The 44,027-nt window shown below is 68.0% G+C and carries 32 protein-coding genes and 8 pseudogenes; 17 read left to right on the forward strand and 23 right to left on the reverse strand.

Features of this window, described 5'->3' with window-relative positions; genetic code table 11:
* Positions 1-72: 72 nt before the first annotated feature.
* The 7 genes and pseudogenes from BMG07_RS19475 to BMG07_RS19500 all read right to left on the reverse strand — a co-directional run bounded on the left by BMG07_RS19475 (position 73) and on the right by BMG07_RS19500 (position 6,138).
* Positions 73-1,605, reverse strand: coding sequence for a DHA2 family efflux MFS transporter permease subunit (locus BMG07_RS19475; RefSeq protein ID WP_198085939.1), 1,533 nt, complete (start codon positions 1,603-1,605; stop codon positions 73-75).
* Positions 1,602-2,075: a MarR family winged helix-turn-helix transcriptional regulator gene (locus tag BMG07_RS19480; protein ID WP_198085940.1), complete on the reverse strand. Its 474-nt coding sequence runs from the start codon at positions 2,073-2,075 to the stop codon at positions 1,602-1,604. Before BMG07_RS19480 ends, BMG07_RS19475 begins: the two co-directional genes overlap by 4 nt.
* A gap of 26 nt (positions 2,076-2,101) precedes the next feature.
* Positions 2,102-2,542 carry a hypothetical protein gene (locus tag BMG07_RS44200; protein ID WP_307867021.1) on the reverse strand — a complete coding sequence of 147 codons (441 nt, stop codon included), beginning with the start codon at positions 2,540-2,542 and terminating at the stop codon, positions 2,102-2,104.
* A 201-nt stretch (positions 2,543-2,743) separates the two neighbouring features.
* Positions 2,744-3,280, reverse strand: a pseudogene (locus BMG07_RS44205) (epoxide hydrolase family protein); the annotation flags it as partial.
* A gap of 10 nt (positions 3,281-3,290) precedes the next feature.
* Positions 3,291-4,259, reverse strand: a pseudogene (locus BMG07_RS19490) (magnesium and cobalt transport protein CorA); the annotation flags it as partial.
* 16 nt (positions 4,260-4,275) lie between these two features.
* A complete protein-coding gene (locus BMG07_RS19495) occupies positions 4,276-4,908 on the reverse strand; it encodes a hypothetical protein (RefSeq protein WP_307867018.1) in 633 nt (210 codons plus the stop codon).
* Positions 4,909-5,076: 168 nt separating this feature from the next.
* Positions 5,077-6,138, reverse strand: coding sequence for a porin (locus BMG07_RS19500; protein WP_198085942.1), 1,062 nt, complete (start codon positions 6,136-6,138; stop codon positions 5,077-5,079).
* A 282-nt stretch (positions 6,139-6,420) separates the two neighbouring features.
* Here BMG07_RS19500 and BMG07_RS19505 point away from each other — a divergent pair, with 282 nt between their 5' ends.
* The 3 genes from BMG07_RS19505 (at position 6,421) to BMG07_RS19515 (ending at position 8,906) form a co-directional block, all read left to right on the forward strand.
* Positions 6,421-7,380, forward strand: a complete 960-nt coding sequence (locus BMG07_RS19505; protein WP_269759176.1) for a tripartite tricarboxylate transporter substrate binding protein — start codon at positions 6,421-6,423, stop codon at positions 7,378-7,380.
* 240 nt (positions 7,381-7,620) lie between these two features.
* Positions 7,621-8,322, forward strand: coding sequence for a fumarylacetoacetate hydrolase family protein (locus BMG07_RS19510; RefSeq protein WP_307867019.1), 702 nt, complete (start codon positions 7,621-7,623; stop codon positions 8,320-8,322).
* A 41-nt stretch (positions 8,323-8,363) separates the two neighbouring features.
* Entirely contained in the window at positions 8,364-8,906 is a 543-nt protein-coding gene (locus tag BMG07_RS19515) for a VOC family protein (protein ID WP_198085967.1), read from the forward strand.
* A 56-nt stretch (positions 8,907-8,962) separates the two neighbouring features.
* On the opposite strand, the gene BMG07_RS19520 is transcribed toward BMG07_RS19515, so the two are convergent.
* From BMG07_RS19520 to BMG07_RS19530, 4 genes are read right to left on the reverse strand one after another with little or no spacing between them, the layout of a single operon-like run.
* On the reverse strand, positions 8,963-9,928 hold the full coding sequence (locus BMG07_RS19520) for a 2-hydroxyacid dehydrogenase (RefSeq protein ID WP_198085943.1): 966 nt from the start codon (positions 9,926-9,928) through the stop codon (positions 8,963-8,965).
* A gap of 18 nt (positions 9,929-9,946) precedes the next feature.
* Positions 9,947-10,159, reverse strand: a complete 213-nt coding sequence (locus BMG07_RS42445) for a VOC family protein (RefSeq protein WP_269759178.1) — start codon at positions 10,157-10,159, stop codon at positions 9,947-9,949.
* Positions 10,160-10,188: 29 nt separating this feature from the next.
* Positions 10,189-10,374, reverse strand: a complete 186-nt coding sequence (locus BMG07_RS42450; protein WP_269759179.1) for a VOC family protein — start codon at positions 10,372-10,374, stop codon at positions 10,189-10,191.
* Complete coding sequence (locus tag BMG07_RS19530; protein WP_198085944.1) at positions 10,362-11,453, reverse strand: GntR family transcriptional regulator; 1,092 nt, start codon at positions 11,451-11,453, stop codon at positions 10,362-10,364. Before BMG07_RS19530 ends, BMG07_RS42450 begins: the two co-directional genes overlap by 13 nt.
* A gap of 139 nt (positions 11,454-11,592) precedes the next feature.
* Here BMG07_RS19530 and BMG07_RS19535 point away from each other — a divergent pair, with 139 nt between their 5' ends.
* From BMG07_RS19535 to BMG07_RS19565, 7 genes and pseudogenes are all read left to right on the forward strand, one after another.
* Entirely contained in the window at positions 11,593-12,516 is a 924-nt protein-coding gene (locus BMG07_RS19535) for an alpha/beta hydrolase (RefSeq protein ID WP_198085945.1), read from the forward strand.
* A 38-nt stretch (positions 12,517-12,554) separates the two neighbouring features.
* Positions 12,555-13,463, forward strand: a complete 909-nt coding sequence (locus BMG07_RS19540; RefSeq protein WP_198085946.1) for a dihydrodipicolinate synthase family protein — start codon at positions 12,555-12,557, stop codon at positions 13,461-13,463.
* Positions 13,460-13,918 carry a RidA family protein gene (locus tag BMG07_RS19545; protein ID WP_198085947.1) on the forward strand — a complete coding sequence of 153 codons (459 nt, stop codon included), beginning with the start codon at positions 13,460-13,462 and terminating at the stop codon, positions 13,916-13,918. The genes BMG07_RS19540 and BMG07_RS19545 overlap by 4 nt, the downstream gene beginning before the upstream one ends.
* Positions 13,908-14,492 (forward strand): malonic semialdehyde reductase, encoded by a 585-nt coding sequence (locus BMG07_RS19550; protein ID WP_198085948.1) that lies wholly within the window; start codon positions 13,908-13,910, stop codon positions 14,490-14,492. The genes BMG07_RS19545 and BMG07_RS19550 overlap by 11 nt, the downstream gene beginning before the upstream one ends.
* A 376-nt stretch (positions 14,493-14,868) precedes the next feature.
* Positions 14,869-17,525 (forward strand): annotated as a pseudogene (mutS, locus tag BMG07_RS19555) (DNA mismatch repair protein MutS).
* Positions 17,526-17,553: 28 nt separating this feature from the next.
* Positions 17,554-18,393 (forward strand): proteasome-type protease, encoded by an 840-nt coding sequence (locus BMG07_RS19560; protein ID WP_198085949.1) that lies wholly within the window; start codon positions 17,554-17,556, stop codon positions 18,391-18,393.
* Positions 18,394-18,398: 5 nt separating this feature from the next.
* Positions 18,399-19,210: pseudogene (locus BMG07_RS19565) on the forward strand (alpha/beta fold hydrolase).
* Positions 19,211-19,265: 55 nt separating this feature from the next.
* Here BMG07_RS19565 and BMG07_RS19570 read toward each other — a convergent pair.
* On the reverse strand, positions 19,266-20,738 hold the full coding sequence (locus BMG07_RS19570) for an amidase (RefSeq protein WP_198085950.1): 1,473 nt from the start codon (positions 20,736-20,738) through the stop codon (positions 19,266-19,268).
* Positions 20,739-20,833: 95 nt separating this feature from the next.
* Between BMG07_RS19570 and BMG07_RS19575 the strand changes: the two genes are divergently transcribed.
* From BMG07_RS19575 to BMG07_RS19585, 3 genes are all read left to right on the forward strand, one after another.
* Positions 20,834-21,430: an N-acetyltransferase gene (locus BMG07_RS19575; protein ID WP_198085951.1), complete on the forward strand. Its 597-nt coding sequence runs from the start codon at positions 20,834-20,836 to the stop codon at positions 21,428-21,430.
* Between the two features lie 144 nt (positions 21,431-21,574).
* Positions 21,575-22,306, forward strand: coding sequence for a response regulator transcription factor (locus BMG07_RS19580; protein ID WP_198085952.1), 732 nt, complete (start codon positions 21,575-21,577; stop codon positions 22,304-22,306).
* Positions 22,307-22,395: 89 nt separating this feature from the next.
* Entirely contained in the window at positions 22,396-24,141 is a 1,746-nt protein-coding gene (locus BMG07_RS19585) for an ATP-binding protein (RefSeq protein WP_307867020.1), read from the forward strand.
* Positions 24,142-24,148: 7 nt separating this feature from the next.
* Here the strand turns inward: BMG07_RS19585 and BMG07_RS19590 are convergent, their stop codons facing one another.
* Positions 24,149-26,497, reverse strand: coding sequence for a cytochrome P450/oxidoreductase (locus tag BMG07_RS19590; RefSeq protein ID WP_198085954.1), 2,349 nt, complete (start codon positions 26,495-26,497; stop codon positions 24,149-24,151).
* A 10-nt stretch (positions 26,498-26,507) separates the two neighbouring features.
* Positions 26,508-27,482, reverse strand: coding sequence for a tripartite tricarboxylate transporter substrate binding protein (locus BMG07_RS19595; RefSeq protein WP_198085955.1), 975 nt, complete (start codon positions 27,480-27,482; stop codon positions 26,508-26,510).
* Between the two features lie 115 nt (positions 27,483-27,597).
* Here BMG07_RS19595 and BMG07_RS19600 point away from each other — a divergent pair, with 115 nt between their 5' ends.
* Positions 27,598-28,413, forward strand: coding sequence for an IclR family transcriptional regulator (locus BMG07_RS19600; RefSeq protein WP_198085956.1), 816 nt, complete (start codon positions 27,598-27,600; stop codon positions 28,411-28,413).
* 19 nt (positions 28,414-28,432) lie between these two features.
* Here the strand turns inward: BMG07_RS19600 and BMG07_RS19605 are convergent, their stop codons facing one another.
* Positions 28,433-29,257 (reverse strand): undecaprenyl-diphosphate phosphatase, encoded by an 825-nt coding sequence (locus BMG07_RS19605; protein ID WP_198085957.1) that lies wholly within the window; start codon positions 29,255-29,257, stop codon positions 28,433-28,435.
* A gap of 156 nt (positions 29,258-29,413) precedes the next feature.
* Here BMG07_RS19605 and BMG07_RS19610 point away from each other — a divergent pair, with 156 nt between their 5' ends.
* Positions 29,414-30,295, forward strand: coding sequence for a hypothetical protein (locus BMG07_RS19610; protein WP_198085958.1), 882 nt, complete (start codon positions 29,414-29,416; stop codon positions 30,293-30,295).
* On the opposite strand, the gene BMG07_RS19615 is transcribed toward BMG07_RS19610, so the two are convergent.
* The 3 genes and pseudogenes from BMG07_RS19615 to BMG07_RS19625 all read right to left on the reverse strand — a co-directional run bounded on the left by BMG07_RS19615 (position 30,287) and on the right by BMG07_RS19625 (position 33,235).
* Positions 30,287-30,928 carry an aspartate/glutamate racemase family protein gene (locus tag BMG07_RS19615; RefSeq protein ID WP_198085959.1) on the reverse strand — a complete coding sequence of 214 codons (642 nt, stop codon included), beginning with the start codon at positions 30,926-30,928 and terminating at the stop codon, positions 30,287-30,289. The genes BMG07_RS19610 and BMG07_RS19615 overlap by 9 nt on opposite strands.
* 5 nt (positions 30,929-30,933) lie before the next feature.
* Positions 30,934-31,844, reverse strand: a pseudogene (locus BMG07_RS19620) (amino acid ABC transporter substrate-binding protein).
* 56 nt (positions 31,845-31,900) lie between these two features.
* Complete coding sequence (locus BMG07_RS19625; RefSeq protein WP_198085960.1) at positions 31,901-33,235, reverse strand: aspartate aminotransferase family protein; 1,335 nt, start codon at positions 33,233-33,235, stop codon at positions 31,901-31,903.
* A gap of 126 nt (positions 33,236-33,361) precedes the next feature.
* On the opposite strand from BMG07_RS19625, the gene BMG07_RS19630 reads away from it, so the two are divergent.
* Positions 33,362-34,231 (forward strand): MurR/RpiR family transcriptional regulator, encoded by an 870-nt coding sequence (locus tag BMG07_RS19630; RefSeq protein ID WP_198085961.1) that lies wholly within the window; start codon positions 33,362-33,364, stop codon positions 34,229-34,231.
* Positions 34,232-34,241: 10 nt separating this feature from the next.
* On the opposite strand, the gene BMG07_RS19635 is transcribed toward BMG07_RS19630, so the two are convergent.
* Together BMG07_RS19635 and BMG07_RS42455 are read right to left on the reverse strand one after the other, a co-directional pair.
* Positions 34,242-34,733, reverse strand: a complete 492-nt coding sequence (locus BMG07_RS19635; protein WP_198085962.1) for an FCD domain-containing protein — start codon at positions 34,731-34,733, stop codon at positions 34,242-34,244.
* Between the two features lie 32 nt (positions 34,734-34,765).
* A pseudogene (locus tag BMG07_RS42455) lies at positions 34,766-34,969 on the reverse strand (GntR family transcriptional regulator); the annotation flags it as partial.
* A gap of 308 nt (positions 34,970-35,277) precedes the next feature.
* On the opposite strand from BMG07_RS42455, the gene BMG07_RS19640 reads away from it, so the two are divergent.
* Positions 35,278-35,643 (forward strand): SPW repeat protein, encoded by a 366-nt coding sequence (locus BMG07_RS19640; protein WP_198085963.1) that lies wholly within the window; start codon positions 35,278-35,280, stop codon positions 35,641-35,643.
* 21 nt (positions 35,644-35,664) lie between these two features.
* Here BMG07_RS19640 and BMG07_RS19645 read toward each other — a convergent pair.
* The 3 genes and pseudogenes from BMG07_RS19645 to BMG07_RS19655 form a co-directional block, all read right to left on the reverse strand.
* Positions 35,665-37,139, reverse strand: a pseudogene (locus BMG07_RS19645) (efflux transporter outer membrane subunit).
* Between the two features lie 10 nt (positions 37,140-37,149).
* Positions 37,150-40,445 (reverse strand): annotated as a pseudogene (locus tag BMG07_RS19650) (efflux RND transporter permease subunit).
* A gap of 367 nt (positions 40,446-40,812) precedes the next feature.
* Positions 40,813-43,932 carry an efflux RND transporter permease subunit gene (locus BMG07_RS19655; RefSeq protein WP_198085964.1) on the reverse strand — a complete coding sequence of 1,040 codons (3,120 nt, stop codon included), beginning with the start codon at positions 43,930-43,932 and terminating at the stop codon, positions 40,813-40,815.
* Positions 43,933-44,027 lie beyond the last annotated feature (95 nt).

Below are 44,027 nucleotides of genomic sequence, written 5' to 3' on the forward strand. Positions count from 1 at the left end.
AGCGACGGCAATTGATACGCCGCCAGCCCCCACCCCTACCCTCCCCCAGCGGGGGAGGGAGAACCTCAAAAATCAATGCGGGACTTCAGCCGGCCCTGAAGCCGCCCCGCTGCGTTTCGGACTCCGAATCAACAGCAGCAGCGGAATCGCCAGCACCGTGATCACCATCATGATCGCGAAGTCGTCCAGGTAGCCGATCAGCGCGCCCTGCCGCGTCACCTCCGCATTGAGCAGCGCCAGCCCGGTCATCGTGTCCGGCGACATCATCTGCGGCAGCGTCGACAGCGCCTGGTTGCCCGGCGCCACCGTCGACGCAATCTGCGCATGCGCCTTGCTCGAGCCTTCGGTCAGCAGCGCCTGCACGATCGAGATGCCCACGCTGCTGCCGATGTTGCGCAGCAGGCTGAAGATGGGCGTGCCCTGGTTGCGCAGCCGCGGCGCCAGCGTGGCGAAGGTGGCGGTCGACAGCGGCACGAAAGTGAAGCCGATGCCCAGCCCCTGGATGAAGCCCGACACCACGATCAGGCTGCTGTCCATCTGCAGCGTGAGCCGCGTCATTTGATAGAGCGAGAACGCCGTGAGGCTGAAGCCCACGGCCATGATGGCGCGCACGTCCACCTTCTGCACCAGCCGCCCGACGATGATCATCGCGATCATGGTGCCCACGCCGCGCGGCGCCGTCACCTCCCCGGTGTAGACCACCGGATAGCCCATCAGGCCCTGCAGGAAGTTGGGCAAGAGCGCCATCGTCGCGAACAAAATCATGCCGACGATGAAAGCGAACAACAGCCCGGTGACGAAGTTGCGGTCTTTCAGCAGGTCGCGGTCGAAGAACGACACGCCCTGCACCGTCCACGTGTGCACCACGAAGAAGCCGAAGGCCACCAGCGCGGCGGCGGCTTCGAGCTTGATTTCCCACGAGTCGAACCAGTCGAGCTGCTCGCCCCGGTCCAAAAACAGCTGCAGCATGCCGATGGCCAGGCTCAGCGTGACGAAGCCGAAGATGTCGAGCTTCTCGCCCTGCGGCCGGCTCTCGGGCAAGTAGCGCGCAATGCCCCAGAACGCGAAAATGCCCACCGGCAGGTTGATGAAGAACACCCAGCGCCAGTCGAAGTTCTCGGTGAGCCAGCCGCCCAGGAGCGGCCCGAGGATGGGCCCGACCATGATGCCCGCGCCCCAGATCGCCATGGCCTGGCCGACCTTCTCGCGCGGGTTGATGTCCAGCAGCACCGCCTGCGACAGCGGCACCAGCGCCGCGCCGAAAATGCCCTGCAGCAGCCGCGCGGCCACGATGCCGACCAGCGACGTGGCCAGCCCGCACAGCGCCGACGCCACCGTGAAACCGATCACCGAGATAATGAACACGCGCCGCCGCCCCCAGTGGCCGCACAGCCACCCGGTCAGCGGCAGCGCGATGGCCGAGGCCACGATGTAGGAGGTCAGCACCCAGGTGATCTGGTCCTGCGAGGCCTGCAGGCTGCCCTGCATGTGCGGCAGCGCCACGTTGGCGATGGTGGTGTCCAGCGCCTGCATGATGGTCGCCAGCATGATCGAGATGGTGATCATCCCGCGGTGCGGCACCTTGGTTCCGGGTGCGACGCTCATGGCTTCTTCTTTTCCTCGCCGGGCGAGGTGATGTCGATCAGGCTCTCGCGCACCCGCGTCAGCAGGCTCAGCAGTTGCGCGCGCTCGGCCTGCGACAGCACGGTCATCACGCGGGCGTTGAGCCCGTCGCTGATGCTCAGCGCGCCGTCGAGCGCTTTCTCGGCGCTGGGCTCCAGGTGGATCTTGTTGACGCGGCGGTCGGTGGCGCTGGGTTCGCGGCGGATCCAGCCGGCCGCGGCCATGCGGTCGCACAGCCCGGCCACGGCCATGGGCGTGAGGTCCAGGCGCTGCGCCAGTTCGGCCTGCGACAGCGGCTCGTCTTCGTCGTGCATGGCCAGCGCGCCGAGCAGGCGGCACTGGGCGCTGGTCAGGCCGATGCGCTCGCGCGCCAGGCGGTCGAACTCTTCGCTGTAGAGCTTGCCCACGCTCTTGACGAGAAAACCGAAGCGCTGGGTGAAGTCCCTTTTCATAAGGGACTAGATTATCTACATGTTTATTAGTTTGGCGTTAGCACCGCGGACGGCACCCTGAGCGGACGGAAAAACGCCCTCAGTTCCTGCGCCAGAAGTTCGGGCTGCTCCATGGCCGCGAAATGCCCGCCCTTGGGCATCGTCGTCCAGCGTGCGACGTTGTAGCCGCGCTCCACCCAGGAGCGCGGCGGCATCGGCAACTCGTGCGGGAACTGCGCCACGCCGAGCGGCGGCGCCACGGTTTCGCCGCGTTGCAGATGCACGGGATGCAAACTGTTCTCCCGATACAAGCGCAGCGTTGCATCGGCCGTGCCGCTGAACCAGTAGAGACAGACGTTGGTCAGCAACGCATCGAGGCCGAGCAGTTGCACGACGTCGCCGTCGCAGTCGCTCCAGGCCTGGAATTTCTCAAGCATCCACGCTGCCAGCGCGACCGGCGAATCCATCAGGCCATACGCGAGCGACAAGGGCTTGGTGGCCTGGATGTGGCTGTAGGCACCCTCCGCCTTGGCCCAGGCCTCGATGCCGGAGAGAAAAGCTTGTTCTTCCGCGCTGATCGGCGGCAGCCCCTCGCCCAATGGAGGTCGATAGCTGCCGGGAATGAAGTTGAGATGCAACCCCGCCACCCGCTGCGGATAGCGTTGCGCCAGCCACGTCGACACGCTCGCGCCCCAGTCTCCGCCCTGCGCCCCATAGCGCGCATAGCCCAGCCCTGCCATCAGTTCCGCCCAAAGCGCGGCGATGCGATGCGGCCCGAAACCCGGCCGATCCGGCGCTTGGGAAAAGCCGTAGCCCGGCAGCGACGGCACGACCACGTGAAAAGCGTCGGCGGGATCCGCGCCGTGTGCGCCCGGGTCGGCGAGCAGCGGAACAATGCGCGCCATTTCGGCAAACGAGCCCGGCCATCCGTGAGTGATGACCAAGGGCAGCGGGTCCGGGCCATGGCCGCGCTGGTGGACGAAGTGGATGTTCAGTCCGTCGATCTCCGCGAGGAATTGAGGCAACGCGTTGAGTCGCGCTTGCTGCGCGCTCCAATCGAAGTCTTCGATCCAGTGGTGCGCCACACGCTGCATGAACGCAAGGCTCGTGCCCTCGTGCCAGTCCGATGCATGCATTGCGGCGGGCCAACGCGTGGCGCGGACGCGCTGACGCAGATCGTCGACGCGCGCCGGATCGATGTCGATGGCGAAGGGACGTGCCTGCACGGTCAGAGCAGCCGGCCTTGCGAAACCGGTAATACAGGTAGCCGCAGGTGGTGACGATCAGGCCGAGCGCCACCGCGTAGCCGTAGCGGAATTTCAGCTCCGGCATGTTCTCGAAGTTCATGCCCCAGATGCCGGCGAACGCGGTGCACACCGCGAAGATGCTGGCCCAGGCCGCGAGGCGCTTGGTCACTTCGCTCTCTTCGATGGTGACCATCGACAGGTTCACCTGGATCGCCGTGGCAATGGTGTCGCGCACCGCGTCGATCGAGCCGTTGATGCGCCCCAGGTGGTCGCCCACGTCGCGAAAGTACTCCTGCGAGCTCATGCAGATCTGCGGCACGCGGCCGCCGTGCATCTTGCCGGCCGCCTCCAGCAACGGCGCCACCGCGCGCTTGAGCACCATGCTGCGCCGCTTCAGGTCGTAGAGCTGCTTGATCTTGTCGCGCGCCGCGCCGCCCTGGCCGAAGATCTGCTGCTCGATGGCCTCGAGCTCGACCTCCAGCGCGTCGATCACCGGAAAGTAGCGGTCGACCACCGCGTCCATCAGCGCATACAGCACGAAGCCCGCGCCGTTGCGCAGCAGCTCGGGCTCGCGCTCGCAGCGCTCCCGCACGCCCAGAAAGCCCTGCCGGCTGCGGTTGCGCACCGACAGCACGTAGTTGGCGCCGACGAACACGTCGACCTCGCCCACGTTCGTGCAGTGCTCGCCTTCGGGCGAAGGCTCGACCAGGTGCATGACCACGAAGAGCGAGTCGCCGTATTCCTCGACCTTGGGGCGCTGGTGGCCGTGGTGGGCGTCTTCCACGGCCAGCGGGTGCAGGCCGAACTCCTTCTGCATCTCGCTGAGTTCGGCGTCGGAGGCATCGCTCAGCGCCACCCAGACGAAGCAGCCCGGGCGGGAGATGTAGTCGCTGATGTCCTCGACCGAGATGTCGGCGAGCTTGGCACCGTTTTCGTAGGCTACGCAGTTGATCAGCATCGGTGCATGTCCATGGTCAATCGTCGGAGGCGGTCGCGGCCAGTTGGCTGGTGGCGGCCAGCGACGCCTCGATGGCGTGCGTCTCGCTCCTGAGCAGCGCGAGCCCCTTCTCGGCGAACGCGGCGTGGCTCACAAGGTCGGCCCACAGGCTCGTCGCGGCTTCGGAGCAGGTGAGCGACGCGAAGCGGATGCGGCCCTTCGCCAGCTCGACGAAGCGCTGCTCGCGCAAAGGGTCGGCCCGGTCCCACGCGCCGCCGATGAGCACGCGCTTGCCGCGCTTGATGCGGGGTTCGCGCTCGGCAAAGAAGGGCAGCTTGGCCGAAACCCAACCGGCCATGCCGCTGGTCAGTGCGGTGTCGAAGGCGGACGGGGCGGTGTGCGCCTTGGCAAACTCGCGCAGGGTGCCGAGGGTGTAGAGCAATGGGTCCTTGGACCCCGCCGCGCCGTCGTCCACGGGCCGGATGACCGACGGGGCGTTGCCCGGTCGTCCTTGCGGCCCCTTCGGCTTGCGCAGGTCCGCCAGCTGGGCCGGCGACATGCACAGATACAGCGCCGCGAGTTCGGCGGGCAAGGTGGCGGCGTCCGGCAGCGCGTGCGCTTCAGGGCCTTTGAATTCATCCAGCTGGGCCATGGGCGCCTTGTTCTTCACGCGGGGTTTGCGCCTCGCGATTTTAGAGCGGCGGTTGCGCGGTGACGGGGCCGAATGCCGGGGAGCCTGGCGCCCTCGGCATTGCCCTGCCACGGACGAAGGAGGAGGTCCGGGCCCTGGCTCTTCCTGCCGAGGGAACACCGGCAACAACCTGCCGGCCCCTCGCGACTAGAACGCGTGGCGGATCCCGAACTCGATTCCCTTGGCGGTACCTCCGGGACCATTCAGGCCCGTGGCGCTCAGGCCGAAACCGTAGACCGAAATATCTGACGCGCCCTTGTTGGTCACGCGCGCATAGGTGCCGTAGAGCTGCGTGCGCTTGGACAGGTTGTGGTCGTAGCCGACGACCAGCTTGCGATAGTCGTTCGGACTCTTCTTGCGGTCGTAGCTGCTGAAGGCCGCGCGCAGTTCGCCGGCGCCCACAGGCACCGTGGCCCCGAGCAGCCACCCCAATTGCCTGTTGACGATCGGCCCGGAAATCGCCTTCTCGTGGGCCACGGCGAACAGCAGCTTCGCCACGCCGAAGTTGTACGAGGCACCCAGGTTGCGGGCCGTCAGGCCACCACTGGCTGCGCCGACACCCGTCGCGTGCTTGCCGGCAGCCACGGCCACGTTCAGCTTGCCGTTGGCGTAACCCAGGCGAAACCCGTTGTAGTTGCCCGCCTTGGACTTGACGTCCGGCGCGTTCTCCGCGAAGGCGTGTTGAAACTGCCCGTAGAAGCCGCCGAGGTTGGCGGGAAGGAAGTAGCCGACAGTGTTGCTGTTGCGCAGAAACCGTCCTCCGTTGACGCCACCTGGTGCATTGCCCAGTTGCGCGGCGAGCTCGTTGCCGCCGACACCGTTGCCGCCCGGGTCGAACAGCGTGGTGTTCCAGAAGGTCGGCGCGACATCGCGCCCGAGACGGACTTCGCCGAACTTGCCGGACAGGCTGACGGTCGAGCGCCGCGCGAAGTTGTACGCGGAGGTCTGGTCCGCGCCCATGCCCACGTCGTTGTGAAGCTGTCCCTCCAGATGAAAGCTGGCGGCAAGCCCTCCACCCAGATCCTCCGTGCCGCGAAAGCCCAGGCGGCTGTGACTCTGGCTGCTGTGAGTCAGCCCGGTCTTGTGCCCGTTGCTGCCCGATATGCGGGCAACGCCGACGTCGAGAACGCCGAACACCGCAACCGAGGACTGGGCCGCCGTCAGGCCGGGCAAGCCCAGCACCGCCAGGGCGATCAGGGGAGTTTTCATCTTTCGCATCTCCTAATAATTTTTGGTATACCCAAGAAACATTAAAAATACCGGGCGCAATGTATTGGATCCCGAGACTGACCGCAAGAGGTTTCGTGTTCGCAGGGGAAAACGCTTGCCGGCGGTGTGGATGTTTCGCGGCGCGAACGCCCGGCGGGAGTGGGGAGCGCAGCCCCCCGGGAATCTCGTGCGCCCCGAGGAAACACCTACCCGAAGCAAAAGTCCGTCAGTTTTGGTATTTTTAAATGTATATTTGGTATACCAATAAACGAAGGAAGAGAAATGCACATGTTTCGTCGCGTCGTCGGTCTTGCTGTTGCTGCGATTTCCCTGAGCGCGGGGGCACAGACCTGGCCCCAGCGCCCCGTCACCATCGTCGTGCCGTATGGCGCGGGTGGAAATTCGGACCTGATTGCGCGGCTGACGGCGGCGCACCTCGCCCCGGCCCTGGGACAGCCGGTCGTGGTCGAGAACCGGCCTGGAGCCGCGGGCCTGGTGGCGGCCAAGTACGTGGCCGATGCACACCCCGACGGCTACACCTTGTTGATGGGCACGGCCTCCCAGCTCGTCACCGCGCCCTTCATCAATGCCAACATCGCGATCGACCCGGTCAAGAGCTTCGAGCCCGTCGTCAAGATCGGCGACAACGCCTTCATCCTTGCCGTGCGGCCGCAACTCGCGGTGCGCAACCTGGCCGAGTTCGTGAGCTACGCCAAGACCAACAAGGCCTCCTACGGAAGCGGCGGCATCGGCGGCATCACCCATCTGGCCAGCTATCTGTTCGCGCGCAATGCGGGCGTCGAGATGCTGCACGTGCCCTACAAGGGCGGGGCCTCCGCAGTCTCCGACCTGATCGGCGGCCAGATCGACATGTACTCAGCCAGCCCGTCGGAAATCATTTCCTTGTCGAAGTCCGGCAAGGTGAAGCTGTTGGCCATCTCCAGCAAGAAGCGACTGGAGCAGTTGCCCAACGTTCCGACGATCGCGGAGACCTATCCCGGCCATGAAGTCGAATCGTGGAACGGCCTGCTGGCGCCAGCGGGCACGCCGCAAGCGGTCCTGGATCGGGTCGCCTCGGAGGTCATCAAGATGAAAGGCGATGCGCATGTGACGAAGAAACTCGAGGAGGCCGGCATCACGCCCGTCTACCTCAGGGGCCAGGCGTTCTCTGCCGAGATCCGGCAGCAGACCGCCATGTGGGGACCCGTATTGAAGAACTCAGGTATTCAGGCAAAGGATTGATGACATGAACTGGTTTGGTATTGCAACGTACGAGAGTGCCGATGGTTCTCGGCGCATGGGTCTTGTGGTGGACGAAAAGGTCTACGACGCCGAGGCCGCGCTGGCGGCCGTCGCGCCCGCGATTCGCTTGCCCGCGGGCGGCTTGACCGGGCTGCTGGCCGACTGGCCGGCCTTGCAGGGGCCGCTGCTGGCGGCTTTCGAAACGGCCGCTGGGGCGATCCTTCGATCGGGGGCGCCGCGGTGCAGGCACGCACCGAGGCACTGGCCGTGCCGTACCAGCCCGGCCGGATCTTTGCGACGGCATCGAACTTCTACGAGCATGCGGCGGAAATGGGCACCAAGCTCGCCGCGCGCAGCGAGAGCTCGCCCTACATCTTCATGAAGGCCGAGACGAGCGTCACGCCCACCCGGTCGGCCGTCGTCATGCCACCGGGCACCGAGCGCCTGGACTGGGAGGTCGAGCTGGCCGTCGTCATCGGGCAAGGCGGGCGGCACATTCCCGCCGCGCGCGCGCACGAGCACATCGCCGGCTACATGGTGATCAACGACATCAGCGCGCGCGACCTGAACCGGCGCACCGACTACCCCTTTTCCCACGACTGGTTTCGCGGCAAGAGCTTCGACACCTTCGCGCCGCTCGGGCCGTGGTTCGTTCCCCGCGACTGCATCGGCGACCCGCAGAAGCTGCGCATGCGCCTGAGCGTCAATGGCGAAACGATGCAGGACGCCAGCGCCGAAGGCATGATCTTCAACATCGCCGAGCAGATCGAATACCTCTCGGGCATCGTGACGCTGCGCGGCGGCGACCTCATTGCGACCGGCACGCCGACGGGGGTGGGCATGGGCCGCGGCGTCTACCTGAAGCCGGGCGATGTGATGGTCGCATCCATCGACCAGATCGGCTCCATCGAAAACCACGTCGTGATGCAGACAGCCTCATGAGCGACGTCACCCTTTCGCATAACAACCTCAAGGAGACTTCCATGGAAACGTTGAAGCCCAAGCGTCTGGGACACATGGTCCTCATGGTCCGGGACATTCAAAAATCATGCAGCTTCTACACGCAGGTGCTGGGCCTGCAGGTGTCGGACTGGATCGGTGACAAGATGGTCTTCCTGCGCGCGGGCACGGACCATCACGATCTGGCGCTCGCGGAGTTGCCCGTGGACTCGCCCGACCGCGACGACCTGCCGCGGTACTCGCGCCCGGGGCTCGAGCACTTCTCCTACCTGGTCGAGAGTGAGGAGGAAATCGAGCGCTCGGTCCGGGTGCTGCAGCAGCACGGCATCGAGATCGTGCGAGGCATCGGTCGGCACGGCCCCGGCAACAACCTGTTCCTCGTCTTCAAGGATCCGGATGGCAACAACGTCGAGGTCTACTGCGAGATGACGCAGATTCCGCAGGACGGCCAGCACAAGGCGCAGGTCTGGGAGCGCAACCTGGAATCGTTCGACCAGCACCGGCTCGAGCGCTTCGTGGTTCCGCCTCCGCCGCATCTGGTTGCTTCCAAGACGCAAAAACCGTAGACCCGCGGAACAAAAGAAAGGAGGCGCTGCCGCAAGGCAGCGCCTCCTTTTTGCATCTACGCCTGCGCGGCGTGGCGCGGCGCGCCTGCCGCCAATTGCGACAACAGCGGCCGTCCCGTGAACCAGGCGTCGAGATTGGCCATCAACGCATCTCTTTGCGCCAGTTGTGCCGTGGGCGACCGGCCCGCGATGTGCGGAGTGATCAGCACATTGTCCAGGCCGATGAGTTGCGCCGGCACCTGCGGCTCCGTCTCGAGAACGTCCAGGCCGGCGCCGGCGATGGTGCGGGCTTGCAGTGCCGCCACCAGGTCGTCCGTGCACACGACCGACCCGCGCGCCACGTTGACGACATAGCCCTCGGGGCCAAGGGCATCGAGCACCGGCTTGTCGACGATGTGGCGGGTCGAGGCCCCACCGGGGCAGGCCGCGACGAGAAAGTCGCTTTGCCGCGCCAGCTCGGTCAGCGCGGGGACATGCACGCCGTGCGCGTGCGGCTTGGCGCCGCGATCGAAGTACAGCACCTGCATGTCGAACGCGGCCGCGCGCCGTGCGATGGCGTGCCCGACCCTGCCCATGCCGATGATGCCCACCGTGCTGCCGTTCAGCGTGGGCCGAACGGCGCGCGACAGAGGCCACCGGCCGTCGCCGACGGCCTTCGTGAGCGGGGCGTAGCCACGGCTGAGCGCCAGCATGAAGCCCAGCGCATGGTCGGCGACCGTCTCGCCGTTCGTGTCCGGCGCATTGGCGACGGCGATGCCCCTGGCGCCAGCGGCGACCAGGTCGATGTTTTCATGGCCGACGCCGAACGAGCAGACCAGCTGCAAGGCCGTGAGCCGCGCCATGCAGGCGCCGGGCAAACCGGTCGTTCCGTTGGTGACCACGGCCGTGACGCCGTGTCGCGCGGCCTCGCCGATCACGGCCTCGGTGGGGCCCTCGGGACAGTAGTGAAGAACGTATGCGCACGACAGGGCGTCGCGGGTCTCCGCCGGCAGCGGGATGAGGGCCAGAACATGGCGATCCATTGCCTCGTGCCCCCGGAACTATGCCGCAGCCGCCGAAGACGGCGGGACAGGCGCGACCTCCTTGGTCGCGCCTTTCCAGCCGGACTCGGTGATGTCGAAGACGATGCCGTCGGGCGTGCGGTACTTGACCTCATAGAACACGTTGGGGTCGGTCTCCTTGCGCCCGGTGAGGTAGGTACCTCCGGCCGCTTTCACGCGCGCTTCGGCGGCCTCCAGGTTGTCGACCCACATGCCGAAGTGGATGACGCCGCGTACATCCTTCAGTCCGGCGTAGCCGGAACGGTCTCGTCCTTGAAGTTCAGCAACGCCACATTCATCACGCCGTCGGTCATGTACCAGCCGCGCATCGCGCGCCCCGCGCGCGTCATGCCGAATGCCTGCTCGAAGAACTGCGCCGCCTGCTCGGGGTCGCTGACGGAGAGCGCGATGTGCCTCAACTTTTCCATGTCGAAAATCCTTTTCTAGAGACTATTGGAACGACGGAATAGTACATCAGCAACAACATTTGGTATACCAAACTTGTTCTTGGTGTTCTTTCTAGCCAGAGAGATGGGAACGACGAGAGAAAGCCGCGCAAATACCCCCACGCCAGGGGGCGAGACCGAGGCCGGAAGGCAAGGAGGCAGGAAGAGAAAGGAGGACCGAGCGGCGGCGCGTCGTGCCGCTGGCAATCAAAAAAAAGCGCAAGAACGAAGCAGCCCGCTGGCGTGGGGCTGCGAGACACGGCCTTGGCTGCCGTGCCTGAGCGGTTATGCAGAACCGGTTTTTTCCGGGGCTTGGTCGTGGCCGTCGCTCGCCCACCGCCCGGTGCCTTGGGCTTCTTCGCGGCGGCCACCGCGGTCTTCTCGCGCCGCGGCTGGGAAGCCGCCTCGTGGGCGGGATCAGCCGCCGACGAGGCGCCGGCCTCCGACGCCTGGCGCAAGGCGCGCAGTGCCGCATTGCCCAGGTGGGCGTTGTGCGCGCGCATGGCCAGGTAGGCCGCCTCGCCGTGACCTCCCACGATCGCATCCACGATCGCATCGTGAGAGGCGTGCGATGTGACGAGCCTGTCGTTCTCGGCGGGGTGATATTGCCGGTAGGGGCTCAGACGCTCGCGGATGTCTCCCACCATCTGGGCCAGCACCTTGTTGTGGGAACCTTCCAGGATCAAGCGATGAAACTCGCGGTTGGCTTCGAGATAACCGTCGAGGTCTTCGTTGCCCACGAACTCCTTGGCGCGCTGGTGGATGTACACCAGTTCGGTTTTCTCCATGGTCGTCATCGATTCTGCGGCGAGCCTGGCGCACAGCGCCTCCAGTTCGCAGTCGGCGTGAAGGATCTCCGAGAGTTCCTTCACACCGATCTGCATGACGACCACGCCCCGCATGGGAAGAATCTGGGTGAGCCCGCGGGCGGCCAACTGGCGCAGGGCTTCGCGCACCGGCGTGCGCGACACCTCGAACTTCTCCGCCAACTGGCGCTCGTCCAGTCGCATGCCCGGCGGGAAGTTCCCGCTGATGATCTGTTCGGAAATCAGCGACTGCACCCTGGCAGAAATAGTTGTCATTGTTCTTCCGCGCACATTTTTGGAGCGGCCATCTTAGCGCCTGGCGTTGCGCGATACACGGTGGTGGAACAATCTGACATTTGGTATACCAAAAAATGAACTGGTGTATTATTTGTCGATGACAAACGCTGAACCTTTGCTCGCAAGCCCCCGGTCGGACACCGAGGCGCTGCTCGAGGAGATCGGCCCGAAATGGGCCTCGGACATCAACAAGCACCGCGACCTCGTGATCGCGCACTACACGCCGAAGGTCCGGCACGCGGCCGACGACGGCGTGGCCATTGCGCGGGACCTTGCCTACGGCGCCGCGCCGCGCCAGACGCTGGACGTGCATTTCGACGCGTCCTGGCGGCCGAACACCCGTGACGTGGTGGTGTTCCTGCACGGCGGTGCATTCGTTCGCGGCAAGAAGAGCGTGAACGGACAGGTCTACGACAACGTCGCGCACTGGTTCGCGCGCCGGGGCATCGTCGGCGTGAATGTGGAATATCGGCTGGCGCCCGCGGCGGCGTACCCGGCCGGCGCGCAAGACGCCCTGCACGCGTTTCGCTGGGTGCAGGACAACATCGCCCGTTACGGCGGGCGGGCCGACCGCATCTTCCTCATGGGGCACTCCGCCGGCGGGTGCCATGTGGCCAGCGCGATCTTCGATCCCGCGTGCGAGCGCATCGCCGACCAGGCGCTGGCCGGCGCGATCCTGGTCAGCGCGCGCCTGCGCGCGGACACCCTGCCCGACAACCCGAACGCCGAAGGCGTGCGCGCCTATTTCGGCGCGGACCCGTCGCTGTACGAGGCGCGCTCGCCGATCAGCCATGTCCATACCAGCAACGTTGCGCTGCTGGTCGCGGTGGCGCAGTACGAGAACCCGCACCTGGACACCTACGGCGAGGCGTTCTACCGCCGTGCCCAGGCGCTGCCGCGCACGGCACTGACGCGCTTCGTTCGACTGGAGCGCCACAACCACACATCGATCGTGGCGCATTTCAACAGCGGCGAAGACACGCTGGGCCAGGCGATCACGCGCTTCATGGCGGACGCCTGAAGTCTCGTTCCTCATTTTCTTTTCATCACGAGGTATTCATGAGCCCCACCCGAAGCGCCGAAGTTTTCGCGCCCGCGCTGACCCCCTTTCACGCAGACCTGAGCGTGAACCGGTCGGCATTCATCGGTTTCTGTCGATGGCTGGTCTCGCAGCGTGTCGGCCTGGCCGTGTTCGGCACCAACAGCGAAGCCAATTCGTTGTCGGTGGCCGAGAAGATCGATCTGCTCGAAGCCCTGGTCGAGGCCGGCATCTCCCCGGCCAAATTGCTGCCGGGCGTCGGCCTGTGCGCGCTTGCCGACACCATCGTGCTCACGAAGAAGGCGGTCGAGCTGGGGTGCGCCGGCACGCTCACCTTGCCGCCGTTCTATTTCAAGCCGGCCCACGACGACGGGCTGTTTGCCTACTACTCGCAAATCATCCAGGCGGTCGGCTCGGACCGCCTGAAGATCTACCTGTATCACATTCCCCAGTTCACGGGCGTGGGCATCACCCATGCATTGATCGAGCGGCTCATCAAGGCGTATCCGCGGACCGTCGTCGGTATCAAGGACAGCTCGGGCGACTGGGCCAATACAGAAAGCATGCTGCGATCGTTCCCCGGTTTCAGCGTCTTCCCGGCCTCGGAATCCCTGCTCGAGAAAGCCCTGCCCCTGGGCGCCGCCGGCTGCATTTCCGCGACGGCCAACGTCCAGCCGCGAACCATCGTGAACGCCATCGAGCATTGGGGGTCGCACGAGTTCGCGGGCCTGCAGGCCGAGGCGAACGCGGTTCGTTCGCTGTTCCAGCGGCATCCGATGATTCCAGCGCTCAAGTACGTGGTCGGGGAAGCGATGGGCGACCGGACCTGGCGCAACGTGCGGCCGCCGCTTTGCCCTGCGGGCGACGAGTGGGCTGGCACGCTGGCCCGTGAGTTGGCTGCGCTGAACTTCTCGATGGCCGCGTCATGACGGCCACCGAAAGCGCGTGCGCCTTGCCGCCGCCCCTGGGGAAGTACCCGCGTTTTCGACGCGCGGGCGACTTCGTCTACATCTCGGGCGTGAGCGCCCGCATGCCGGATGGCTCGATCGACGGGGTCATCGTCGAGGGGGACGCGGTTCGCCACGACGTGGCCGTCCAGACCCGGCGGGTCATGCACAACGTGGCGCAGGCGCTCCAATCGAGCGGCGCGACGCTGGCGGACTGCATCGACATCACGGCCTTCCTGACCCGCGCGGAAGACTTCGATGCGTTCAACCGGGTCTACGGCGAATGTGTGGCCACACCGGCGCCGACGCGCACCACGGTCGTCGTTCGCGGACTGCCGCACCCCGACATGGTCGTCGAGATCAAGGCCGTGGCATGGCTGCGGCCATCGGCATCGAGCGACGCCGCGCCGGCTCGCGAGGTCGATCATGCTGGATGAAGACGCACTGAAAAGGTTGTTCCTGGAGGCGCGAAGCCAGAACGGATTTCTGGACAAGCCGGTCGACGAGGCGATGCTGACGGCACTCTACGAGCTGATGAAGTTCGGCCCGACCAGCGTCAACTGCAGCCCGCTGCGCGTGATCTTCCTGGTCTCGCCGGAAGCGAAGAAGACGCTGCTGCCCGCGCTGAGTCCCGGCAACGTCGGCAAGGCGATGTCCGCCCCCGTGGTCGCGGTGCTCGGCCATGACCTGCACTTCTTTCGCCATGCGGCCCGACTGTTTCCGCACCGGCCGGGCGTGTTCGACGGCTTCGCCGCCGATCCCGCACTGGCCGAGACCACGGCCTTTCGCAACGGGACCCTGCAAGCCGCCTATCTGATGATCGCGGCGCGCGCGCTCGGTCTCGATTGCGGGCCCATGTCCGGCTTCGACGAAGCCGCGGTCAACCGGCTGTTCTTCCCCGAGGGGGACGTGCGGGTCAATTTCCTGTGCAACCTGGGCTACGGCGACACGGGCAAGATTTTCCCGAGGCTTCCGAGGCTCTCGTTTCCGAACGTCTGCGCAATCCGCTAGCGGGCGCCGTCGTGCATGCGCACGACAGGCGACGGATGAACAGGTGAGCTGGAGGCTCGACGCCGGCAGGCTATTTGAACCCGTGGATCCCGCTGCGCGCCGCGGCCGTCGTCTTCAGGCGCAGGCCGCCACACCCGTCCACGATAATGTGCTCCCCAGGCTTGGGCAGCTTTGCTGCGCGCGCGTCGAATGGCATGCGTCGACTTCCACGGCGTAACTTTCCTCATGACCGGTTCGCCGCCTCGGCGGAACACCGAACCATCACGCAGCCCAAAAAGCGACGCCGAAGCCTCCAGTGCATTGAAGTTTGAAGACGTGCGATGACCAAGACCGAAACCGCCAGGAATTCACTTTCCCCAATGGGATCAACGATTTAATGGCAAAAGTCGATACAGATCAACGGGTTGGCGAAAGCCAGTTTCCAGCCCACACGCCCATGATGGCGCAGTACCTCGGCCTCAAGGCCGACCATCCGGACACCCTGCTGTTCTACCGGATGGGCGATTTCTACGAGCTGTTCTGGGCCGACGCCGAAAAGGCCGCGCGCCTGCTCGACATCACGCTCACCCAGCGCGGCCAGTCGGCCGGCCAGCCGGTGGTGATGTGCGGCGTGCCCTTCCACGCGGTCGACACGTACCTGGGCCGGCTCATCAAGCTGGGCGAATCGGTCGCCATCTGCGAACAGGTGGGCGAAGTCGGCGCGAGCAAGGGCCCGGTCGAGCGCAAGGTGGTGCGGGTGGTCACGCCCGGCACGCTGACCGACTCGGAACTGCTCAACGACAAGAGCGAATCGCTGCTGCTCGCGGTGCACGCGGGCACGCGCAATTTCTGCGGGCTGGCGTGGCTCAGCGTGACCGGCGCCGAGCTGCGGCTGGCCGAGTGCCCGGCGGACGCGCTCGAAGCCTGGATCGCGCGCATCGCGCCGAGCGAACTGCTCTACAGCGCCGAAGTGACGCCCGCCTTCGAGCAGCGCCTGAAGGCCGCGCGCAGCGCCACGCCCTTCACGCTGTCGCTGCGCCCCGCGTGGCAGTTCGACGGCGGCCTGGGCGAGCGCAAGCTGTCCGAGCAGATGGGCAGCAACAGCCTGGCCGCCTGGAACGCCGAGTCGCTGACCAACGCGCACGCCGCCGCCGCCGCGCTGCTGGGCTATGCCGAGCACACGCAAGGCCGCGCGCTGTCGCATGTGCAGCGCTTGTCGGTCGAGCGCGACGGCGACCTGATCGAACTGCCGCCCACCACGCGCCGCAACCTGGAGCTGGTGCAGACGCTGCGCGGCGAAGACTCGCCCACCATGTTCTCGTTGCTCGACACCTGCATGACGGGCATGGGCAGCCGGCTGCTCAAGCGCTGGCTGCTGTCACCCCGGCGCGACCGCTCCGAGGCGCAGGCCCGGCTCGAAGCCATCGGCGCGCTGCAGTCGACCGTGCTCGGCGGCACGGCCGCGCCGTGGCGCACGCTGCGCGAGCAGCTCAAGAACACGAGCGACGTGGAACGCATTGCCGCGCGCATCGCGCTGCGCCAGGTGCGCCCGCGCGAACTGCTGGCGCTGCGCCTGGCGCTGGCCAAGGCCGAGCAACTGGCGCCGCTGCTGCCCGGCGCGGCCGCGCTGCTGGCGCAGATCACCGAGCGTCTGGCCCCACCCCCGGCTGCGCCGACCTGCTGGTGAGCGCGATCAAGCCCGACCCGTCGGCGCTGGTGCGCGACGGCGGCGTGATCGCCACCGGCCACGACGCCGAGCTCGACGAGCTGCGCGCCATCAGCGACAACTGCGACGACTTCCTGCTCAAGCTCGAAGTCAGCGAGCGCGAGCGCACCGGCATCAGCAACCTGCGGGTGCAGTTCAACCGCGTGCACGGCTTCTACATCGAGGTGACGCAAAGCGCGCTCTCGAAGGTGCCCGACAACTACCGCCGCCGCCAGACGCTGAAGAACGCCGAGCGCTTCATCACGCCCGAGCTCAAGGCCTTCGAGGACAAGGCCCTGAGCGCGCAAGACCGCGCGCTGGCCCGCGAGAAGTGGCTCTACGAACAGCTGCTCGACGCGCTGCAGCCCTCGGTGCACGCGCTCACGCAGCTGGCCGGCGGCGTTGCCACGCTCGACGCGCTGTGCGCGCTGGCCGAGCGCTCGCACACGCTGCACTGGCGCGCGCCGAGCTTCGTGTCGCACCCGTGCATCGAGATTTCTCAAGGGCGCCACCCGGTGGTGGAAGCGCGGCTGGCCGAGAAGTCGTCGGGCGGATTCATCGCCAACGACACGCAGCTCGGCCCGCAGCAGCGCATGCAGGTGATCACCGGCCCCAACATGGGCGGCAAGTCGACGTACATGCGGCAGGTGGCCATCGTGGTGCTGCTGGCGTCCATCGGCTCGCACGTGCCGGCGGCCGCCTGCCGGCTCGGCCCCATCGACGCGATTCACACCCGCATCGGCGCGGCGGACGACCTGGCCAATGCGCAGTCGACCTTCATGCTCGAGATGACCGAGGCCGCGCAGATCCTGCACAGCGCCACCGCGCAGTCGCTGGTGCTGATGGACGAAATCGGCCGCGGCACCAGCACCTTCGACGGGCTGGCGCTGGCCGCCGGCATCGCGGCGCAACTGCACGACCGCAGCAAGGCCTTTACGCTGTTCGCCACCCACTACTTCGAGCTGACCGAGTTTCCGGCCACGCACCACGGCGCGGTGAACATGCACGTGAGCGCAACCGAAGCCGGCCGCGACATCGTGTTCCTGCACGAAATGCAGCCCGGCCCGGCCAGCAAGAGCTACGGCATCCAGGTGGCGCGGCTCGCGGGCATGCCGGCGGCGGTGGTCAACCACGCGCGGCAGGCGCTCGAGGCACTTGAATCGCAGCATGCGCAAACTCGTGCACAAGTCGACCTGTTCGCACCGCCTCCGGTGGCCGAAACGCCCCTGGCCAGCGCCGTAGAATCCGCGCTGGCTGCACTCGACCCCGACGCCATGAGCCCGCGCGAGGCGCTCGACGCCTTGTACGCCCTTCAAAAATTGAACAAACGCGAACAGGCGGCCGGCTGACCGGGCACTGTTCATGCGAGATGAACTCATGACTTACTGCGTAGGCATCAAACTCAACGCCGGCCTGGTGTTCCTGTCCGACTCGCGCACCAATGCGGGCGTGGACCACATCAGCACCTTCCGCAAGATGATCGTCTACGAGCAGCCTGGCGACCGCGTCATGGTGCTGCTGTCTTCGGGCAACCTGAGCATTTCGCAGTCGGTGCGCGAGATCCTGCAGATCGAAGAGCTGCGCGAGACCCGCGAAGACGGCTCGCAGGGCGACCCCATCACCATCTGGAACGCCAAGAGCATGTTCGACGCCGCGCGCGTGCTGGGCTCGGCCGTTCGCCACGTGTACGACCGCGACGCCGAGGCGCTCAAGCATGCGGGCCTGGATTTCAACGTGTCGTTCATCTTCGGCGGGCAGGTCAAGGGCGAAGGCATGCGCCTGTTCCTGGTGTACGCGGCCGGCAACTTCATCGAAGCCACGACCGAAACGCCTTACTTCCAGGTCGGCGAGTCGAAGTACGGCAAGCCCGTGCTCGACCGCGTGCTCACGCCCGAGACCCCGCTCGACGAGGCCGCCAAGTGCGCGCTGGTGTCGATGGACTCGACCATGAAGTCGAACCTGTCGGTCGGCCTGCCGCTGGACCTGGTGGTGTACGAGGCCAACAAGCTCGAGACCGACCGCGTGATCTGCATCGACGCCGACAACCCCTACTACCGCATGATGCACAACAGCTGGGGCCAGAAGCTGCGCGAGGTGTTCGACAGCATCGAAGACCCGGTGTGGGACGACAGCCATACCGAGCATCCGCTGAAGATGCCCGCCACGCGCCACAGCCCGCTGCGCAAGATCTCGACCCCCGACGAAAAGCTCATCTGAACCCCGTGCCCCCCGTCGTTTTCTCGCACGGCAACAGCTTCCCTGCCAGCACCTACCGCGTCGTTCTCGACAGCCTGCGCAACCGCGGCTTCGAGGTCGACGCCATCGAGAAGTTCGGGCACGACCCGAAGTACCCCGTCACCGACAACTGGCCGCACCTGGTGCAGCAGCTGGCCGACTTTGCCAAGGCGCGCGCGACCGCGCGGGCGGCCCGGTGTTCTTGATCGGCCACTCGCTGGGCGGCTTCCTGAGCCTGATGTGCGCGGCGCGCCACCCGGAGCTGGCGCGCGGCGTGGTGCTGATCGATTCGCCCATCCTCGGCGGCTGGCGCGCGAACACGCTCAACGTGGTCAAGCGCACGCCGCTCATGAAGAGCATTTCGCCCGGCGCCGTGAGCCGCAAGCGCCGCAACAGCTGGGAGCACCGCGAGGCGGTGTTCGAGCATTTCCGCGGCAAGAAGGCGTTCGCGAAGTGGGACGAGCAGGTGCTGCACGACTACATCGACCACGGCACCTTCGACGGCGACAAGGGCGGTGAAGACGGGCGCGAGCTGAGCTTCGACCGCGACGTCGAGACCGCCATCTACAACACGCTGCCCCACACCCTGGGCGCGCTGCTGCGCGCGCACCCGCTCAAGTGCAAGGCCGCGTTCATCGGCGGGCGCCAGTCGGCCGAAATGAAGCGCGTGGGCATGGCGATGACGCAGCAAGTGACCAAGGGCCGCATCACCATGCTGGACGGCACCCACCTGTTCCCGATGGAAAAGCCACTGGCGACAGCGGCGGCCGTGGAAGCCGCGCTGCGCAACCTGCTGTGATGTGACGTGACGTGACGTGACCTGATGGATGGGCCGCGCCCATCCGTTCCACGCATCACACCTTCGTGACGTGCACCCCGGGCCGCTGGCCCGCGTTCCACTTGCCGTCCAGCGCCCGCTCGATCTGCGCGGCCAGCTGCAGCAGCAACCCGTCGTTGGCCTGCGCCGCCTGCGCCTGAATGCCCAGCGGCAACCCGTTCTCCTGCGCCGCCATCGGCAGCGAAATGCCCGGCATGCCGCACAGGTTGGCCAGCGGCGTGTACGCGAAGTTCTGCCACAGGTTGGCGAACCAGTCGTGAACCGAGGGGTTGGTGCTGGTCGTCAGGTACTCGCTGGTGCCGACCTTGGGCGTGGGCAGCGCGGTGACCGGCGTCAGGATGATGTCCCACTGCTGGAAGAAATTGCCGAAGGCGCGCGAGGTGCTGTTGAACACCGCCTGCATCTTCGAGCGCTCGGTGTACGAGGTGTCCACGCCCGCTTCCCAGATCTTGATGTTGATCGGCTCCAGCAGCTCGGCCGGCGGGTGCTCGAGCCCCAGCCGGTGCAGATGGCCGTCGATGACCTGCGCGAAGTTGCTGATGTAGCAGGTGGTCTGCGCGGCAAAGGCGGTCTGGAAGTCGACCTCGGGCAGCGCCCACTCGACGTGATGGCCCAGCCCTTCGAGGAACCGGCCCACGCGCGTGAGCTCGGCCACGAAATGCGGCGTGGCGCGAAAGTCGCCCCACTCGTGCGACAGGGCAATGCGCAGGCGCCCCGGGTCTTTCTTGATGAGCGTGCTGTACGGCTCGGCCGGCGACCAGAAGGGCATGAACTCGCCCGGCGCGCCGCCGCGCGCGTTGTCCACGAAGGCCGCCGTGTCGCGCACGGTGCGGCTGTGGCAGCCCTGGATCGACACCAGACCCGACAGGTCCGACAGCCCCGGCGCCAGCGAGAACACGCCGCGCGACACCTTCAGGCCGATGTTGCCGTTCACGCCCGCCGGAATGCGGATCGAGCCGCCGCCGTCGGTGGCGTGCGACAGCGGCAGCACGCCCGCCGCGACGATGGCCGCCGTGCCGGCCGACGAGCCGCAGGTCGTGTATTGGAGGTCCCACGGATTGCGCGTGGTGCTGAACGCGTTCTCCGCCGAGCTGCACACGCCGAACTCGGGCGTGGTGCTGCGGCCCACGATGTTCAGGCCGGCCTTGCGCAGCTGCTGCGTCAAGAAGCTGTCGGCTGCCGGGCGGTGGCCCTGCATCATGGCCGAGCCGAATTCCTGCAACCGGCCCTTGAGCGTCGGGCCCAGGTCCTTCATGAGGTAAGGCAGGCCGGCGAACACGCCCTCGGGGTTCATGCCGTCCTTCAGCGGGTCGGCCACCACGTCGTCGAACACCTCGACCACGGCGTCCAGTTGCGGGTCGACCTTCGCGATGCCGGCCGCGGCCTGCGCGGCCAGTTCGGCCGCCGACACCTCGCCCTTGCGGACCCGTTCGGCCAGTCCGATGCCGTCGTGCGCGGCCCATTCATCCCAGCTCATTGCCAGCGTCATCTCTCTTGCTCCGTTTCTCTGCAGAAAAATGCGTCAGCGTACCGCGTACACCGCAGCCCTGAGCACGGACCGGCTTCCCTAGAATCGCCCGGGCAATGAAGAACCCCGAACTCCTGCCCACCCCCGCGCTGGCCGACGCGCTGATCATCGATCCGTTCTACCTGGCCATCTCGGTCGACTTCGCGCACGACATGGCCGCGCGCAAGCAGGTGCTGGCTGCGTACTTCGGCTATTCGCTGGACGAAGCCGGGCGCACCGGCCGTTGCCTGACGCTGGAAGACCGCGAACTCGGCGCGGCCGCCTGGCTGCTGCCCCGCGCGAGCGAGGTCGATGCCGCCGAGTCGGCCGCCAAGAACACGTTCCTTGCGGCCACGCTGGGGCCGCGCGGCCTGGGCAACTACCACCGCATCGTCGAGTTCATGGCGGCGCAGGCGCCGGCCGTGGTGCCGGCGGGGGCGTGGTACCTGTCGATCCTCGGTGTCTCGCCCGCATCGCAGGGGCGCGGCCTCGGCGCGCGGCTGCTGGCGTCCACGCTGGCCGAGGCCGATGCGGCGGGTGTGCCCTGTTTTCTCGAAACCTTCACGCCGCGCAGCGTGGCCTTCTACGAACGGCTGGGCTTTCGCACCGAGGCCACGCACCACGAGCCGGTCACGGCGTCGGATTACGCGATCATGTGCCGCCCGCCTCGCTGAAAACGCGATCCGGTTCTTGCCGGGCTTCGTAAGTCCATAGCGCCAAAGGGGCCCTGAGATACAAATCGCAACGCCCCGCGACAATCCCGGAAAATAAGTAAATAGTCCCGTCAGCCGTGCCACGCGGCCCGAAAAACCCGCTCCATGTCCCCACCACCGACCGACGACGTACTCCCCGTCTCGCTGACCCCGGCACTGATCGTCGAAGACGATCCGGCCATGCAGGAGCGGCTGCGGTACGTGCTGTCCACCCTGGGCGGCGACGACGAACGCATTGCCGTGACCGACACCGTGGCGGGCGCGCAGCAGCTGATCGACGCGCACGGCTACGGCGTGGTGCTGGTCGACATCGGCCTGCCCGACGGCAGCGGGGTCGAGCTGATCGGCTGGCTCCAGGCCCACCACCCCGGCATTCCGGCGGTGGTGATCTCGGCCTGGCGCACCGAGGAAATCATCTTTGCGGCACTGCGCGCGGGCGCCATCGGCTACCTGCTGAAGGAGCGCGACGACCTCGAGCTGAGCATTGCGCTGCGCAGCATCGAACAGGGCGGCGCGTCGATCGACCCGACGATCGCGCGGCGCATCCTGTCGTGGCTGGCAACCACGCAGTCGCCGGCCGCCCCGCCCCCCGTCCCCGCCAGTGCGCCCCCGGCCGACAGCGTGGCGCCGGGCGAACCGCCCGCGGCGCTGACGGCGCGCGAGCGCAAGATCCTCGAACTCGTCTCGCAAGGGCTGAGCAACCGCGACATGGCCGAAACGCTGTCGATCTCCAGGCTGACCGTGGAATGCCATACCAAGAACATCTACCGCAAGCTGGCCGTCAACTCGCGCACCGAGGCCGTCTTCCAGGCACGAAGGCATGGCTTGCTGCGCTGACCGGCGCGCTGCTTTCGCTTCTTCTGTGCCTCGCGGCGAGCCCGGCTTTCGCGCAGGCCGCCCTGCCCTCCGCGCTCCAGGTCGAGGCCGTGCGCGCCGCCGGCTGGAACGACACCACCCCACCCGCGGACGGCTGGACGCCCGTCACCCTGCCCGACAGTTGGGCCGCGCGCTGGCCCGGCTTCGACGGCGTGGTCTGGTACCGGCTGACCTGGCAGCAGCCCGCGCAGTTGCGTGAAACCGGCCTGCTGCTGAACTACCTCAACATGGCCGGCGAGGTGTCGCTCAATGGCACGCCGATTTCGCGCGACGACAGCCTGGTGGAGCCGCTCACGCGCGCCTGGAACACGCCGCGCCATTGGCTGCTGGCGCCGCCGCTGCTCGCGCCCGGCGCCACCAACACGCTGCTGGTGCGCGTGTCGGGCCTGGCGGCCTACCAGGCGGGGCTGGGGCCGGTCGAGCTCGGCGAACCGGGGGCGATACAGGCGCGCTTCGAGCGCGAGCGGCTGGTGCGCCGCGACCTGCAGATGCTGGGCCTGGCGGTCAGCGCCGCGGTCTCGGCCTTCTTCGCCGCATGGTGGTGGCTGCGCCGGCGCGAAACGGCCTACGGCTGGTTCGCCGTGATGTCGGTGCTGTGGCTGCTGTTCGCCTACAACCAGATCGCGACCAGCCCCTGGCCCTTCAGCTCCAACCACGGCTGGCAGGCGCTGAACACATCTTTGCTGCTGGTGTTCAGCGTGTCGTACATGCTGTTCGTGCTGCGCTACTGCGAGCGGCGCGTGCCCTGGCTCGAAGGCGCGGCGCTGCTGGTGGCCGTGGCCGGCGTGCTCGACCTGTGGCTGGCGCCCCTTGCGACGCTGGCCCCGCACCGCGCCGTGTGGACGCTGGTGGGCGGCCTCACGGTGATCGTGGTGAACAGCTGCGCCATCGTCTACGCCTGGCGCCACCGCGGCAGCCCGGTGCGCCTGCTGGCGCCCTTCATGGCGCTGTCGGCGGCAACGGGGGCGCACGACCTGCTGGTGTTCACGCAGGTGATCGACAGCAACGTGTACTACACGAACATGTCGTCTTACGTGCTGCTGCTGGGCATGGCGCTGACGCAGGCCGCGCGCTTCGCGCAGAGCCTGCGCCGCATCGAGAACTTCAACACCGAACTGATCGAGGAAGTGAGCGCGGCCAAGGCCGAGCTGGCCGCCACGCTGGCGCAGCAGCATGCGCTGGAGCTGGCGCATGCGCGCATCGGCGAGCGCGTGAACCTGGTGAGCGACCTGCACGACGGACTGGGCGGCATGCTGGTGGGCAGCATCGCGACGCTGGAGCGCCAGCCCGACAACCTCGGCGCGCCCGAACTGCTGGCCATGCTCAAGCGCCTGCGCGACGACCTGCGGCTGATCATCGACGCCACCGGCCGCGACGACGGGGCGCGCACGCTGGGCGAGCTGCTGGCGCCCATGCGCCACCGCAGCGCGCAGCTGCTGGACGCCAACGGCATCGACTGCCGCTGGAAGGTGTCGGACATCGACACGCTCGAGCTGCCGCCCTCGCAGAGCCTGGACCTGATGCGTTTTCTGCAGGAGGCCCTGACCAACGTGCTCAAGCACAGCGGCAGCAAGCGCGTGGACGTGACCGTGGCGCGCGCGGGCGCCGAACTGCGGCTCAGCGTGCGCGACGACGGGCGCGGCTTCGCGGTCGAGAACACCGGTGGCGCCGCCGGCACGGGCGGCGCCGGGCTGCGCAACCTGCGCACGCGGGCACGCCGCCTCGGGGCCGAGCTGCGACTGCAGTCGCGCCCCGGCCAGACGCAGGTGGCGCTGCGGATGCCGCTCGCCACCTGACGCCGCGCTAGAGTTCCAGCACCAGCCGGCCTTCGCAGGCACGCGAGCAGCAGGCCATCATCTTCGTGTTGGCATCGCGCTCCAAGCGCGTGAGCACCACGTCGCGGTGATCGACCTTGCCGGACAGCACGCGCACTTCGCACGAGCCGCACAGGCCTTCCTCGCAGTCGCTCTGCACATCGACGTTGGCGGCGCGCAGTGCGCTCAGCAGGGTCTGGTCGGGCGGCACGGTGAGCACGAGGCCGGAGTCCTTCAGCTCGACCTCGAAGGCATGCTCCTTCGACGGATCGAGCGTGGCCAGCGTCGACTCGAAATGCTCGACGCGCAGCGCGCCCTCGGGCCACGCGGCGCAGCAGCTTTCCAGCGCGTCGAGCATGCGCAGCGGGCCGCAGGCATAGACCTGTGCACCGGGCACGGGCTGCGCGAGCAGCGCCCGCAGGTCGTTGCGGCCGCCTTCGTCGGCGGCGTGCACATGCAGCCGCTCGCCATGCAGCGCGGCCAGCTCGTCGACCAGGGCCATGCGCGCGCGGCTGCGACCGCTGTAGTGCAGTTCGTAGTCCATGCCCAGCGCCCTGGCGCGCCGCGCCATCGCGCTGACCGGCGTGATGCCGATGCCGCCCGCGATGAAGATCGCCTTCTTCAGCGACTCGTCGAGCCGGAAGTGATTGCGCGGCCCGCGAATGCGCAGCCGGTCGCCCGGCTTCACGTTCGCATGCACCCAGGCCGAGCCGCCGCGCCCTTCGGGCTCGTGCAGCACGGCGATCTCGAACACGCCCGCCTCGTCGGGGTCGCCGCACAGCGAGTACTGGCGCGACAGCCCCGGCGTGCCGCATTCGACGTCGATGTGCGAGCCAGCCGTCCAGCGCGGCAGCGGCTTGCCGTCGGGCGACGCGAGCCGCAGCTTGACGACGCCTTCGGCCACCGGCGTCACGCGCTCCACCACCACCGGCCGCGCAATCGCATGCGCCGAGGGCTCGCCGATGCGCACCGGCACCCGCACGTCGCGCAGGCCCTTGTCGGCGCGCTCGGGGTTGGCGGCCGGGTCCCACTCCACGAGCAGGTGCTCGGGCCCGCGGAACGAGGTGTTCGGCACGTAGGTGAAGCGCTGCTCGCTCAGGCGCATGTGCGGCAGCCGGCGCGTGAACTCTTCCAGAAAGATCTGCATCTCCATGCGCGCCAGGTTCTTGCCCATGCACTGGTGCGAGCCGTAGCCGAAGGTCAGGTGGTCGCTGGCGTTGTCGCGGCGGATGTCGAACAGGTCGGCATCGGCGAAGTGCCCCTCGTCGTGGTTGGCCGACGAGGTGACGATCAGGAGGCGCGAGCCCGCCGGCAGGTCGACGCCGTCGAGCTGCGTGTCCCTGGTCACGAGCCGGCGCCACGCGGCCACCGAGCCGTTGTGGCGCAGGCACTCTTCCACCGCGTTGGGAATGAGCCCCGGGTCTTCGCACAGCTCGCGCCACACCTGCGGGTGCTGCAGCAGCAGCTTCACCGCGTTGGCGGTGGCGTTGGCCGTGGTCTCGTGCGCGGCCACGATGCCGGCCATCATCATCGAGTGCAGGTACGAGTCGGTCACCACCTCGGGGTGCAGCGCCTGCTTGCGGATGCCGTACTGCATCCAGCCGGGGGCGTCGGGGTCCTGCCGCATCTTGTCGAGCACCTTGCCGGCGTACTGCCAGAAGTTGCCGACCGCGTGCGCCACGGCCACCTGCTCCTCGGGCTTGGGGCGGCCCCAGGTGTTGACGGTGTGCGCAATGGAATATTTGCGCAGCGTGTCCATGTCTTCCTCGGGCACACCGAGGAAGTGCAGCGCCACGGTGAGCGGAATTTCCCACAGCATCTGGTCGACGAGGTCGGCCTTGCCGTCGTCGATGAAGCGGTCGACATACGCGCGCGCCAGCTCGCGCACCATGGGCTCGTGGTGCTTGAGCGCCTCGGGCGTGAACGGGTCCATCAGCGCGCGGCGGCGCGGCATGTGGGCGGGCTCGTCCTCGTTCACCAGCGTGCGGTTCAGCGCGAAGCCGTAGCTGGCGAGCACGGCGTTGGCCTCTTCGCCGGTCGGCGTGATCTTCTCCAGCGCGTTCGACGGGCTGAAGGTGATGTTGTCGCGAAACACCGCCTTGATTTCCGCGTAGCGCGTGATCACCCAGTAGCCGAGCTTGGGGCTGTAGAAGATCGGCTCCTGCTCGCGCGCCCAGCGCACGTACTCGGGCGGGTCTTGCTGGTAGCCGTCCTCGAAGGGGTCGAAGCCGGCGGCGCGCTGGCTCACGGGGCAGCCCGTGGGCGTGCGCTCGGAAGACAGCGGGCCGTGCGCGACCGGGCAGCCGGAGGCGCGCTGGGGAGTGGCGGTGTCGGGCATGGCGTTCGGGTCAGTCGAGGGTGATCTTCAGGTCGCGGATCAGCTGGTGCCAGCGCACGGTTTCGTTCTTCAGCAGCTGGGCGTACTGCGCGGGCGTGTTGCCCACGGGCTCCACGCCGAAGTCGATCATGCGCGTGCGCACCGAGGGCTCGTTGATGGCCGCGACGATCTGGCGGTTCAGCGTGTTCACCACCTCGGGCGGCGTGGCCGAGGGCACCACCACGCCGACCAGCGCGGCGGCCTCGACGTTCTTGTAGCCCAGCTCGGCGAAGGTCGGCACGTCGGGCAGCTGCGGCAGGCGGGTGGCGTTGGCCACGGCCAGCGCGCGCACCTTGCCGCCCTTGATGAAGCCCGCGCCCGCGGCCAGGTCGACCATCATGGCCGGCAGCTGGCCGCCCACCACGTCGGCCAGCGCCGGCGCGGCGCCCCGGTACGGCACGTGGACCATGAAGAGCTTGGCCTCCACCTTCAGCAGCTCCATCGCCAGGTGGTGCGGGCTGCCCGCGCCGGCCGAGGCGTAGTTGATGCCGCCGGGTTTGGCCTTCGCCTGCGCGATGAAGTCCTTGGCCGAGGCGAAGCCCGAGTTGTTGCCGACCACCAGGATCATCGGGAACTTGCCCATCAGCGTGACCGGCGTGAGGTCCTTGGTGGGGCTGTAGGTCAGCGACTTGTACAGCGCCGGGTTGAACACCAGCGTGCCGTTGTCGGCCGACAGGACGGTGTAGCCGTCGGCGGGTGCGCGCGCGGTTTCGACGGCGGCCAGCGCGGTGTTGCCGCCGGGCTTGTTGTCGACCAGCACCGGCTGGCCGACCTGCGTCGACAGCGTCTGGCCGACCGTGCGCGCCAGGAAGTCGGAGCCGCCGCCGGCCGCGTACGGAACGATCCAGCGGATCGGCTTGGCCGGGAAGGTCTGGGCGCCGACGCCGGCGCTGGCGGCGGCAACGAAGGAAAGGACCGCGAGGCCGCGGGCAATGTGCTTCTTCATGGGGTGTCTCCAGGTGTGGATATTGTGTATTGCGTAATTATCATACGCATTGCGTAATCACAAAAACGCGGGTTTACCCGGCCGGACCGATCGAACACCTAACATCAGGGCCTTCATGACCCCATCCCCGGACTCTTCTTCCTCCCCCGCCCCGCGCGAGCGCCGCCAGCGCGTGCAATCCGCCGAGACCGGCATGGCCGTGCTCAAGGGGCTGGCGCACCTGGGCGGGCGCAGCAGCCTCACGGCGCTGTCGACCCACGTCGCCGAAAGCCCGGCCAAGGTGCACCGCTACCTCGCCAGCCTGATGGAAGAAGGGCTGGTGCTGCAGGACGCGGCCTCGCAGCACTACTACCTGGGGCCCGAGGCCATCCAGATCGGGCTGGCCGCCATGCGCCAGGCCGACCCCATCCGCGTGGCCGAGCCCTGCCTGATCCGCCTGCGCGAATCGCTGGAGGTGACGTGCTTCATCGCGGTCATGGGCAACAAGGGCCCGACCATCGTGCGCTTCGAGGAACCGGGCCTGCCGGTCACGGTGAACGTGCGCGCGGGCTCGGTGATGTCGATGCTGTGGTCGGCCACCGGCCGCGCGTTCCTGGGGCTGCTCGACGAGTCGCGCGTGCTGGCGCTGGCCGAGCAGGAACTGGGCGAGGCCACGCCCGAAATGCGCGCGCAGCTCGACGCGAAAGACCCGATCGGCGCGCTGCGCCGCGAGGTGCGCCAGGCCCATTGCGCGAGCGTGAAGGACACCTACCTGCGCGGCATCAGCGCCGTGGCGGCGCCGGTGTACGACTACGCGGGCCGCGTGTGCGCGGTGATCACCGCGCTGGGTGCCACGGGCGGGTTCGACCCCGCCATCGAGGGGCCCATTGCCGCGGCCGTGCGGCAGGAAGCCCGGGCCGCCAGCGCCCTGCTGGGCGCCTCGGCAACCTGAAAAACCGCAGGCGGAGGGCTCAGTCCGCCCAGACCACCGCGCCGCTCCATGCCGTCGCCAACACCACGATGCCGAAGGCGATGCGGTACCAGGCGAACGGAATGAAGTTGTGGGTGCTGATGTAGCGCAGCAGCCAGCGCACGCACAGCCACGCGCTCACGAACGAGAACGCCAGCCCCACGGCGAACAGCGGAATGTCGGCCACCGACAGCAGCGCGCGCTCCTTGTAGAGGCTGTACACGCCCGCCCCGATCAGCGTCGGAATGGCCAGGAAGAAAGAGAAGTCGGTCGCCGCCTGCCGCGACAGGCCCAGCAGCATGCCGCCGATGATGGTCGAGCCGCTGCGGCTGGTGCCCGGGATCATCGCGAAGCACTGCACCAGGCCGACCTTGAGCGCGTCCCACGGCGTCATGTCGTCGACATGCTCGACGCGCACCGAGCCGGGCGGCCGCTTCTCGGCCCAGAGAATGATGAAGCCGCCGATGATGAAGGTGCTCGCCACCACGGTCGGAATGAACAGGTGCGCCTTGATGACCTTGCCGAACAGCAGGCCCAGCACCACCGCCGGCAGGAAGCCGATGAAGATGTTCAGCGCCAGGCGCTGCGCCTTCGGCTGCCGGGGCAGCGCGACGACGGTCGACTTGATCTTCTGCCAGTAGACCAGGATCACCGCGAAGATCGCGCCGGTCTGGATGGCGATGTCGAACACCTTGGCCTTGTCGTCGTCGAAGCCGAGCAGCGAGCCCGCAAGAATCAGGTGGCCGGTCGACGAGATCGGCAGAAATTCGGTCAGCCCCTCCACGATGCCCATGACGGCGGCCTTGACCAGCAAAACGATGTCCACGCGTACTCCTTGAAAGAGCCGCAATTATCACGATGGCGCAAGTCAGCCTGCGTTCAGGCGCGGGCGCAGGATACCCAGTTCGGGTGATATCCGCGGGCGGCGCGTTCGCCCATAGTGGATGCAGGCCGGGCGCGTGCACCCGGAGGAGTTTTGCCGATGCGAACGTTCACCCCCGCGGACCGGCTCGAAGAGCACGTCTCGACCGCCGACGACCACGGCGAAGACCGCCGCAAGAACGCGCAGGACATCGAGAACGAACAGTGCGCCTCCATCCGGCGCGTGGCGCAGGCCACCGGCGCCTCGGCCGCCGAGCTGCAGCGGCTGATGCAGCGGCTGCAGGACATCGACCGCTGCGGCCATGGCACCGGCATCGTGGCGCAGGGCCACATCGCGGCCGACCGCATGGAGTCGGTCATGCAGGCGCTGGACCTGGGCGACGGCAACGTGGCCGAGCAGCGCTGCGATGCGGTGCAGTGCATCGACTTCTGGCTGCTCGAACCGCTGGACCCGGCGCACGACAAGAAGTGGTACGCCCGCTGGAAGTTCTGGAGCTTCATCCTCGGCGCGGCCACGCCCGAGGTCTCGCTCACGCTGCAGGGCCTGGCGCTGCGCCCCAGCGAGCCCGGCGACGCGCATGCCGACCTCGTGGCCAAGGCGCGCAAGGTGCTGGAGAGCTGGCGCCGCACGTCGGAGCCGCTGTTCTGGGCGGCGGTCGAGTGCTATGTGCGGCAGCAGTCGTTCTCGCTGGAAACGCAGGCCTACCTGATGCACTGCATTGCCGCCGTCTTCGCGGGCGACACCATGAAGCTGTCGAACGCGCAGAGCGAGCAGCTCGCCGGCGTGCTCACCGACACCTACTGCGACGCGCTGGGCACGTCGGCCACCATGCCTTCGGCGGACCTCTACCGGCGCCTGTCGCAGGGCCTGGAAGCGACCGACCGCGAAAGCGGCCTGGCGCGCATGCTGGGCCGCAGCGACGCGGCGCAGATCGCGATGACCGCGCTGTTCACCGTCATCGACGGCATGCGCTCACGCTGAGCGCCGGCGCAGCGCGCGCACCGCGCTGTCGACCGTGGTCAACACCGGCAGGCCGCTGGCCGCCTCGCAGGCCGCGCGGGCCCGCGCCATGCTGAACTGCGCGAGCGCAAGGCGTGTGCAGCCGCGCTCGCGCAAGGCCGCGGCCTGCGCCGCGATGAGCGCATCGTGCCGCTGCGTGTCGCCGGCGTTCAGCGCGTCGAGCGCGCCTTCGGCCAGCGCGAGTTCGAGCGCGGTGCCCTGCGCAAACTCGGGCGGCATCGACGCCAGCGTGGGCGCGAAGGTGGCGATGAGCCCGAGCCTGCCCTGCCCTTGCGCCACCTCGTCGATCATGGCCTCGTTGGGCTTGAGCACCGGAATGCCCGCATGCCGCCGCGCCACCGCCTCGATGCAGGGCCCGAAGGCCGAGCAGGTGAAGAGAATGCCGCGCGCACCGGTGTCGACCGCGTACTGCGCCAGGCGCTGGAAGCGCTCGTGCATCGCCGCGTCCAGCCCCTTGCCTTCGCGTGCCAGGTCGGCCGACAGGCTGTCGTCCAGCAGGTTCATGCGCACCGCCTCGGGCCAGTCGCGCGCGAAGGCTTCGTTGATGGGCGCGACCGAGTGCGACAGCGCGTGGATCAGGGCAATGCGGGTCATGAAGTTCAGATGCCCTTCGACGAGGGGTTCGCGAACGCGTCCTTCGTCTCGGCGTTCAGCGGGTAGTTGATGTTGATGCCCTTGGGCGGAATCGGCGACATGAACCACTTGGTGTAGAGCTTTTCCATCTCGCCCGACTTCATCATGCCCGACACCACGCGGTCGACCAGCGCCTTGAAGGCCGGGTCGCCTTGCGGAACATGAGCGACTGGTTCTCGGTGCGCAGGCTCTCGCCGGTGATCATGAAGTCCTTGGGGTTGCGCGCGTTCGCGAGCTGCCCGGCCAGCAGGATGTCGTCGAGCACGAAGGCCTGGGCGCGGCCGCTTTCCACCAGCAGGAACGAGTCGCTGTGGTCCTTGCCCGCGAGGTTGGTCACGTCCAGCCCGCGGCCCTTGTCGGCCTCGCGCAGCAGGCGGAACGACGTGGTGCCGCTGGTGGTGGCCACCGTCTTGCCCTGCAGGTCGGCAATGCTCCGGATGCCCGAATCGGCCTTGACCAGCATGCGCACGTTGTAGCGGAAGATGTCCGGCGAGAACGCCACCTGCTTCTGCCGCTCGACCAGGTTGGTGGTGGAGCCGCACTCGATGTCGACCGTGCCGTTCTGCACCAGCGGCATGCGGTTGGCCGAAGTCACGGCCTGATACTTGATCTCGATGGCCGGCATCTTCAGCTCGCTCTTCACGGCCTCGACGATGCGGTTGCAGATCTCGATGCTGTAGCCGATGGGCTTGAGGTTGCTGTCCAGGTACGAGAAGCCGAACGACGACTCGCGGTACCCGAAGGTGATGGCGCCGCTGGCCTTGATCTTGGCAAGCGTGTCGCCCTCCTGGGCCTGCGCGGCGTGCGGCAGCAGCACCGCGAAAGCCACGGCGAACGCGGCGGCAAGAGACGAAAACAACGGACGTGGCTTGGGCATGGAACGCTCCTGTGAAGGACGGTGAAGGGGAAAAAACGCGAAAAGAAAGCGTGCGCTCAGCGCGCGGCGGCACGTGTCACCGCATCGATGGATTCGGCCAGGCGCGTGGCGATCGATTGCAGGTCTTGCCGCGTCGCGATGAACGGCGGCGCCAGCAGCACGTGGTCGCCCTGCCGGCCGTCGACCGTGCCGCCGAAGGGGTAGCACAGCAGGCCGCGCGCCATCGCGTCTTTCTTGATGAGCGCATTGACCTTGAGCGCCGGATCGAACGGCGTCTTGCCGCCCCGGTCGGCCACCAGCTCCAGGCCCCAGAAGAAACCGCGGCCGCGGATGTCGCCCACGTGCGGATGCGCGCCCAGTGCCTCGGCCAGCATCGCGCCGAAGGCGACGCCGTCCGTGCGCACCTTGGCGACCAGGCCGTCGCGCCGGATCACTTGCTGCACCGCGAGCGCGGCGGCGCAGGCCATCGGGTGGCCCAGGTAGGTGTGGCCGTGCTGGAAGAAGCCGCTGCCCTTGGACATGGCCTCGACGATACGGCGCTGCGCCAGCACCGCGCCCACGGGCTGGTAGCCGCCGCCCAGGCCCTTGGCGACGGTCATGAGGTCGGGCACCACGCCCTCCTGCGCGCAGGCGTGCAGCGAGCCGGTGCGGCCCATGCCGCACATCACCTCGTCGAGGATCAGCAGCACGCCGTATTTGTCGCACACCGCGCGCACCGCCTTGAAGTAGCCGGGCACGGGCGTGAGCACGCCGGCCGTGGCGCCGCCCACGGTTTCGGCGACGAAGGCGATCACGCGGTCCGCGCCCTGCGCGACGATGGCCGCCTCGAGTTCGGCCGCCAGGCGCAGGCCGTACTGCTCGGCGCTTTCGTCGGCGCGCTGCTCGCGGTACGGGTAGCACGGCGACACGTGCGTGGCCGGCACGAGGATCGGCGCGAAGGGCTCGCGCCGCCACGCGTTGCCGCCCACCGCCAGCGCGCCCAGCGTGTTGCCGTGGTAGCTCTGGCGCCGCGCGATGAAGTGCGTGCGCTGCGGCTGGCCGATTTCCACGAAGTACTGGCGCGCCATCTTCAGCGCGGCCTCCACCGCCTCGGAGCCGCCGCTCACGAGGTAGACGTGGCTCATGCCCTCGGGCGCGGAGCCGATGAGCTCGTCGGCCAGTTGCTCGGCCACCTCGCTCGTGAAGAAGCTGGTGTGGGCATAGGCCAGCGTGTCGAGCTGCGCGTGCATGGCGGCCAGCACCTCGGGGTGCGCATGGCCCAGCGAGGACACGGCCGCGCCGCCTGACGCGTCGAGGTATTCGCGGCCCTCGGCGTCGCGGATGAACATGCCGTGCGAGCCGGCGGCAACGGGCGGGGTCTGGCGAAGGTGGCGGTGAAAGACGTGCGTCATGGCGGATCGGGTAGTTGGAACTAACGTTTCGGTTGAATTATTGTTTGGAACATTTGTTCCGTCAACCGTCGGCGTAAAACACCTCCGGTACATTTGTTCCAACAGCAGCCGAAAAGAGACATCGCCATGGGCGCCAGAGAACAGATCCGCCAGCGTTTCAACGAACTGAGCCCCGCGCTGCAGCAGGTGGCGCGCTACGTGCTCGACCACCCGAACGAGGTCGTCACCGGCTCGATGCGCAACGTGGGCACGCGTTCGCAGAGCACGCCGGCCACGCTCGTGCGCTTTGCACAGACGCTGGGTTTCGAGGGCTGGCCGCAACTGAAGGAAGCCTTTGCCGCGGACATGGGGCTGGGCCCCGAGACCTACGGCGGGCGCGCCAAGCAGCTGGTCGGCCGCGCCAAGGACCAGAGCCTGACGGGCGAGATGTTCGAGGTGCAGCGCCGCAACCTCGAGGCCACGCACCAGCAGAGCGAGCACGCGCTGCAAAAGGCCTGCGCGCTGATCGAGAAGGCGCCCGCCGTGCATGCCGCGGGTTTCAGGGCCTGCTTTGCGATCGCCTTTTCATTCGTCTACGTGTATCGGCTGTTCCGTGCCAGCGTGCACCTGGTCGACGGCCAGGGCGGCTCGCTGGAAATGCAGCAGCGCGCCTTCGCCAAGGGCGACGCGCTGGTGGTGGCGAGCTTTGCGCCCTACTCGCGCGAGGCGCTGCAGGTGGCACAGGCGGCCAAGGCGGCGGGCTGCCGCATCGTGGCCGTCACCGACAGCGTGACCTCGCCGCTGTCGCTGCTGGCGGACGAAACGCTGCTGTTCACCATTCACAGCCCGTCTTTCTTCCCGTCGGTCGCGGCCGGGGTCGCGGTGACGGAGGCGCTGGTCGAGCTGCTGGCCAGCCGCGCCGGCAAGCCGGTGATCAAGCGCATCGACCAGGCCGAGGCGCAGCTGTTCGAGTCGGGCGCGTACCTGGTGCCACCGGTGGTGCGCGGCAACCCGTAGTGGCCAGCAACTAGGCCAGCGCGCGCACGCGGCCGTTCTGCTGGCCCAGGTAGCGCACCAGCAGGTCGCGGTTGGCGATGATGTGCTCGCGCATGACGGCCTCGGCCTCGCCGGCCTCCTGCCGGCTCAGGGACTCGACGATCTGCCGGTGCTCTTTCAGCGCCTGCTCGACCTGCCCGCGCTGGTAGAGCAGCGTCGACGCGTCGCGGTTGTGCGGACGCAGGTTGCTGTCGAAGATGATCGGCAGCTGGCAGGCGCGGCGCACCGCCTCGGCCAGCCAGCGGTTGTCGGCCAGCGCCAGCAGCTTGCGGTGGAACTCGAGGTTCAGGTCGTGCCAGCGCATGGCGCGCTCGTCGCTCCAGCCGTCGGCGCGCAGCACCTCGTGCTGCTCGGCGAGCATGGCCACCAGTCGTTCCAGCGCCGGGCCGTCCAGCCCGCGCTCCCCCACGATGCGGCAGCCCATGCCTTCGAGCGTGGCGCGCACGCTGAAGGCGTCGTACACGTCCTTGGCGTGAAGCGGCGCACCTGGAAACCCTTGTTCGGCAGGTACACCAGCAGCCCCTCGTCGGCCAGCCGCGCCATCGCGCCGCGCACGGGCGTGCGCGAGACGCCCAGCTCGTTGGCCAGGGAGATCTCCATCAGGTGGGAGCCGGGTGCGATCACGCCGTCGAAGATGCGGTTACGCAGCGTCTCGGCCACGGACAACGCGCGTGTCCGGGAAGGGTCTGAGGGGGTCATCGGAAATCGGAAACGGGGTGCGGCCGGTATCAGGCCGCGCGGATGGTACGGCTCCGTATCGAAGCTTCATATCCCCGATTTCCGTAAAATCTGATTTCGGACTTTTTCGAGGGTTAGGGATAATTTCTTAACATTTACTCACACATTTAAGAATAAACGCTGTAGCCCTCATTACAAAGCACTACACGCGCACCTTTTTGGTGCTGTTTCATGCATCCGCAGCCGAAACAGCCGTGTAGTGGAACCTCGTTCCATAACAGAGGTCGAACAGCCTGTCGCGGCGCCGTGTCGCGACAGGAGTAACGACCATGAAGCAAGTCAAGCATTGGCAGGACCCCGTCAACGCCGTCGCGGGCGTGTGGCTGATCGTCTCGCCCTGGGTTCTGGGCTTTTCGGACATGTCGTCCGCGATGTGGACGATGGTGGCGACCGGCATCCTGCTCGGCGCGGTGGCCCTGGGCGCCACCTTCGTGCCGCGACAGTGGGAAGAGTGGACCGAGGTCGCGCTGGCGGCCTGGCTCGCGGTGTCGCCCTGGCTGGTCGGATTCCGCGGCCTCGAGCCGGCCCTGATCAACGCGGTGCTCGTGGCCGCGGTGATCCTGGTGCTGGCGCTCTGGGTGCTGGTGACCGACAAGGACTACCTGGGCCACACCATCGACCGTCCGGCGCACTGAACGTCGACGGCGCCCGCGGGCTCAACGCGCGGGGGTGGGCTGCGCGGGCGTAGCCGCCTGCGCGCCGCCTTCCATCCAGCCCGCCTGCCAGCCGCCCCCGAGGGCCTGGATCAACGCCACCGCCGCGGTCTGGCGGTCGCGTTGCACCTGCACCAGCGTGCGCCTGGCATTGAGCGCGGCCACCTGGGCCGTGACCACGTCGGTGTAGGCCACCAGGGCCGAGCGGTACTGGTTGAGCAGGATCTGCTCGGTCTTGTCGGCGGCCTCGGACGCCTCGCGGTACATGCCTTCCTGCTGGGCCAGTGCGGCCCCGGCGGTGAGCTGGTCCTCCACGCCCTGGAACGCGGCCAGCACGGTCTGGCGGTAGCGCGCCACGCTCGCTTCGTGGCTGGCCTTGGCCGCATCGACGTTGGCCGCGATGGCGCCCGCGTCGAACACCACCTGCGCCGCCGACAGGCCGAGCGACCAGAGCGAGGTCGGCGCCGAGAACAGGTCGCCCACCCGGCTCGCGCTGCTGCCGATCGACGCGCTGAGGTTGAAGCTGGGGAAGTAGGCCGAGCGGGCAATGCCGATCTGCGAATTGGCCGAAGCCACCGCGCGCTCGGCCGCCGCGATGTCGGGCCGGCGCTGCAGCAGCACCGAGGGCACGCCGGTCGGAATGCCGGGCACGGTCTGCGTCCAGGGCGCGGGCGGCAGGCTGAACTCGGCCGGTGCCGCACCCACCAGCACCGCGATGGCGTGCTCGAAAGTGGCGCGGTTGCGCATCAGCGACACCCGCGTGGCGCGTGCCGTGGCCAGCTGGCTCTGCGCCTGCAGAACGTCCGACTGCGCGGCGATCGCGGCCTTGTAGCGGTTGTTCGTGATCGTGTAGGCGCGCTCGTAGCCCGTGATGGTTTCGTCGAGCAGGCCGATTTCGACATCCGCCTCGCGCAGCGACAGGTAGTTGGTGGCCAGGCTGCCGACCGCCGACAGCCGCGCTGATGCAAGGTCTGCCTCGCTCGCCTGCGCGTTGGCCGACGCGCTGTTCACCGACTCGCGCAGCCGCCCCCAGACGTCGGCTCCCAGGTGGCGCCCAGCGAGGCGCCAAAGGCGTTCGAGGGGCTGGTGGTGCCCGTGCCCGAACGCTTGCCCGAGCCGCTGAGCGACACCGACGGGAACAGCGCCGCGCGCTGCCCGCGCACCAGCGCCTCGGCATTGGCAAAGTTGGCGACCGCCGCGGCAATGTTCTGGTTCGACACCTGCACGCGCGAGGCCAGCTCGTCGAGCGTGGGGTCGCCGAAGAGCTTCCACCACTCGCCGCGGTCCAGCGCGTCGGCCGGCGCGGCGGGCAGCCAGCCCTCGGCGGTTTTCTGTTCTTTCCAGCCGCTGGGCAGGGCCGTGACCGGTTGCTCGTAGCGCGGGCCGACCGCGCAGCCGGCCAGCAAGGCGGCCAGCGCGAGCGCCGACAGCGAGAAGCGGCCCGGCGAGCGGAAGGAAAAAGAAAGCAGTGCGTTCATGGCGGTGTTCTCAAGCGGTCGTGGCACGGCTCAGTTCGTGTTCATGTTTGCCGCGGCGGCGCAGCTTGTCCAGCAGCAGGTACACCACCGGCGTGGTCAGCAGGGTCAGCAGCTGGCTGGCGATCAGCCCGCCGATGATGGCCACGCCCAGCGGCCGGCGCAGCTCGCGCCCTCGCCGAAGCCGATGGCCAGCGGCAGCGCGCCCAGCGCGGCGGCCAGCGTGGTCATCAGGATCGGGCGGAAGCGCAGCAGGCAGGCCTCGCGCACCGCCTCCAGCGGCGTGAGCCCGCGCGAGCGCTCGGCCTCCAGCGCGAAGTCGATGATCAGGATGGCGTTCTTCTTGACGATGCCGATCAGCAGGAACACGCCGATCAGCGCAATGATGGAGAACTCCATGCGGAACATCAGCAGCGCCAGCACCGCGCCCACGCCGGCCGACGGCAGCGTCGACAGCACGGTGATGGGGTGCACCAGGCTCTCGTACAGGATGCCCAGCACGATGTAGATCACGATCAGCGCCGCCAGGATCAGCATCGCCTGCTGGCCCTGCGACTGCTGCGCGCTGGCCGCCGTGCCCGCGAACGCGCCGCGCACGTTGGTGGGCATGGCGATGTTGGCCTCGGCCTTGGCGATGGCGTCGCGCGCGTCGCCCAGGTTGGCGCCGTCGGCAAGGTTGAACGAGATGGTGGTCGCCAGCTCGCCGTCTTCGTGGCTCACCGACGTGGCGACCGACTGCTCCACGAACTTCGCGACCGCCGACAGCGGCACCAGCGCGGTCGCCGTGTTGCTCAGCACGTTGCCCGACGACGCGTTGCGCAGGCCGGGGTTGGCGGAGACCGGCACGGCGGCGCTGGCGGACGACGATGAAGACGACGAAGACGTGGAGCCCGTGGTGCCCGCCTTGCCGGCCGTCGACGTGCTGGCCACCGGCGCCGCGACCTGCGTGGTCACGGCCTGCCCCGCCACGATGGACGTCTTGGTGGCCGGCACGTACACGTCGCTCAGCGCGTTGGGGCTGCGCGTGTAGCGCGGCGCCCATTCCATCACCACGTGGTACTGGTTGAGCTCGGTGTAGATGGTGGCCACCTGCCGCTGGCCGAAGGCGTTGTAGAGCGCGTTGTCGATGGCGGTGGAAGTCAGGCCGAGCCGCCGTGCGCTGTCGGGGTCGACCTTGGCCACGGTCTCCACGCCGTTCTCGGCCTGGTCGGTGTCGATGTCGGTCACCGCCGGCTGCGTCTTCAGCTCGTCGGCCAGCTTGATGGCCCAGGTCTTCAGGTCGGCCAGGTTGTCGCTCTTGAGCGTGTACTGGTAGGTGGAGTTGCTGGCGCGCCCGCCCGAGCGCACGTCCTGCACGGTGCCCAGGAACACGCGCAGCCCGGTCACCTCGGCCAGTTGCGGGCGCAGCCGTGCGATCACGGCCATGCCGCTGTCCTTGCGCTGGCTGGCCGGCTTGAGGTTGACGAACATGAAGCCGCCGCCCGCCCGCCCGGCGCCGGTGAAGCCCACCACGGTGTCGACCGCCTCGTCCTTGCGGATGATGTCCACCACCTGTCGCAGCTTGGCCGCCAGCGCCTGCGACGAAATGCTCTGGTCGGCGCGCAGGCCGCCGTTGAGCTGGCCGCTGTCCTGCTGCGGAAAGAAGCCCTTGGGCGCGGCGCTGAACAGGTACACGTTCAGCCCCACCACCGCCACCAGGATCAGCATGACCAGGCCCTTGCTGTCCAGCGCCCAGTCCAGGCTGGTCTCGTAGCGCTTGAGCACCCAGTCGTAGCCGCGCGCGGCCATGCGGCCCAGGCGCCCCTGCGGCTTGCTCTTGTCGTGCTCGCCGCCGGGCTTGAGCAGCCAGGCGCACATCATGGGCGTGGTGGTCAGCGAGATGACGAGCGAGATCAGCACCGCCGCCGACAGCGTGACCGCGAACTCGCGGAACAGCCGCCCCACCTGCCCGCCCATGAACAGCAGCGGAATGAACACCGCCACCAGCGACACGCTGATCGACAGCACGGTAAAGCCCACTTCCTTGGCGCCGAGCAGCGCCGCCTTCATGCGCGTCATGCCCGACTCGATGTGGCGGCTGGTGTTCTCCAGCACCACGATGGCGTCGTCCACCACGAAACCGGTGGCCACCGTGAGCGCCATCAGGCTCAGGTTGTTGAGGCTGAAGCCCAGCAGGTACATGACCCCGAAGGTGCCCAGCAGCGCCGCCACCGTGGCCACGGCCGGCACGATGGTGGCGCGCACGCTGCGCAGGAACAGGCTGACCACCAGCACCACCAGGATGACCGAGATGACCAGCGTGAGCTCCACTTCGCGCAGCGAGCCGCGGATGGAGTTGGTGCTGTCCGAGGCCACCTGCAGCGTGACGTCGGGCGGCAGTTGCGCCTGCAGCTCGGGCAGCAGCGCGCGCACGCTGTCCACCGTTTCGATGATGTTGGCCGAAGGCTGCCGCGTGATGAGCACGATGATCGCGGGCTCGCCGTTGAACAGGCCCAGCGTGCGCGTGTCTTCCACGCCGTCGACCACCTCGGCCACGTCCTGCAGCCGCACCGCCGCGCCGTTGCGCCAGGCCACGACCATGGGCGCGTAGTCGCTGGCGCGCAGGGCCGGCGTCTGGGTGTAGATCTGCAGCTTGCGGCCCTCGCCCTGGACCATGCCCTTGGGCCGGTTGGCGTTGGAGGCCTGGATGGCGGCGCGCACGTCGTCGGTGCTGATGCCGTAGCGGCTGAGCGCAAAAGGCAGCAGCTCGATGCGCACGGCCGGCAGCGAGCCGCCGCCGATTTCGACGTCGCCCACGCCGTCGACTTGCGACAGCCGCTGGCTCACGATGTTGGAGACGGCGTCGTAGATCTGGCCCGGCGTCTTGGTCTTGGACGTGAGCGCCAGGATGATGACCGGCGACGCGGCCGGGTTGGCCTTGCGGTAGGTCGGGTTGCTGCGCAGCGTGGCCGGCAGGTCGACGCGGCTGGCGTTGATGGCGGCCTGCACTTCGCGCGCGGCGCCGTCGATGTTGCGGCTCAGGTCGAACTGCAGCGTGACGCGAGCCGACCCCACCGAGCTGGTGGAGGTCATTTCGTTGACGCCGGCGATGGTGCCCAGGTGCCGCTCCAGCGGCGTGGCCACGCTGGTCGCCATCGTCTCGGGGCTGGCGCCGGGGATCGAGGCCCTCACCGAGATGACCGGGTAGTCGACCTGGGGCAGCGGGGAAACCGGGAGCACGAAGAACGCGGCGATGCCGGCGAGCGCGATGCCGATGGTGAGGAGCACCGTGCCGATGGGGCGGCGCACGAAGGGCAATGACAGGTTCATCTCGGCGCTCCTTGCGGAGGACGGAGGCCGGGTCTCGCCCCGGCGGGCGACCTACTTTTCTTTGCTTCGCCAAAGAAACGTAGGCAAAAGAAAGGCGACCCTGCTGCCTGCGACCCTGCGCTTCGCTCCGGGCAACCTGCGGTGCTCGCGTTTCGCGGGGTCTCGCCCAAACTCGCTGCGCTCAGACAAGGGCGAGCCCTGATCCGCGAAACGCTCCGCTCCTCGGCGCAGCCAGAAGGGCTTGGGGAATCGAACGCGCCATTGCTTCGCTCGGCGCGAACGGCACACCCGCGCAGCGGCCGTGCCCGGCGGACCCGGCGGACATTCCGGCCCCGGAAAGCAACCTCGACACGGGGAGTCGAACGGTTCAAACCGCTTCCTCCTCGATCACCGCACGCCGGGAGCTCCCACCGCCCAGCCGGTCGAACGCCAGGTAGATCACGGGCGTGGTGAACAGCGTCAGCAGCTGGCTGACGATCAGCCCGCCGAAGATGGCGAGCCCCAGCGGCCGGCGCAGCTCGGCGCCCTCGCCGAAGCTCAGCATCAGCGGCACGGCGGCGAACAGCGCGGCCAGCGTGGTCATCAGGATCGGGCGAAAGCGCAGCAGCGCCGCCTGGTGAATGGCCTCGCGGGGCGACTTGCCCTGCGTGCGCTCGGCATCGATCGCGAAGTCGATCATCATGATCGCGTTCTTCTTCACGATGCCGATCAGCAGGATGATGCCGATGATGCCGATCACCCCCAGGTCGTTGCCCGTGATCATCAGCGCCAGCAGCGCGCCGACGCCGGCCGACGGCAGCGTGGACAGGATGGTGAGCGGGTGCACGTAGCTCTCGTACAGCACCCCCAGCACGATGTACACGCACACCACCGCCGCCAGGATCAGCCACAGCTGGTTGGACAGCGAGCGCTCGTAGGCGCCCGACGCGCCCAAAAAGGTCATGGTCACGCTGCTCGGCAGCCCGATTTCCTTGGCGGCCGCGCGAATGGCATCGACCGAGCCGCCCAGCGACACCCCGGGCGCGGTGTCGAAGTTCAGCGTGCTCGCGGGGTACTGCGCCACGTGCGTGATCTGCAGCGGCGCCTGCTGCTCGCTGATGTCCGCGATGGCCGACAGCGGCGTCGCCACGCCCGAGCCCGCGATCAGGTTCAGTTGCCCCAGCGTCTGCGGCGTGTTCACCATGCCCGGACGCGCCTCGAGAATCACCCGGTACTGGTTGGTCTCGGTGAAGATGGTCGACACGATGCGCTGGCCGAAGGCGCTGTAGAGCGCGTCGTCCACCGTGCTGGCCGTGATCGACAGCCGCGCCGCGGTGTCGCGGTTCACGTTCACGAACGCCGCGAGCCCTTGCGCGCCGGCGTCGCTGCTCACGTTGCGCACCTTGTCCGACTCCTGCAGCCTGGCGACGAGCTTCTTCATCCACGAGGTGATGGCCGCGCTGTCCACGCCCTCGAGCGACACGCGGTATTCGGTCGGGCCGGTCTCGGCGTCGATGGTCAGGTCCTGCGTGGGCTGCAGGTACAGCGTCACGCCCGCCACCTGGCGCACGCGCTCGCGCAGCCGCTCCATCACGTCCTGCTGGCGGTCGTGGCTCCGGGTCAGGTTGATGAGCATGCTGCCGGTGTGCAGCATGGTGTTGTTGGCCGCGTCCACGCCCACGAAGGAGCTGAGGTTCTCCACGTCGGGGTCTTCGAGAATGGCCTGCGCCGCCTGCTGCTGCAGCTGCGACATGCGCTCGAACGACACGTCCTGCGCGGCCTGCACGCGGGCCTGCAACTGGCCGGTGTCCTGCGTGGGGAACAGGCCCTTGGGAATGGTGAGGTAGAGCACCACCGTCAGCACCATGGTCAGCAGCGCGACCAGCAGCGTGAGCGGCTGGTGGTCGATCACCCAGTGCAACGAGCGGTCGTAGCGCACCATCACGCCGTCGAAGAAGCGCTGGGCGCGCGCGCCGAAGCCGTGGCTCGCGGCGTCGCGCTTGGGCTCGTGCTTGAGCCAGCGCGCCGACATCATCGGCACCAGCGTGAGCGACACCACCGCCGAGATCAGGATGGTGATGGCCAGCGTCACCGCGAACTCGCGGAACAGGCGGCCCACCACGTCGCCCATGAACAGCAGCGGAATCAGCACCGCGATGAGCGACACGGTCAGCGAGATGATGGTGAAGCCGATCTGCGTGGCGCCCTTGAAGGCGGCCTGCAGCGGTTTTTCGCCCTCCTCGATGTAGCGCGCGATGTTCTCGATCATCACGATGGCGTCGTCCACCACGAAGCCGGTGGCGATGGTCAGCGCCATCAGGCTCAGGTTGTTGAGGCTGTAGCCCAGCAGGTACATGAGCCCGAAGGTGCCGATCAGCGAGATGGGCACCGCCACGCTCGCGATGACGGTGGCGCGCAGGCTGCCCAGGAACGCGAAGATCACCAGCACCACCAGCACCACGGCCAGCACCAGTTCCATCTCGACGTGCTGCACCGACGCGCGGATGCCGGCCGTGCGGTCGCTGAGCACTTCGATCTTCAGGCCCGTGGGCAGGCCGACCTGCAGCTCGGGCAGCTGCCGCTTGATGGCGTCGACCGTGGCGATCACGTTGGCGCCGGGCTGGCGCTGCACGTTCATGATGATCGCGGGCGACAGCTTGCTGGTGCCGTCGACCTTGTTGCCGGCCCAGGCCGAGAGCTGGTTGTTCTCGGCGCTGTTGACCACCTGCGCCACGTCGACCATGCGGATCGGCGCGCCGTTCTTGTACGAGACGATCAGGTTCTTGTAGTCGTCGACCGTGAGCAACTGGTCGTTCGAGTTGATGGTGTAGGCGCGCTTGGGGCCGTCGAAGCTGCCCTTGGCGCCGTTGGAGTTGGCCGCCGAGATGGCGGTGCGCAGCGTGTCCAGCCCGATGCCGTTGGCCGCCAGCGCCTGCGTGTTGGCCTGGATGCGCACGGCCGGTCGCTGCCCGCCGCTGAGCGACACCAGCCCCACGCCCGAGACCTGGCTGATCTTCTGCGCCAGCCGCGTGTTCACCAGGTTCTGCACCTCGGTGAGCGGCAGCGTGTCGGACGTGATGGACAGCGTGAGCACCGGCGCGTCGGCCGGGTTGACCTTGGCGTACACGGGCGGCGCCGGCAGGTCGGCCGGCAGCAGCGAGCCGCCGGCGTTGATGGCGGCTTGCACTTCCTGCTCGGCCACGTCCAGCGTCTGGCCCAGCGAGAACTGCAGCGTGATGATCGACACGCCCGCCGCGCTGGTCGAGCTCATGCGGTCGAGCCCGGCCATCTGGCCGAACTGGCGCTCCAGCGGCGCGGTCACGGTGTTGCTCATGACCTCGGGGCTGCCGCCGGGGTAGAGCGTCTGCACCTGGATGGTCGGGTAGTCGACCTGCGGCAGGGCCGACAGCGGCAGGAAGCGGAACGCCACCAGGCCGGCCAGCACGATGGCGACCATCAGCAGCGAGGTCGCCACCGGTCGAAGAATGAACGGGCGTGAGGGACTCATCGGGCGCGGCGCTTGCGGTCGGTCTCTGTGGGAATGCGGCGGTCAGCGCATCGTGCCGCCGGGTGCGGCGGGCGGCGTGCCCGGCTGCACGGCGG

Source organism: Variovorax sp. E3, assembly GCF_016082275.1.
Classification (GTDB): domain Bacteria; phylum Pseudomonadota; class Gammaproteobacteria; order Burkholderiales; family Burkholderiaceae_C; genus Variovorax.

Coding starts and splice junctions, on each gene's coding strand:
- BMG07_RS19475 (WP_198085939.1), bottom strand. CDS start 1,605: ATGAGCGTCGCACCCGGAACCAAGGTGCCGCACCGCGGGATGATCACC.
- BMG07_RS19480 (WP_198085940.1), bottom strand. CDS start 2,075: ATGAAAAGGGACTTCACCCAGCGCTTCGGTTTTCTCGTCAAGAGCGTG.
- BMG07_RS19500 (WP_198085942.1), bottom strand. CDS start 6,138: ATGAAAACTCCCCTGATCGCCCTGGCGGTGCTGGGCTTGCCCGGCCTG.
- BMG07_RS19505 (WP_269759176.1), top strand. CDS start 6,421: ATGCACATGTTTCGTCGCGTCGTCGGTCTTGCTGTTGCTGCGATTTCC.
- BMG07_RS19515 (WP_198085967.1), top strand. CDS start 8,364: ATGGAAACGTTGAAGCCCAAGCGTCTGGGACACATGGTCCTCATGGTC.
- BMG07_RS19520 (WP_198085943.1), bottom strand. CDS start 9,928: ATGGATCGCCATGTTCTGGCCCTCATCCCGCTGCCGGCGGAGACCCGC.
- BMG07_RS42445 (WP_269759178.1), bottom strand. CDS start 10,159: ATGTGGGTCGACAACCTGGAGGCCGCCGAAGCGCGCGTGAAAGCGGCC.
- BMG07_RS42450 (WP_269759179.1), bottom strand. CDS start 10,374: ATGGAAAAGTTGAGGCACATCGCGCTCTCCGTCAGCGACCCCGAGCAG.
- BMG07_RS19535 (WP_198085945.1), top strand. CDS start 11,593: ATGACAAACGCTGAACCTTTGCTCGCAAGCCCCCGGTCGGACACCGAG.
- BMG07_RS19540 (WP_198085946.1), top strand. CDS start 12,555: ATGAGCCCCACCCGAAGCGCCGAAGTTTTCGCGCCCGCGCTGACCCCC.
- BMG07_RS19545 (WP_198085947.1), top strand. CDS start 13,460: ATGACGGCCACCGAAAGCGCGTGCGCCTTGCCGCCGCCCCTGGGGAAG.
- BMG07_RS19550 (WP_198085948.1), top strand. CDS start 13,908: ATGCTGGATGAAGACGCACTGAAAAGGTTGTTCCTGGAGGCGCGAAGC.
- BMG07_RS19560 (WP_198085949.1), top strand. CDS start 17,554: ATGACTTACTGCGTAGGCATCAAACTCAACGCCGGCCTGGTGTTCCTG.
- BMG07_RS19570 (WP_198085950.1), bottom strand. CDS start 20,738: ATGACGCTGGCAATGAGCTGGGATGAATGGGCCGCGCACGACGGCATC.
- BMG07_RS19575 (WP_198085951.1), top strand. CDS start 20,834: ATGAAGAACCCCGAACTCCTGCCCACCCCCGCGCTGGCCGACGCGCTG.
- BMG07_RS19580 (WP_198085952.1), top strand. CDS start 21,575: ATGTCCCCACCACCGACCGACGACGTACTCCCCGTCTCGCTGACCCCG.
- BMG07_RS19590 (WP_198085954.1), bottom strand. CDS start 26,497: ATGCCCGACACCGCCACTCCCCAGCGCGCCTCCGGCTGCCCGGTCGCG.
- BMG07_RS19595 (WP_198085955.1), bottom strand. CDS start 27,482: ATGAAGAAGCACATTGCCCGCGGCCTCGCGGTCCTTTCCTTCGTTGCC.
- BMG07_RS19600 (WP_198085956.1), top strand. CDS start 27,598: ATGACCCCATCCCCGGACTCTTCTTCCTCCCCCGCCCCGCGCGAGCGC.
- BMG07_RS19610 (WP_198085958.1), top strand. CDS start 29,414: ATGCGAACGTTCACCCCCGCGGACCGGCTCGAAGAGCACGTCTCGACC.
- BMG07_RS19615 (WP_198085959.1), bottom strand. CDS start 30,928: ATGACCCGCATTGCCCTGATCCACGCGCTGTCGCACTCGGTCGCGCCC.
- BMG07_RS19625 (WP_198085960.1), bottom strand. CDS start 33,235: ATGACGCACGTCTTTCACCGCCACCTTCGCCAGACCCCGCCCGTTGCC.
- BMG07_RS19630 (WP_198085961.1), top strand. CDS start 33,362: ATGGGCGCCAGAGAACAGATCCGCCAGCGTTTCAACGAACTGAGCCCC.
- BMG07_RS19640 (WP_198085963.1), top strand. CDS start 35,278: ATGAAGCAAGTCAAGCATTGGCAGGACCCCGTCAACGCCGTCGCGGGC.
- BMG07_RS19655 (WP_198085964.1), bottom strand. CDS start 43,932: ATGAGTCCCTCACGCCCGTTCATTCTTCGACCGGTGGCGACCTCGCTG.